The following is a 54,246-nucleotide window of genomic DNA, read 5'->3' on the forward strand; positions in this document are numbered from 1 at the left end:
GGAGTGTCGACCTGGTTGCGGTGCAAGCGAGCGGCATGTCCGTCGGCCAACGTGGGGGAGGGCGTTTCGGATACGAGCGTCGGTGCGTTGCTCATGCCGGTTGGTTTCAGCCGGGATCATCCGGATTGCGCGCTCGTGCGCTAAGTCCGATAGGCGCAGGGCGGTCCGAAACGCGAAGCCGGTTGCGCAGCGTTCGGTCGTGGGATCGATTGGAGGGTACGACTCGTGGCTGTTGCTCGCGCTCGCAATCCAAGCGCACGCAGACGCGCAAACAGCCGGCAACGACGCCTGCGACGATTGCGGATCGGACGATTAGTGGCGAATCTGCCGATCGATCCGGCTCATGCGTTCCCACGCCGACCAGATCACCGGGATCGCGCTTTTCCACGGCAGCGCGGACACGCCGCGCACGCTCGGGTATCTGAGGCTCAGCTTGGGCAGCAGGAATTCGAACGGACTGTCCGGCAATGCGACGAAGCCGGAGATACCCAGATACAACGCGGGCGCGTAATCGCTGAAGCGCAGGCCGGGGCGATGGAACGAGGCTTCCTGATAATGCAGGGCCCAATAGGCCAAGCCGCCACGGTTGCGGCTGTGGACGGGCGGATTCATGGGCGGGAGCCGGCGCGGGTGGAGTCCGAGCGTGCGCCTGCGCGCGCTACCGGACTGTGACGAGCGCGGATGATTCGCAAGACAGCCGACGAACGGGCGCGCTAAGCGCAGCGCACACAACGCGTCCGATAATGCGGCGCACGCAACAGGTGTGTGGATGCTCGCTATCCCACCCTACGCTCATGCCCGGGTTCGCGCCAGTTATTTATTTTCTCCGCATATCGACTGAATCCAGCATGGCGGCGCGCATACTGGTGTCTCTATTGCGGAGTGTCGACGCCTGTGGAGCATCACGTTGAGTGGTTCCAGTTCACCCTCCCGACGGACCAGACGATAGGTCCAGAAGCGTTGCGCTTGATCTGGATGAAGGCGTGCGGTTCCACCAACATCTCGGTCCAGCGCAACAGCCGCACCATCCTCGGCCGCAGGACGCCGGTCTATTCGCTTCGCGCGTCTTCGCGATTATCCGGGCTTTCGTTGATCGAAGCCCGATTGCGCGGCCTGATGCAGGAAGCCCGATTGAACAGCAAGCTCACGCTTGTTTCGCGCTGAGGCCGTCATGGCGGAAAGCTTCGACATTGCGATAGGACGCTGCGAATCGGTCAGCGACGATGAAGTGGTGGTCGAGCTGGACACGGCGATGGTCAGCCGATTGGTGCCCGGGCATCCCTGGCATCGCAGCGGAACCAGCAAGCTCAAGCTCGCCATCAATCTGTGCAGCGCGCTGCGTCCGCCGCAGGCGGGACGCGAGACCTTCCTCAACCGCGACGCGATCATGAAAAATCCGTCCGGGCGTTTCGATCTGCTAGGCGACGGGCAGTACTCGGCGGTGAGGCTGAAGGCCTTGGCGGCGAATACCGATCCGCAACCGCCCATGCCGACGACGAAGTCGAGCTGGACCGAGCGCGCGCCGCGCAGGCGTTCGTCGCGCGGTTGACGCGCAGTTGATTGGCGCGCGCATCGCGCGCGTATGGCGGTCCGGTATCGGTCGCTCGGCTCAGCCTATGCAGAAGATCGCATCGGCGCGACGTCCGAGGATCTCGGCCATGCTTTTTTGATGTTGCCGAAGCGCCGTTCGACGAGCCGTCGTTCCGCCTCGTTTTGCGGGGCGTCGACTATGACGGTGACGGACATCGCGGCTGCATCCTGATCGAAACGGGGTAGGCGGCAGCGTAGTGAGCGCCGCAGTCCTGGCCCGGACCGGGAGGTGCCGGCGTCGCAGCCGGAGCCCCAAACGCAAGCCGGCGCTGCGCCCGGCCACGCGCCGCAGGTCCGGCGGCGCCCGCTCCGCTTGCGCCGCGCGCCGGCCGCAAGCGGCACGCGACGATCCGACCGACGCCTAGTTTTTCGGCCCGCGGCCTGGGTTAGGCTGGCGCGACCGACTACCTGCCACATGGGGAACGACGTGACCGAACACGCCGCGCTGCAGGAGCTCAAAGAGGGGATGCAGTACATGCAGCAACAGCTGCAGTTCATGGCCGAGGACCTGGCCCGGATGAAGGGCGAGTGCGCGGCCTATCGCGAGTTTTCGATGGAGCTGATCGTGCGCGCGGCGCCGGGCGATTCGTCCGCGGCGCTGGGCACGGTGCGCGACCCGCGCCAGCTGGCGAACGCGCCGGACCTGTTGTTCCGCGAAGGCCTGAGCCAGGCGATCGCGCATCTGGCGCATGCGGTGGGGCAGCAGACGCCGATCTGAGCGTGCGATCCGGACGCGGCGGGTCCACCGTCGGATCCGGCCCGCAGGGTGCGCAATACGAGGATGCAGCGCGTCGCGCTCGCCGGTTCGGGCGGATCGCGTTTTTCGCATGGCCGGCATGCATTCTCCGCGCTGTCCCCCGGTACGCCTCGATAGGTAGGCTGTAGCGCACACGGGGTCGCTCGCGCGATGCGGTCGACGGCACGCGCGCAGGCGACCCGTTCGCCTGTGGGCCCGGTCCGCGCGCGGCGCTTGCTGGATTCGGGCGAATGATCGCCGCCTGGTCAAAATGTGATTGATGTAAGCAGGCGCGATGATCGGGAATTAGTACGATCCGCCCGACATCGTTCCCCCACGCGCCGTCCAAAGGAGTTGCCGTGCGCCAGATCCTCGCTTCCGTGCTGCTTGCCGCGCTGTCGTTCGCGGCGTTCGCCCAGACCGTCGCTTTCGGCAACAAGGTCATCCGCGTCGGCGATCCGGTCGGGCGGGTGTTCGAGGTCGCCGGCCAGCCCAGCCGCACCGTGCCGGTGGAGAACAAGTACGGCGCGCACGAGGGCGAGCGGCTGGAGTACTTCCTCGGCAACAAGACCGTGCTGATCACCGTGCGCGACGGCAAGGTGACCCAGGTGCAGGAAGTGTTCTGAGCAAGGGCGCCGGCGCGTCGCCGGCGCGGTCAAACGTGGTTGACCGTAGCGGCGCCTGTTGCGCCGAAGAGTGCCGTGCATCGGCTTCTATCGCGGGCGCACCGCGACACACCTGAATCGCCGCCCACGCGCAGCGTGATGCAGCGCGCGAATGCGTCACCCGCGCGCGGCGCTGCGCCGCCTTCTGTGACCTGCGCAAGTGCATGAGCCGCCGCGACGCGATTAGCTGGGCGCGCATCCGCACGCGGTTCACCGGAACGACTGCCGCGATGGATGCGGCCGCGCCCCAGGCGCGGCCCGGCGTTCCCCCGCACCGCATCCAACAGAGGAGGTTCGTATGCCCGCCGTCCAATCGTGGCCGCGTCTTGCCCGCGCTCGCATCGTGGTTTCGTCCTTGTTGTTTCTCACTGCGTTCGGGACTGCGGCCTCGCCCTCGGTCAGCCCGTCCTTGCACAGCGCCGCGCAACGCGATCTGGGCCTGTCGCCGACGCAACTGGATCGATGGCTGCAGATAGAGCGCGAAGCGCCGCAGCGCGCGGCGCTGGCGCAGCGGCGCCTGGGCGCGTACTACGCCGGCAGTTGGATCGAACGCGGCGACGACGGCGCGGTGCGGTTGATCGTCGCCTCGTCCGACCCGCGCGCTGCGAAGCTCGGGCCCGGCGTGGAGCTGCGCCAGGTGCGCTACAGCCTGGCCGAGCTGGAAGCGGCCAAGGCGCGCCTGGATGCCGGCGCGCGCTTGCGCCTGCCCGGGATCACCCGGCCGATCGACGGCGTCTACGCCTGGCATGTCGATCCGGCGAGCAATTCGGTGCTGGTGCGAATGGCGCCGCAGGCGCTGGAACGTGCGGTCGATCTGGCCGCGTACAGCGGCGCCGACAGCGGCGTGTTGCGCTTCGAGCGCATGGACGTGGCGCCGCAGGCGACCGCGCAGGTGTATTCCGGAATCGCCTACCAGGACCGCAACGGCGGTTCGTGCTCGATCGGTTTCGCGGTCCGCCAGGGCGCGACCAAGGGCTTCGTCACCGCCGGCCATTGCGGCGTGGCCGGCGAGTCGATCTGGATGAACGGCGCGCCGGTCGGCTATATCGCCGGGTCGGAGTTTCCGGTCGCCGACCGCGCCTGGGTCGCGATCGGCGACCAGCACGAACTGCTGCCGCTGGTCACCAATCACGCCGGCGCTTTCTTTTTCGTGCGCGGCAGCTACGAGTCGTTCCACAGCTCGGTGGTGTGCCGCTCAGGCTACCGGACCGGCTATCAGTGCGGCTTCGTCAACGCCAAGGACGTCACCGTCAATATCGCCCCCAACAGCAGCGGCATCGGCGGGCTGGTGTACGGGCTCACCCAGACCAACGCCTGCGCCGGCTTCGGCGATTCGGGCGGCGGCTGGATCGACACCTACGAACATGCGCAGGGCGTGACCTCGGCGTCGAACATCCCGGCCGGTTCGCCGCACAACTGCGGCATGTTCGGTGCGTTCACCTGGTTCCAGCCGGTCAATCCGATCCTGGAGCGCTACGGCCTGACCTTGGTCACGCTGTAAGCGCGCGATCTGCGGCGGTCGCCGCGGCGAGGTTGCGCACGCATCGGTTGCGGCCGCTGCGCGCGTGGCTTCGCTGCGCGCGGCCGCTCAGCGCGGCAGCGCGAAGGCGCCGCTGGCGAGGGCGTCCACGACTCGCTCCAAGGCCTGCTCCGGTGTCGCCTCGCCGGTGGCCAGCGCGTGCGCGCGCAGCTCGCCCAGGTCCGCAAGCTGCGCGTGCAGCGCGGCGACGGCGGACGCATCCGCGAGGCCGTAGCCGCGTTCGCGGCAGCGCGCGATCGCGGCCTCCAGCGGCGGTTGCAGCACCAAGTAATGCACCGGCGCGGCGAGGCGGCGGAACGCCGCGAGGAACCACGGCCCGATCACGCCGTCGACGATGGTCAGCAATCCGCCCGCGGCATAGGCCTGCGCGGCGGCGGCCAGGGCCTCGATCACGACCGCGTTGCGCGCGTGCGCTTCGGGCCGGTACGGCGATATCGCGCCGTGCTTGATCGCATGGAAGAAATCGTCGGCGTGCAGATGCGCCTTGCTCGAACCGGGCAATGCGGCGAGGCGGCGCGCGAGCGTGGTCTTGCCGGCGCCGGGCGAGCCCGACAGGATCAGGATGTGGCCGGCGAAGTCGACTGCGGCGGTGGCCATGCGCGGGCGGTGGACCGGCTCAGAAGCCGCCGTAGCGCGCCATCGCCGCGGCGCAGACGAAGATGCCGGCCACGGCCACCAGCTCCAGCCGGATCAGCAGGCGCAGCGCGCCGAGCTGGTGCGCGTCGGGCAGGAAGCCCGGGTCGCGCTTGAGCGCGCGGCGCCAGCGCAGGAAGCGCACGGTCGGCAGGATCGACAGCAGCGCGACCAGCACGAACAGGCCGAACTTGGCGTGGAACCAGGGATTGTGCTGGTAGAAGTCCATGCCCTTGACGCCGTACAGCAGCCGCGACACGCCCACCGCCAGCAACAGCACCGCGCTCATGCCGTAACCGGCGTCGAGCCCGGCCAGGCGGCGCACGACGGCGGCGTCGACGGGGCCGCGCAGCAGCACCGATTCGGCCACCAGCATCGAGATCAGCGCGAAGACCAGCAGGTGATGGGCGATGGCGAGGAGCAGGTCGGTGAGCATGGGCTGGCCTGTGCGGGCGGGCGGTGGTTGGCGGCTATCGTAAACGTTGCGGCCGACGCAGCGGCGCGGGCGCCACGGCGGGATTCGGGCGCAAGCGCAAAAAGAAAACGGGCAAGCGCGCGAGGCGCTTTGCCCGTTTTGTACTCGTCTCTTGCTCGTTCCGGTTCGATCCGGCCGCCGGATCAGGCCGCCTCGTCGGTCTCCAGCGCCTTGTCCACGCGCTGGAACCACTCGCCCTCGCGCGGGACGAACATCGAGCAGCACTCCATCGGCGCCTTGTAGATGTGCAGCGACACGGCCACGGCGTCGTTGCTGGCGTTGCGGATGGTGTGGTACTCGTGCGGCGGGATCAGGCTGCCGGCACTGCCGGGGCCGGCGTGCATGCCGCCGGCGGCGCGGAAGCGGAAGTTCTCGCCGCTGCGCTCGAGCAATTCGTACTGGGTGATCTCCAGCTCGCCGTCCCACACGCCTTCCACGCACCACAGGCCGCTGTGGTCGTGCATCGGCGTGCCCTGGCCGGGGCCCCAGGTCATCGCCACCACGCTGTAGCCCAGCTCCGGGCTGCGGTAGAGCTCGCGGCGGGCGTAGTGGTCGTGGATCGGGTCGAACACGCAGTCGGGCAGGTTCACGTCGCGGTCGCGGATCATCTTGCACAGGGTGTTGCGCAAGGCCGCGGTGACCGCGTGTTCGTCGCCCGCGGCGACCGCGGCGTCGATGGCGGCGACCAGCTTGTCGTGGCCGGGGAAATCCAGGTCGGGCAGGGAATCGGTGGCGTTCATGCCACCGATTCTACGCCCGTCCGCAGTTCGCTGAGAAATCCGCCCACGGCCGGGCCGAAACGGCCGATGTCGACCAGGAAGGCATCGTGGCCCTGCGGCGATTCCAGCGGCAGGAACCGCGCGTCGGCGCCGCCGGCGCGCAGGCCTTCGGCGATCTCGCGCTGCTGCTGCAGCGGGAACAGGATGTCGGTGTGCACGCCGATGGCCAGGGCCTTTTCGACCCGGATCGAGGCCAGCCCGCGCCGCACCTGTTCATCATTGTCGAGGCCGTCGCTGGCGCCGCAGTAATCACCGATGTCGAACCAGTCCATCGAGCGGCTCAGGTACAGGTAGCAGTTGGGATCGAAGCGGCGCACGAAGCGGCGCGCGTGGCCTTCCAGGTAGCTTTCGACCTCGAACTCCAGGCCGAAGGGCTCCTCGTCGAGGCGGTCGGAATCCAGCCGTACGCGGCCGAAGCGCCCGTCCCACTCCAGCGCCGAGCGGTAGGTTATGACGCCGAGCTTGCGCGCCATGCGCATGCCCGATTCGGGGTAGTCGGTTTCGTCGTAGCGGCCCTGGTTCCACTTCGGGTCCAGGCGGATCGCCTCGCGTTGCAGCGAGCGGATCGCGATCGAGAACGGCAGCGCGCGCGCCGCGCCGGAGATGTTGATGTGGGTGCGGGCCAGGCCCGGATGGCGCACCAGCAGCGCCAGCGCGGTCATGCCGCCCATCGAGTTGCCGATCACGCAGGCCAGCCGCTCGATGCCGAGCGCGCGCACCACGTGCGCGGCGGCGTCGGCGCCGTCTTCGATCGACAGTTCGGGGAACTCCAGCCGGTAGAGATCGCCGCTGGCGGCGTCGACCGAGGCCGGGCCGGTCGAGCCTTTGCAGCTGCCCAGCGAGTTCACGCAGATCACGAACCAGTGGTCGCTGTCGATCGGCTTGCCCGGGCCGAGCATCGCTTCCCACCAGCCCGGCTCGGGATTGGCGGCGTTGGCGGCGGCGTGCGCGTCGGGCGACAGGCCGGTGACGATCAGCACTGCGTTGTCGCGCGCGGGGTTGAGTTCGCCCCAGGTCTCGTAAGCGATGCGCGCGCCGGTCAGGGCGCCGCCGCGTTTCATCGCGAACGGCGAGGGCAGGTCGATATGGCGGGTGCCGGGCGGGATGAATTCGGTCATGCCTTGCTCGTGTGGCCGGCGCGGGGCCGGCGGGCGGGCTGATGGGGCGCGGCGCTGCGGATGCGCGCGACGGTCGCGGTGCAGCCTAAACCATCGCCGCGGCAGGCGAGTGCGACGGGAACGGCGAATGCGTTATCGCGATATGGCCGGCAGGCGGGGCGATGGGTTTTTCTGCGGGATTTTCCGCCCCCGCAGGCCGCTCTCGTGGGAGGGACTTCAGTCCCGATGCTTTTCGGTCGGGTCGCGGCGATCTGGCACAAAGGCGTCGGGACCGAAGTCCCTCCCACAGGAAGGTCCCTCCCACAAGCAGGCGCCTCTCATAAGGGGGCTCTCCCACACGGGCGAGCTTCAGGGCCGAAGCCTTTCCCGCAGCGCGGACCGGCAGCGGATCACTCGACCACGCGGTCGATCACCACCACCACCGTGTCCTTGCTGTCGCTGGCCACCGTCTTCGGCGCCGAGGCCAGGTCGCCCGGCTGCGGCATCGCGTTGCCGGATGCCGAGACCCGCGCCAGCACCTGCACTTTCGGCGACTGCGAGAGCTTCATCGTCGGCATCGGGCCGTCGCCGTCGTCGAGCACGACCTCGAGCGGGAACGCCGACAGCGGGTGCTTTTCCACCGCCAGCGGCATCGGCGGGCCGCCGTCCTGGCGCGCGAGCACGAACACGCTGGCCTGGGCCGGCAGTTTGGCCTTGAGCGCCGGCGCCAGTTCGACCCGGACCTTGAGCCCGGGGCCCGCGGCGGTCGCGGCTGCGCCCGGCGCGGTCGCGGCGGCGCCGGCCGCCGGCAACGACAGCGGCTCCAGGCCGGCGTCCTTGCGCGCGCCGTTGATCTGGTCGAGCAGGCTCGTCGCGGTGCCGGCCTGGACCACGCTCAGCAGCGGCTCCCAGGTCTTGGCCGCGTCGCCGGGGCGGTCGGCCTGGCGCTGGGCGATGCCGAGGAACCAGCGCGCGCGCTGGTGCATCGGCTGCTGCTCCAGCGCGTGTTCGAGCATGCGCACGGCGTCTTCGTCGAAGCGGCGCTCGCGCGTGGCCAGGGCGCGCGCTTCGGCGGCCTCGGCGAGCAGGTCGGGATTGTCCGGGGCGAGCTTGAGCGCGCGCGCGTAGGCGTCGCGGGCCTTCACCGCCAGGCCCTGCGCGGTGTAGGCGCTGGCCAGCAGGCGCCAGCCTTCGATCTGGTTGGGATCGCGGTCGAGCTCGGTTTCCAACTGGGTCACCGCGTCGGCCAGGGTCTGCGGCGCGCGGCGTTGCTCGGGCTGCAGCGCGCGCGGCGCGCCCAGGCCCAGGTACAGCGCCAGCGTCGCCAGCGCCAGCGCGACGCCCAGGCCCGCGCCCAGCACCGGGCGCGCGCGCCACAGCGGATGCAGGGCGTAACCGAGCGCGAACAGCGCCAATGCCGTGCCCGCCGCGGCGAACGCGGCGGTGGAACCCAAAGCCATCGTCGCCGCCATCACCACTCCTGTTCCTCGTCGTTGCGCTGTCCCGCTGCGCTCGCATCGGCCGCGGCCGCGCGCGAACGCACCACCCGCGCCAGCGCGAACCCGCCGGCCAGCAGCACCAGGGCCGGACCGAACCACAGCAGCCAGGTGGTGGATTCAACACGAGGACGGTAGAGCACGAACTCGCCATAGCGCTCGACCAGGAAATCCTTGATCTGCGCGTCGCTCTTGCCCTGGTGCATCAGCTCCAGCACTTCGCGGCGCAGGTCGTGGGCGATCTGCGCGTTGGAGTCGGCCAGCGACTGGTTCTGGCACATCACGCAGCGCAGCTCGGCGACCAGGGCGTGGAAGCGGCGCTCCTCGGCCGGATCGTTGTAGCGCAGCGGTTGCGGATCGCTGGCCGGCTGGGCGGACAGCGGCGCGTACAGGCTCAGCACCAGCGCCGCCGCGGCCAGCGCGTGGCGCGACGCGGCGACGAAACGGCGGCCGCCCGCTGCGGCGGTGAGGTGGCCGGCCTGGCTCATCGCGCCTGTCCGCGCGGGGCGGGTCCGAGTCGGTCGAGTTGCGGAATCAGCTCGTCGCGGATGACTTTGTCGGTCAGCGGGCCGACGAACTTCCAGCGCACCACGCCCTGGGCGTCGACCAGGAAAGTCTCCGGCGCGCCGTAGATGCCCCAGTCGATCGCCGCCTTGCCTTCGTAATCGGCGACCACGACGAAGTAGGGATTGCCGAATTCCTCCAGCCAGCGCAGCGCGTCGGCGTGCTCGTCCTTCCAGTTGAAGCCGACCACGCGCACGCGCTTGGTCTCGGCGAAGCGGGTCAGCACCGGGTGCTCGTCGCGGCAGGCCGGGCACCAGCTGCCCCAGACGTTGAGCAGGTAGGGCGCGCCGCGCAGGTCCTGCGTCGACATCAGCCGGCCGGCCTCGTGCAGCACCGGCAGCGAGAAATGCGGCGCGGGCTTGCCGATCAGCGGCGAGGGCAGTTTCTCGCGGTCGGGGTTGCGGCTGAGCCACACGCCCGCGGCGAGCAGGACCGCCAGCGCGGCGAACACCGCCAGCGGCAGCCAGCGGGCTTTGTCGCGGCGCGCGCCGCCGTTGGGGACGGGAGTGTTCATGCCTGTTGCTCTCCTGCGAGGGGGCGCAGCGGCGCGTCGTCCGCCTGCGGCCGCGGCGCCGCGCCGGCGCGCGCGTCGGCCTTGACCCGGAACCGCCGATCCGCCGCGGCGACGAAGCCGCCGAGCATCATCAGCAGCGCGCCGAGCCAGACCCAGCGCACGAACGGCTTGATGTGCACGCGCACCGCCCAGGCGCCGTCGCCGAGCGGTTCGCCCAGGGCGACGTACAGGTCGCGGGTGAAGCCGCGCGCGATCGCCGCTTCGGTCATGACCTGGCCGCCGCTGGCGTAGGCGCGCTTCTCCGGATGCAGCACGGTCAGCTCGCGGTCGCCGTCGAACACGGTCACGGTGCCGTAGTCGGCTTCGTAGTTCGGGCCGATGCTGTGCTTGACGCTGTCGAAGCGGAACGAATAGCGGCCCAGGTCCAGACTGCTGCCCGGCGCCAGCGCGACCTCGCGCTGCACGCTCAGGCCCTCGACCAGCAACGCGCCGACCAGGAACACGGCGACGCCGAAGTGGGCCAGGGTCATGCCGAGCATTTCCGCGGTGAAGCGGGTGCCGGCGCTGGTGCTGCGCAGCCGCGTCCACACGAAGCGCGCGGTGCCGGCGCCGACCCACAGCGCGCCGCCGACGCCGGCGGCGACCTTGAGCGGGCCTTGCGGGGCGAGGAAGAACGCGGCGATCGCGCCGCCCAGCGCCAGCCCGGCCCACGGTACCAGCATCGCCGCCGGCCGCGAGACCTGCTCGCGCTGCCAGCGGAACAGCGGGCCGAACGGCAGCAGCAGCACCAGCGGCGCCATCAGCAGCACGAACATCAGCGCGAAGTAGGGCGGGCCGACCGAAATCTTGCCGAGGTTCAACGAATCGGCCAGCAGCGGGTACAAGGTGCCCAGCAGCACCATCGCGCAGGCCGTGGTCAGCAGCAGGTTGTTGGCCAGCAGCAGGGTTTCGCGCGAGGCCAGTTCGAACGGCTTGCCCGGATCGTCCTGTGCCGACGGCGCGCGCAGCGCGTACAGCAGCAGCGAGCCGCCGATGACGATGCCGAGGAAGATCAGCACGAACAGCCCGCGCGAAGGATCGGCGGCGAAGGCGTGCACGCTGGTCAGCACGCCGGAGCGGACCAGGAAGGTGCCCAGCAGCGACAGCGAGAACGCGGCGATGGCCAGCAGCAAGGTCCAGCCGCGGAAGCTGCCGCGCTTTTCGGTCGCCGCCTGCGAATGCAGCAGCGCCGCGCCGGCCAGCCACGGCATGAAGCTGGCGTTCTCGACCGGATCCCAGAACCACCAGCCGCCCCAGCCCAGTTCGTAATACGCCCACCACGAGCCCAGGGCGATGCCCAGGGTCAGGAAGGCCCAGGCGATGTTGGTCCACGGCCGGGTCCAGCGCAGCCAGCGCGCGTCGACGCGGCCGTCCAGCAGCGCGGCGATGGCGAAGGCGAACGGCACGCTGAATCCGACGTAGCCGATGTAGAGCATCGGCGGGTGGATGATCAGGCCCGGATCCTGCAGCAGCGGATTGAGGTCGCGGCCTTGCGCCGCCGCCGGCAGCAGCCGCGCGAACGGATTGCTGGTGAAGATCAGGAACGCCAGGAAACCGACGCTGACGATGCCCATCACCCCGAGCACGCGCGCGATCACCGGCGCCGGCAAGGCCTTGGAGAAGCGCGCCACCGCGCCGGTCCACAGCGCCAGCACCAGCGCCCACAGCAGCAGCGAGCCCTCGTGCGCGCCCCACACCGCCGAATAGCGATAGATCACCGGCAGCAGCGAGTTGCTGTTCTCGGCGACGTAGCGCAGCGAGAAATCCTGGGTGACGAAGGCCTCGGTGAGGATCGCGAACGCGAACGCGACCATCGCCAACTGCGAGTAAGCCGCCGGCCGCGCCAGCGCCATCCACGCATCGATGCCGCGCTGCGCGCCGATCAGCGGCAGGCTCGCCTGCAGCGCCGAAATCAGCAGGGCGAGGATGAGGGCGATCTGGCCGAGTTCAGGCAGCATGCGGCGGCGCCTTGCGGGAAAGGGGAAGCGTGCGGGCGATGGGCCGCGCGCGCGGGCGCGGCGACGCGAGTGCGAACGAAGCCGACGCAGCGGTAGCGATCAACGCGCGGCTTCCTTGCCGCCGGGCGCCGCGACATCGTGCTTCTTGTGCGCCTGGCCCATCTTGTCGGCCACTTCCTTGGGCATGTAGCTCTCGTCGTGCTTGGCCAGGATCTCTTCGGCGACGAAGGTGTCGCCCTGCATGCGGCCGGTGGCGACCACGGCCTGCTTCTCGCGGAACAGGTCGGGCAGGATGCCGGTGTACTTGACCGGCATCTGCGCATCGCCGTCGTCGACCCGGAAGTGGGCGTCGAGCGAGCCGGGCGCGCGCTGGAACGAGCCGGCGGCGACCATGCCGCCGAGGCGGAAGCGCGCGTGGCCGCCGGCTTCGCCGCGCAGCACTTCGCTGGGCGTGTAGAGATAGGCGATGTTGCGCTGCAAGGCGGTGGCGACCAGGGCGGTGGCTACGCCGGCGGCGGCGACCAGGCCCAGCACCCACAGCAGACGGCGGCGGCGGGTCGGATTCATCGGCTCAACTCGTTGGAGGCGTCGTCGCGCGACGCGGGGCGGGCAGGCGGGCGCTGCGCGCGCTGGCGGGCCAGGCGCAGCTCGCGGCGGATCTGCAGCCGGGTCGAGAGGTAGTCCCAGCCCAGCACGACCACGAACACGGCATAGGCGCCGATCAGATAGGGCACGTGGGTCATGCGCGTTCGCCTCCGGCCGGCGTGCCCTGGGCGAGCTGGGCGACCCAGGCCTTGCCCGATTCGCGGCGCAGGTTGTCGGCGCGCGCGCGGGCGAGCAGGGCGCCGACGAACCACAGCTTGGTCCCGATCAGCATCCAGATCAGCGGCGGCAGCATGCTCGGGTCCATGTGCGACGGGCCGAACATGTTGATGGTCGAGCCCTGGTGCAGCGAGTTCCACCACACCACCGAATAGCGGATCACCGGCAGCAGGGCGACGCCGACGATGGCCAGCAGGCCGGCCGCGCGCGCCGCGTTGCGGCGGTCGTCGATGGCGTGGTACAGGCCCATCACGCCCAGGTACAGGAACAGCAGGATCAGTTCGGTGGTCAGGCGCGGATCCCACTCCCACCAGGTCCCCCACATCGGCTTGCCCCAGATCGAACCGGTGGCCAGGGTGATCAGGGTGAAGCCGGCGCCGATCGGCGCGCAGGCCATGGCCAGGATCTCGCACAGCTTGATCCGCCAGACCAGGGCGATGGCGGAATAGATCGCCATCAGCGCGAACACCGCCAGGCTCATCCAGGCGCTGGGCACGTGGATGTAGAAGATGCGGAAGCCGTCGAGCTGCTCGCTGTGCGGCGGCGCCACGAACAAGGCGCCGTAGATGCCCCAGGCCATGACCAGCAAGCCCAGACCGTAACCCCAAGGCGCCCAGCGCGCGGCGAAGCGGTCGAAGACGGGCGGCGAGCCGAGTTTGTGGAACCACAGGACGAGCGGATTCATTCAGCGGTTCGTTCGCGGTCTGGCGTCTGGGTCGCGGGCGGCGGCCTGGACTGTTGGCGCGCGCCGGACGGCGCGCGGGCTAAGGACGGGGCGTTCTACCTTGCGGGGTCGGGCGTACTGCCTTGGGACTATGCCGCAACGCCGTCAGTTCAGCGCGATGCGGATCGCCGCAGCCGCCGCCAGCGGCGCCAGCAGCAGCGCGACGACCAGGATCGCGGCCAGCAACAGCAAGCCGCCGACCGGGTCCAGTCCCTGCGCCGCCCGGGCCACGCTGCCGGCGCCGAACACCAGCACCGGCACGTACAACGGCAAGGCCAGCAAGGCCACGAGGATACCAGAGCGCCGCATCCCGACCGTCAGCGCCGCGACCACCGCGCCGAGCAGGCTCAGCACCGGCGTGCCCAGCGCCAGCGACAGCAGCAGCACCGGCAATTGCTCGCGCGGCAGGTACAGCAGTTCGCCCAATACCGGCGCGGCGATCAGCAGCGGCAGCGAGGTCGTGGCCCAGTGGGTGAAGGTGCGCACCGCGACCAGCCAGCCCAGCGGCACCGGCGCCAGCATCCATTGCTCCAGCGAGCCGTCGTCGGCATCGCCGCGGAACAGGCTGTCCAGCGCCAGCAGCCCGGCCAGCAGGCAGGCCAGCCACAGCACCCCGGCGGCGACCTTGGCCAGCGCGGCGTGGTCGCCGCCCAGGGCCAAAGCGAACAGCACCACCATCAGCAGGGCGAACAGCGCCGGTTGCAGGGCGTCGCCGCGGCGGCGCCAGAGCAGGCGCAGGTCGCGCGCGATCAGGGCGCGGGCCGCGCCGATCAGGCCCGGGGCGGTGGCGGCGACGGCGGCGTGTTCGGCCGGCGCGCTCATGCGGCTTTCTCCAACTGCAGCAGGCGGGTGCGCACCGGCGGCGCGGCGTAGGCGCCGTGGGTGGTCACCAGCGCGGCGCCGCCCTCGCGCAGATGCGCCTGGACCATGCGGTTGACCAGCTCGATGCCTTCCAGGTCGAGGTTGGCGTAGGGCTCGTCGAGCAGCCACAGCGGCGCCGGCGACATCCACAGCCGCGCCAGCGACAGGCGCTTCTTCTGCCCGGCCGACAGCTGCCGGGCCAGCGCGTCCTCGTAACCGGCCAGGCCGACCGTGGCCAGCGCGCGCGCGGCGTTCTGGCTGTGGCGGCGGCCGTGCAGGCCGCACAGGAAGTCGAGGTTCTCAACCGAGGTCAGGTCGGCCTTGAGCCCGGGCAGATGGCTCAGGTAGGCCAGCGCGCGGGCGCGCCGGGCCGGGTCGGCCGCCTCGCCCTGCAGCGCGATCTCGCCGCCATCGGCGCGCAGCAGCCCGGCCAACACTCTTAATAAGGTGGTCTTGCCGGCGCCGTTGTCGCCTTGCACCAGCAGCGCCTCGCCGGCCTCGACCGCGAAGTCCAGCGGCCCGAACACGGGCTCCTCGTTGCGCGCGAAGCGCAGGCCGCGGGCTTGCAGCAGCGGTGGGGCGGCGGAGTGCAGGGCGGTCACCGGTCGGGGCGTGCGGCCGGCCGGCCGCGGATCGCGCAGTTTATGCGAGTCGCCCGGTTCGGTGAGCAGGTGGGCGGCGCATCGCGGCGGCGCCGGCTTCCCGCCTTGGCTCCGGCGAAAGCCGGTGCGCAGGTTGCGGTTGCGCTCAGTGCCGGGGAACGGGCGAGAACACATCAATAAGGTGTTCGGCTATCGCCGCAATCGCGCCGTGGGCCCGGGGCGTTCGAGCGGCGCAGGGAAGAAGGCGCGACGCCTCAGTCGCCCACCCAGTCGGTGTGATCGCTTACCGCTGCCTCGTCCGGCCGCGCGATCAGCATCCGCAGCCGCACCGGTTCGCCGCGCTGCCAGGCCAGCACCCCGGCCTGGCCGAACTCGCGCGCCAGCGCGTCGGCGGCGGCATCGTCGAGGTCGGCCAGCAACCAGCCCGGCTCGCGCCACTGGCCGGCCTGGTCCTGGGCCCAGGCGGCGTGGCGCTGCACCCCGGCCGCGTCCAGGCGCGCGACCAGACGTTCGTCGGCGGCCTGGTTGGCGCTGTCCGAATGCGGTTGCGAGGCCGGGTTCCAGGCGCTGACCAACACATAGCGCCGGGCCGGCCAGTACGCCTCCAGGTCGCGCGCGGGGCGGCCCACGCGCAAGGGCAGGGCGTCGCCGTCCAGCGCCACCGCGTACTCGGCGGCGGCGTAGGCGAGGGCGAGTCCGGCGGCGTCGACCACTTGCAGTTCGCGCATGCCGCCAGTGTCGCGGCCGGCCGGGCCGCGCGCAAATCCGCCGGTCCGGATTCGCGCGCAGACGCTTGTCCAGCCCCGCGCGGCGATAGCCACATGCCCACGGGTCATCGCCGCCGCCTCACCCTGTCTCACCGACGGCAACCGGGTTTTCGTACACTCGATGCTTTCCACGCCTTCAACGCCGCGCCCATGACGCTCGCCACCAAGCTGCCGAAAGTCGGCACCACCATCTTCACCGTGATGTCGCAGCTCGCGCTCGAGCACCAGGCGGTCAATCTCGGCCAGGGCTTTCCCGATTTCGACGTGCCCCAGCGCCTGGTCGACGCGCTGGCGCGGGCCATGGCCGAGGGCAAGAACCAATACGCGCCGATGACCGGCGTGCCGGCGCTGCGCCAGGCCATCGCCGACAAGACCGAGGCGTGCTACGGCTATCGGCCCGACCCGGACGCCGAGATCACCGTGGTCTCCGGCGCCAGCGAGGCGATCTTCGACGCGGTCCAGGCGGTGGTGCGGCCGGGCGAGGAAGTGGTGGTGCTCGACCCGTGCTACGACAGCTACGAGCCGGCGATCGACCTGGCCGGCGGCCGCGCCGTGCACGTGCCGCTGGACCCGGCCACCTTCGCCGTGGACTGGGACCGCGTGCGCGCCGCGATCGGTCCCAACACCCGCCTGCTGATGGTCAATTCGCCGCACAACCCGTCCGGCGCCATGTTCGACGCCGACGACATCGCCCGCCTGAGCGAAATCGTCGAATCCACCGGGGTGTGGCTGCTGTCGGACGAGGTCTACGAGCACATCGTCTTCGACGGCCGCCGGCACGAGTCGGTGCTGCGCTACCCGCAACTGCGCGAGCGCGCGTTCGTGGTGTCGAGCTTCGGCAAGACCTATCACTGCACCGGCTGGAAGATCGGCTACTGCATCGCGCCGCCGGCGCTGTCGGCCGAGCTGCGCAAGGTCCACCAGTACAACAGCTTCTGCAGCTTCGCCCCGGCGCAGTGGGCGTTCGCCGAGATGATCCGCGACGAGCCGGAGCACTACCGCCAGCTCGGCGCGTTCTACCAGGACAAGCGCGATGGTTTCCGCGCGCAACTATCGACCACCCGGCTCAAGCCGCTGCCGGTGCCGGGCGGCTACTTCCAACTGGTCGACTACTCGCAGGTCAGCGACCTGAACGATGCCGAGTTCTGCCGCTGGCTGACCATCGAAAAGGGCGTCGCGGCGATCCCGCTGTCGCCGTTCTACGAGTCGCCGCCGGCCGGCCAGCGCCTGGCGCGGCTGTGTTTCGCCAAGAACCAGGCCACTCTGGATGCGGCAATCAAGCGGTTGGTCTCACTTTAATTGCATTCTTGCGATGGATATCTCACCCGCTCTTGTCGTAAGCTTCAGCTTCGGTCTACTCTTTGACGACGAGCGCCGCTAAGGCGGTCGGGAGAGAGCCGTAGTTTTCTATGGGGAGTTCATGGACAGAACGATCTACGTGAGCCGCGCGTCCGGCGCGGTCATGCAGTCGCTGCCTTGCGAGAAGGGGGCAGGACTTGCACGCCTTCGTTCGCAGGGCGTGTCCTATGTCTCAGTTTGGTCGGCCCGGGTTTGGCCGCCGCAATTCCGATAACCGCAACGCGGGCGCCACGCGCGCATGGCCCAATGGCCGGCGCCGCGGCATCCACCGGACGACTGCGCGTACAAGATCAACCTATGGCAGGGGATAGCGTGAGAAATTCAATTGCAACCAGCCCGCGTCTGTGGATCGCGATCGCTTTGGCGGTCGGCCTCGCGGGTTGCGCCACTCGTCCGGCGCCGGACTTCGGCGGCCGCTGGAAGCCGGTGAACCGCTACGCGGAGGTTCCCGACGAGATTCCGCTGCACAAGTCCTACGTGTACTACCCGTCGCCGATGGACGGCACGCTCAAGAACATGCTCACCCGCTGGGCGAAGGACGCGAGTCTGAAGCTGGATTACCAGCACTATTCGGACTTCACCCTGTTCCAGGGCGTGTCCCAGATCAACACCACCAGCCTGCCCGACGCGGTGTCGCAGCTCAACAGCGCCTACGCGGGCCACGGCGTGTCGATCAGCCGCGAAGGCGAGCAGATCGTGGTGCGGTCGGTCGGCTCGGCGGCAACGGCCGCGCCGGCGCCGTAACCGCCGTCCGCGGCAACGACGGCGGGACGGGCGCGCGCCCGCCCCGCCGTACAGCGCAAACCCAGGGGATGCAGCACAGATGTTCGGAAAGAACAAGAACGTTACTCCGCAAGTGGAGAACGCGGTCGCCAAGGCGGTCAATTACGAAGTCACCGTCGCCGACATAGCGCGGCGCAGCGAGAAGCGCGCCTGGATCGTCGCGTTCACCGCGATCGTGATGGCGCTGATCCTCGCCGGCGGCTACTTCTACTTCCTGCCGCTCAAGGAAAAGGTGCCCTATCTGGTCATGGCCGACGCCTACACCGGACAGGCCACGGTCGCGCGCCTGCGCGACGACTTCAGCAAGAACAGCATCACCGCCAACGAAGCGATCAACAAGAGCAACATCTCGCACTTCGTGATGGCGCGAGAGTCCTACGATTTCTCGCAGATCGGCGACCGCGACTGGTCGACGGTGTTCGCCATGGCCAGCCCGCAGGTGACCAAGGCCTATTCGAACATCTACTCCAGCACCAACCCGCAGAATCCGATCAACTTGTTCGGCAAGGGCAAGACGATCCGCGTGCGCATCCTCAGCATCCAGCTGCACAGCGGCGACTCCGAGATCAAGAGCGCCACCGTCCGCTTCCAGCGCAGCCTCTTCAATAAAGAGAGCGGCGGCCAGGAGCCGATGGACAGCAAGATCGCGGCGATCGAATACACCTACAAGTCCAACCTGAAGATGGACGACGACAAGCGCGTCCTCAATCCGCTGGGCTTCCAGGTCAGCAACTACCGGGTCGACAACGACTACGCGCCGGCACCGCCGCCGCCGGCCGACTATCCGGTCGGCAGCGCGCCGGCCGCCGCGCCCGCCGCGGCGCCGCCCGCGCAGGCGATCGATCCGGCGACCGGCCAGCCGATCCCGGCCGCTGCGCCGGCGGCTTATCCGCCCGGCACGGTTCCGCCGCAACCCGGCGTCGCGCCGGCGCAACCCGGCGCCGCGCCGCAGCCCGGCGTCGCGCCGGCCCCGAATCCCGCTTATCCGGCCGGCGCGCCGGCGGCGGCACCTGCACCTGCACCGACCGGTACTGCGAATGGAGTCAGCACCCGATGAATTGCTTGCGTAAACAAAGCCTGACCGCCCTGTTGCTGCTGGCGGTCTCCGGTCTGGCCCTGCCTGCTTCGGCGCAGGTGGTGCAGGAATACGAATACGAAGCCAACCGCATCTATCAGGTGCGTACCGGCCTGGGCATCACCACCCAGATCGAGCTGAGCCCGAGCGAGAACATCCTCGACTACAGCACCGGCTTCAGCAGCGGCTGGGACCTCAGCCGGCGCGACAACATCTTCTATCTCAAGCCGAAGAACGTCGACGTCGACACCAACATGATGATCCGGACGACGACGCACTCGTACATCCTGGAACTGAAGGTGGTGGCGACCGACTGGCGCGTGCTGGAGCAGGCCAAGCAGGCCGGCGTGCAGTACAAGATCAAGTTCGTGTACCCCAACGGCACCGAGTTCTCCGCGGCCAAGGAAAGCAGCGAGCAGGCCTCCGCCGAGCTCAACACCACGCTCGACAAGAACCGGCTGTACAACTTCGACTACCAGTTCTCCAGTCGCAAGAAGCAGTCCTGGCTGGTGCCGACCAACGTCTACGACGACGGTCAGTTCACCTATATCAAGATCAACGCGCTGAAGGATCTGCCCACCGGCAACTTCCCCGCGGTGTTCGGCCGCGAGCGTGAAGGCAGCGAAGACTTCGTGGTCAACACCACGGTCGAGGGCAACACCATCATCGTGCACGGCACGTATCCCTACTTGATCATCCGTCACGGCAACAACGTCGTCGGTCTGCGCAGGAAGAAGCAGAAATGAGCCAGAACATGCCTCCCAATCAGCCGGGCCAGCCCGACAACGGCACTCCGCAGGATGGCGGCAGCTACGGCTACGCCGGCGCCAACCCCTATTACGGCCAGCAGCAGGGCGGCGCCGCGGCGCCGGACCTGGACGCCAACGCGCCCACGCTCAAGACCGCCGACGTCCAGCGCATGAACCGCAAGGCGCTGCTGTTCCTCGGCGGCATCGTGCTGTTGCTGCTGATCGCCGCGTTCTTCCTGCTCAAGAGCGCCACCACCAGCGAGCAGAAGCCGCCGAAGGTCGACGAAGAAGTCATCAGCGTGCCCGACGCGCCGGTCACCACCCAGCCGCCGCCGCTGCCGCCGTTGCCGCCGCAGCCGGTGCCGGTGGAGCCGATCGCCATGGCGCCGCCGCCGGCGCAGGACGATCGTCCGCGCGGCGATGAAGCGATGGGCGAACCGCGCGAGCGCGGTCCGAGCCTGCTGGAACGCCGCATGTCCGGCGAAGGCGGCAGCGCCGCCAGCGGCGGGGAAGGCGGCAGCGAGATTCCTGCCGGCGACCAGGCCTATCTGCAGTCGCTGATCGCTCAGCAGCAGGGCGGCGGCCAGGCTCCGACCAAGGTCGAGCGCGAGCAGGTCACCTCGGCCCAGCCGCTGTACAACCCCGACACGCTGCTGTTGCGCGGCACCTACATCCGCTGCGTGATGGAAACCCGCATCGTCACCGACGTGCCGGGCTTCAGCTCCTGCGTGGTGACCGAGCCGATCTATTCGGTCAACGGCCGCCGCCTGCTGCTGCCGAAGGGTTCCAAGGTGTCCGGTCGTTACCAGAACAACAACACCGACATCAAGCGCGTGGCCGTTGTGTGGGACCGCATCACCACCCCGACCGGTCTGGACGTGAACATGGCCAGCCCGGGCGTGGACAACCTCGGCGGCGCCGGCATTCCCGGCCAGTACGACGCGCACTGGGGCAGCCGCATCGCCTCGGCGCTGCTGATCAGCCTGATCAGCGACGCGTTCAAGTACGCGGCGGCGAAGAACGGCCCGGAAAGCACCACCGTCACCCAGGGCGGCACCACCATCACAGAGCCGTACGAGAGCAACACGGCCAAGGCGATGGAGCGGCTGGCCAACCAGGCGTTGGAGAAGAGCGTGAGCCGCCCGGCGACCATCACCGTCAACCAGGGCACGATCGTGAACATCTACGTCGCCAAGGACGTGGACTTCTCCTCGGTCCTGCGTTGATCCGCAGCGTCGCAACCGGCAGAACAGTCACAGGCAATGGATTCGGATAATTCACCCATCGCGCAGGTTTCCAACGACTTCCTGGACTATCAGTACCAGGTGCTCGGCATCCTGGAGTACATGAGCTCCCCGGACGTTACGGAAATCTGCATCAACCGCCCGGGCGAGCTGTACCTGGAAACCCGCAGCGGTTGGCAGCGCATCGATGTCCCGAGCCTGACGTTCGAGCGCGCGCGGCAGTTCTGCACCGCGGTGGTCAACGAGAGCAACACCGGTCAGCGCATCACCGATGCCGACCCGGTGGTCTCGTTGACCTTCCCGACCGGGCAGCGCGCGCAGTTCGTGATTCCGCCGGCCATTGACGCGGGCAAGGTGTCCATCACCATCCGCCTGCCGTCCAAGCACAGCAAGACCTTGCAGCAGTATCAGGATGACGGCTTCTTCGAGCAGATCCTGGAGTCGGGGGCGAGCATCACCGACCACGACAAGGAACTGCTGGAGATCCGCGCCCAGCGCAACTACGCCGAGTTCTTCAAGAAAGCGGTGCAGTACAAGAAGAACATCGTCGTCGCCGGCGCCACCGGCAGCGGCAAGACCACCTTCATGAAATCGCTGGTCGGTCACATTCCCGACTACGAACGCCTGGTCACCATCGAAGACGCGCGCGAGCTGTTCATCACTCAGCCCAATGTCGTGCACTTGCTCTACTCGAAAGGTGGACAAAGCACGAGCAACGTGACGGCGAAGAGTTGTATGGAAGCCTGCCTGCGCATGAAGCCCGACCGCATTATCCTGGCCGAGTTGCGCGGCGACGAATCGTTCTACTTCATCCGTAACTGCGCGTCCGGTCATCCAGGTTCCATCACCAGCTGTCATGCTGGCAGCACGGCGCAAACCTGGGATCAGCTCTCGCTGATGGTGAAGGCGTCGGCCGAGGGGTCGGGTCTGGAGTTCGCGGTGATCAAGCGCCTGTTGATGCTGACGATCGACATCGTCGTCCACATCAAGGCCCACGCAGGGCAGCGCTTCATCACCGGCATCGACTTCAGCCCGGAACGGCAGCTGGCGGCGAACTGAGACGGCCGTCGAACCGGGTGTCGTTGACAAAGCTGGCTGGAATGTGAATGATAACGTTGGCGGCCTGGGTTCGCAGCCTGGGCGCTATCCATCCTTATAATGGACGGGGAGTGACGCCAAGGTTGGCGGACGGGGGGAGCTAGGGAATGTTGCCCGGGATCGAACTTACAAATTGCACGGGCTTGGCGGTTCCGCACGAAGTGATGCATCACGTCGTGCGCGTGGAATCGTCGTTCAACCCTTACGCCATCGGCGTGGTCGGCGGACGCCTCGTGCGCCAGCCCAAGACCTTGCCCGAGGCGGTCGCGACCGTGCGCATGCTCGAGCGGCGCGGCTACAACTTCTCCATTGGCGTCGCCCAGGTCAATCGCTACAACCTCGGCAAGTACGGCCTGGATTCCTACGAAAAAGCCTTCGACGTCTGCCCGAACCTGCAGGCCGGCTCGCGCATCCTGGCCGAGTGCTACCAGCGCTCTCAGGACTGGGGCAAGTCCTTCAGCTGTTACTACTCCGGCAACTTCGTCACCGGTTTCCGCCACGGCTACGTGCAGAAGATCTACGCCTCGATGCGCAAGGGCCAGGCCGGCGCGACCGAGATGGGCGCGATCGCCGTGATCGACAATCCCAAGGCCGGCGGCGCAGCCGCCGCGGCCCCGGCCGCCTACGCGCCGGGCCGTCGCAGCACGGTCGCCCGCGCCGAACCGCTCACTGCGCGCGAACCCGATACCGCCGCCACCCAGGCAGCGCTGTCGGCCGCCGCGATCGCCGCGCCGATGCCGGCCCGCGTCCTGTCCGCCGCCCAGCCGATGCCGGCCGCGGCGAATCTGGCCGCGGCGCTGCCGCAGGCGCCGGTCAATGTTTCCATGGTGCACGCCCCGGCCGCGGCCGCCGGGCGGGCGCCGCCGGCCAAGCCGCCTTCGCAGGGCGACCAGGCCTTCGTTTTTTAGCGTCGTCGCCGGCCCTAGCCCGACCTCGCGCTTTCGCAGCACCTTTTCGCCAGAGTCTCAGCCACTTTTTCGCATCAAGCCAGTACGTTTCGCCTCAACCAGCAGTCAGCTCCACACGAACTAGAACCGCATTTCTCCACCGACCGCGTTACCTACGTTCCAAGCTCGATTTCGCCCACAACGAACAGAAGGGATATCTCATGAACTCCAACATCTACGTCAAGAACTTCGTGTCCGCGTTCCTGATGGCCGCGGTCTTCGCCGTCCTGCTGATGCTGCCGGAAGTCGGCTTCGCTCAGACCGCCGCCGAAGCCAAGAAGAGCGTCTCCGGCTTCATGAACAACCTCAACTCGCTGCTGAACATCGCGTCGATCGCCATCGTGACGATCGCGGTGATCTTCGCGGGCTACGGCATCGCGTTCGCCCACAAGCGCCTGTCCGAGGTCGCCCCGGTCCTGATCGGCGGCTTCCTGATCGGCGCCGCCGGCCAGCTGGCCAAGATGCTGATCGGCGACAAGGTCGGCGTCGACACCACCGGCATGGTGATGGCCGTTCTGCAGAACTATGCATAAGAACGTGCTGTTCCGGGGCTGTACTCGCCCGGCGATGTTCCTCGGGGTGCCGTACGTGCCCTTCACGTTCGGAGCAGGCGCTTGCCTGCTCCTTACGTTCTACGTCGACATGTTCTGCATCGTGACGCTGCCCATCGTCATCGTGATCATGCGCCAGATGGCGCGTCGCGACGAGATGATCTTCCGCCTGCTCGGACTGCGCACGCAGTTCCGGCTCAGGATGAGGAACCTGCAGCAGCACCAGGGCATGTGGGTGTTTACGCCCAATTCGTATCGCAGTCCGGGCGACAAGAAGCCTTGATGTTGAACGCAGCCGTCGTGCGCCTGGCGCACGGCGGCTGCACCCGGTCCGGGAACCCTAAGTCCCAGGCCGGTCGCGATGCCCCGATCGTTCCCACTTCACGGAAGCGCCAGCCTCTTCATGTTCACGCCCGATACTCCCATCAGCGAATTCATTCCGCTGTCCACGCACGTGGCGCCCACCGTGATCAAGACCACCGGCGGCGATTTCCTGCTGGTTTGGCGCCTGGGCGGCCTGCCGTTCGTGGGCCGCGAAGAATGGGAGCTCGAGCACCGCCACAACACCTTCAACCGGCTGCTGCAGACCCTGCGCGCGCCGGACTTCACCAACGTCGCGTTCTGGGTGCACGACGTGCGCCGCCGCGGCCGCATCAGCACCGACAGCAAGTTCCAGCAGGTCTTCAACCAGGATCTGTCGGACGGCTACTACGCCTCGCTGTCGGCGCAGAAGCTGATGCAGAACGAACTGTACGTGACCATGCTGTACCGGCCGGTGGCCGGCAGCAAACGTTTCGTGGAAAAGTCGGCCAACGCGCAGGTGCTGCAGGAACAGCAGGACCAGGCCGTGGCCAAGGTCATCGAACTGGCCGGCAACGTCGAGGCGGTGATCAAGGACTACGCGCCTTATCGCCTGGGCATGTACGAGGCCAAGAACGGCATCGTCTTTTCCGAAACCCTGGAATTCTTCGGTTACCTGCTCAACCGCCTGGAAGAGCCGGTGCCGGTGCTCAACGCGCCGGTCTACAACTACCTGCCGGTGAGCCGTCTTACCTTCTCGGCCAAGAGCGGCGACTACGTGGTGACCACGCCGACCGGGGTGAACCATTTCGGCGCGATCTTGAACGTCAAGGAATATGCCGAGGGCACTTATCCCGGCATCCTCAACGGTTTGAAGTACCTCAACTTCGAATACGTCATCACCCATTCCTTCAGCCCGATGGGACGCCAGGACGCGCTCAAGGTGCTCGACCGCACCAAGGGCATGATGGTGTCCTCCGGCGACAAGGCGGTCAGCCAGATCGTCGAGCTCGACTACGCGATGGACCAGCTCGCCTCGGGCAACTTCGTGCTCGGCGAGTACCACTTCACCTTCGCCATCTACGCCGACAGCCAGGAAAAGCTGGCCGCCCAGGTCGCCGCCGCGCGCGCCGAGCTGTCCAACGCCGGCTTCGTCTCGGCCAAGGAGGACATGGCGATCGCCGCGTCCTTCTATGCGCAGTTCCCGGGCAACTGGAAGTACCGCACGCGCATGGCCAACGTCAGCTCGCTGAACTTCCTCGGCCTGTCGCCGCTGCACAACTTCGCCACCGGCAAGCAGCACAACAACCCGTGGGGCGACAGCGTGACCACGCTGCAGACCACCAACGGCCAGCCGTACTACTTCAATTTCCACGCCACCCATCCGGCCGAAAATTCGCTGGGCGAGAAGGCGATCGCCAACACCATGGTGATCGGCAAGTCCGGTACCGGTAAGACCGCGTTGATCAACTTCCTGCTCAGCCAGGTGCAGAAGCTCAAGCCGACCCCGACGATCTTCTTCTTCGACAAGGATCGCGGCGCCGAGATCTTCGTGCGCGCCTGCGGCGGCAACTACCTGGCGCTGGACAACGGCCAGCCGACCGGCTTCAACCCGTTCCAGTGCGAGAACAACGAGACCAACGTCCAGTTCCTCGCCGACCTGATCAAGGTGCTGGCCAACAAGCCGCAGTATTCGGCGCGCGAAGACGAAGACATCTTCCGCGCGGTCGAGAACATCCTCGACACGCCGATGCACCTGCGCAGCATGACCAACTTCCAAAAGAGCCTGCCCAACATGGGCGACGACGGCCTCTATGCGCGCCTGCGCAAGTGGACCGCCGGCAACTCGCTGGGCTGGGTGTTCGACAATCCGGTGGACACGATCAACCTGGAGAAGGCGAACATCATCGGGTTCGACTACACCGATGTCATCGACAACATCGAGGTGCGCGTCCCGGTCATCAACTATTTGCTGCACCGTCTGGAGCAATTGATCGACGGCCGCCCGCTAATCTACGTCATGGACGAGTTCTGGAAGATCCTGGACGGCGGCGGGGCGCTCAAGGAATTCGCCAAGAACAAGCAAAAGACCATCCGTAAGCAGAACGGCCTGGGCATTTTCGCCACGCAGAGCCCGGAAGATGCGCTGGCCAGCGACATCTCCGCTTCGCTGATCGAACAGACCGCGACGCTGATCCTGCTGCCGAACCCGAACGCCAGCCGCGAGGACTACATCGAAGGCCTCAAGCTGACGGACGCGGAGTACGAAGTGGTCAAGAGCCTGGACGAGCGTTCGCGCTGCTTCCTGGTCAAGCAGGGCCACGCGGCGACGGTGTGCCAGCTCAACCTGCGCGGCATGGACGACGCCCTGGCGGTCATCTCGGCGTCGACCGACAACATCGAAATCATGCACCGCGTCCTGCGCGAGGCGGCCGAAAAGATCGGCAAGAGCCCGGACGACCTGACCCCGGACCAGTGGCTGGCCGATTTCTACGCCAACCGCAAGGGCTCGGGCAAGGGCAAGGCGGTCGCGGAAGGGCGCGCCTCGCGGGGGTGATCCCGGTTTGAATTGGTAACTGTTTCAAGGCAGCACGGACCAGCGAGCGTTGTAACGTCATCCGCCCCGGGGAGAAGGGGCGGAAGCCAAAGGAGAATCGACCGATGCACCTCAAATCTTCCGTCGCACCCATGCTGTTCGCGCTGCTGCTCGGCGCGGGCGCATTGTTGTTGCCGCGGCCGGCGCAGGCGCAGTTTTGTTATCTGGTCTATGGCTATCCGGTCGGCATCTGCGCCACCGAAGGCACCCAGTGGGCCAACCAGGCGACGCTGCTCAAGAACGTCACCAGCGAGATCAACAAGATCCGCCAGATGGAGCAGCAGCTGACCCAGGAGAAGAATCGCCTGGAGTCGTTGAACATCGGCAACTTCGGCCTGAATCTGACCAGCACCGAGCGGGTCAAGATCGCCGAACTCAAGGAGCGCGACCTGTCCTACGGCATGGACGGCATGTGCGTGAAGGGCAAGAGCAGCGTCGCCGAAGACCAGCTCAAGTACTGCCGCAAGGGAGTGGAGATCCGCAATCGCCGCTACAACGCGATGGTCAAGATGTTCAAGGACATGGACAAGCGCGACGGCGAGATCCGCGCCATCGAGAAGGACTCCAAGAGCATCCCGGCGGAAAACATCGGCCGGCTGGAAAAGAACACGGCCAAGATCGCGCAGATCCGCGCGCAGATGCAGACCGACATGCAGAACAACGTTGCGCTGATGAAGGCCTACGAGTCGATGCTCGAAGCGATCGACGGCGAGATGGCTTTGTTGGCGAGCAAGGCATTGGTTAACAAGAAGACCGGCAAGGACGCCATTGGTCAGATCGCACAGGGTGCGATGTTGTCCGCGGGGCTAAAGGTAGCCAGGTCGCGCGACATGTAAGTGCTTTCGGACTTTCCTGATCGTCTTCATCCAAATCTTTAAAGGACTAACGACCATGAACCACGAATCTTCTTCCCGTTTTTCCGCTTCGGTCCTGAGCCTGGCGCTGTCGGTGGCCGTCGGCATCGCCGCGATGACGCCGGTTCCGGCGCATGCCTTCCTCGCCTCGGAAATCACCCAGGTGTTGAACAAGGTCCAGCTGGAGCTGCAGAAGGCCAAGCTGATCCAGCAGCTGACCGAGCTCAAGAAGCAGGTCAGCACGCTGACCGATACCTACAACTCGATGAACGTCGGCAACTTCAATCTCAAGACGGCCGCCGGCTTTCGCGAGAGCAACATGCAAGAGCTGAAGAAGCGCGACCCGAACCAGGACATGGACACGCTGTGCCAGATGGGCAAGAGCGGCGTCGCCACCGAGCAGTACAAGATCTGCCAGCGCATCGTCCAGATCCGCAATCTGCGCTTCAACGTGATGGTCGATATGCTCAAGAAGGTCGAAGAGCGCGACAAGGAAGTGCAGAAGCTGGTCAACGACAGCTCGGGCATCAGCGCGGACAAGGGCAACGGCAAGGTGGTCAAGAACACCAACCAGGCCAACCAGCTCTCGGCGCAGATGGATGCCGACTTCCAGAACGGCAAGTACCTGCTCGACGCCTACACCGCCGTGCTCGAGACCCTGAACGACGACATGATCGCGCAGGCCGAGAAGGCGCTGAAGAACAAGAAGGACAAGGACGACATCCTGGGCAACATCGGCTCGTCGGTCGTCCAGGGCGCGCTGTTGAAGGGCGGCCTGCAAGTCGCCCGCTCGCGCGACCTGTAATAAGTCGGCCGCGCTCGCAGCGCGGCGGGCGACAGAAATAATGGACCAATAGCGGCCGGGCGGAGATGCCCGGGCCGGCGGAGACGGAAGGCGTATGGATATTCACATGGTGTCGTTTGGGGCCGGTTCCTTGCTGGACTGGATGCATATGCAGGCGGCCGATCTGCCGGCGATGGCGTTCTTCGCCCTGATCAAGGATCACCTGGACTTCATGATCCTCAAGTTCCAGAACAACCTGCTCGACCGCGTCGGCAAGATCATCGGCGCCATCGCCATGACCGTGGTCACCTTGTGGATCATCGTCCAGGGCTTCCGCATCGCCACCGGCCAGTCGCGCGAACCGATGATGGCGCTGGTGGTGAACTCGCTGAAGACGGTGCTGATCGTCGGTATCGCAGTGTCGGTGGCCGGTACAGGCGCGAAGAGCTACAAGGCGCTGACCGACGGACTGACCACCGTGGTCCGCGGGGCCGTCTCCAATCAGGAGGGCGACGGTCCGTACGAAGACATGGACAAGATCCTCGGCGTCATGTCCGTCGGCCTGGAGATGATGGACTCGATCAACGTCGGCGACAGCCTGATGACGAACGAGACCAAGGAGAAGACGATGTCGATGCTTGGCGTCGGTCTCGGTGCTCCTGTGATCATGTCCATGATCGCGATGATGTTGAACAAGATCGCTATGGCTCTGTTCATCGGCACCGGTCCATTCTTCATCCTGTGCCTGCTGTTCGACCAGACCAAGGCCTTGTTCCAAAAATGGTTGTTCTACGGCATAGCCACATTGATGACGATGTCGGTGCTGATCACGATGACGACGATCGCCATCGACATGACCTTGGCGGTCGGCACGGCGTTCTGGGTCAGCAATAAGTTCGGTTTGGGTTCGGAAAGCTTGATGAACATGGCTCTGCAGCAGGGCGGTCTGGGCATGATCCTGTCGGCCTTGATCATCACCGCGCCGCCGATGGCGGGCATGTTCTTCAACGGCGTGATGGGTTCGTACTACGGTAATAACAACTTCCAGCCTTCGAGTGGCGCTGGTGGTGGTGGTGGTGGTGGCGGTGCGGCCAATAGTTATCGCCCTGGCTCGCCTGGTTATGTGCCGCCGCCGCAGGCACCCGTGAGGGAAGCGGCGACGAGAGATGCGACGACCCGTGGTGGCCAAGCAGCTCCGCATTAGCGAGTGAGTCTTGACTGGGTTTGGTATCAAAAGCCTATGAGGGCGCAAGTATGAAAAGCTTACTTCTCCTGACGGCCAGTACTTTGTCGTTGCTGGTTCTCACGGCACTGCCTGTAGGCGCCCAAGCCGGCGAGTCCTGCCCGCAGGGCATGATTACCAACCCGATTGGTGCGGGAGGCCAGCCGCAGTGCGTGCCTGGTTCGAATTACCAGACCTGGGGTAATGGATCCTCTCCGTCTGCCCCGAGTGTTAAGTGGGCCAAGCGGTTTGGCGCCGTTGTTTATGACCCGGCGACGGGTGCCGTCGGCGTCTCAAGCGAAGAAAAGAGCAAGCGGAAAGCGTTTAATACCGCGTTGGCGCAGTGCAAATCCAAAGGTGGGACTGCATGCGTTAGCAACATCGAGTACTTCAACCAGTGTGTAGCTTCGGCAACTGGCCCGACGTCGGCCGGTGAGTACGTATTTACATCTGCCAGCGCCGCGAAAGAGGCCGAGGCTTCGACGTACGCTATGGAAGATTGCAAGAAGAATGGTGTTGCGTCCTGCAAGATTTTTTACTCTGGCTGCAGTTATCCAGAGCAGGTCAATTAGTTTGCTGATACTTCGCAATGTTCATGGTTTGGCTTTGAAGTTTGGCGCCCTAGGGGCGCCAAATTTCTTTTGGGCAAAGTAGGGCTCATTTCTTGTGCGTAAGCGCTGGGTTGTAGTCTTGGGGGGCGAATTTGCCCTGCAGTGTTATCGCGCCGCCGATGGCGGGCATGTTGATGGGTTCGTACTACGGCACCAACAACTTCCCGGGTGCTGCGGGTGCGGGTGGTGGTGGTGGCGCGAATGCCGCGGCTAATACGTATCGTCCGGGTTCGCCGGGGTATCAGCCGCCGCCGCAGGCGAATGTGGAGAATCGCGTCGCCCGAGAAAACGCCAGTACCGGTAGGCATTCTCCGTCGTAATTGATGTGGACTGAAAAGACCTGCGAGGGCGCGTTCAATGAAATCCTTGAATTTTCTATTAGCTACCCTGGCGCTCTTTGTAAGTGGCAGTGGCGTTGCAGCCGCTGATGCTTGTCCCGAAGGAACGATTACCAATCCCACAGGTGCAGGCGGCCAGCCCCAGTGCGTGCCTGGGGTAAATCACCAGAATTGGGGTGGAAGCGGGTCCTCCTCCGAGCCTCATTGGGCCCGGCGTTGGGGGGCGTTCGCTACCGACGCGGCCACGTCGAAGGTTGGCGTTGCTACTGGCTTGTCGAGTAAGCGAAAGGCTGAGAAGGAGGCGCTTGCCCACTGCCGGAGTAAAGGCGGCGCCCAATGCAAGCCGTTGATCGCGTACTACGATCAATGTGCGGCATTGGCTTGGGGGCCGAACAGCGCTGGCGTTGGAAATATGGTTTCGGCGACCGCTGCTCATGTACAGGAAGCGCAGACGCTGGCGCTCAAGGAGTGCTCGAAAGACTCCCAGGAGTGCAAGATCTATTTCGCTGAGTGCAGCTACGCTGAGCGCACTAACTAGTGTTGTTTTGCAACAGGCTGGTATCGATTCGGCGCCCATTGGGCGCCGAATTCGTTTGTAGCTCATGTGTTCTTTGCGTGGGAACGGGGCTGTTTTCTTGAAGCTTTTCGGTGCCAGCGTGTGTCGAGTTGAATGCTCGATTGGGCGGCTCTCTGAGGGGGCTGTCTTGGTTCTACACTCGGAAAGTACGCCGATGCAGGTGGCAGTGTGCTTGACATCCATTGGCTAGGGAGCTGTTGCATGAAGATCACGCTTTCGGTCAGCCTTCCATTTTTCGCCCTGCTGTTCGCCTTGTTTTCCGGCAACGTATTGGCCGACGCCTGCCCCCAGGGGATGGTCATCAATCCCATTGGCGCGGGTGGGCAGCCGCAGTGCGTTCCTGGCGAGAACCATCAAAGCTGGGGTGGCACGGGTTCCTCCGGCCCTCATTACGCCCGGCGTTGGGGTGCTTTCGCCTCCGATTCAATTGCGGGAAAGCTGGGTGTGGCGTTGGGTGAGTCGAGTAAGCGTAAGGCCGAGAAAGCAGCGTCGATGCATTGCGAGAGTAAGGGGGGCGTGGACTGCAAAGCGTTCTTTGCCTTTTATGATCAGTGCGCTGCAGTTGCTTGGGGGCCCGATCGTGGGGCGGACTCGGGCGAGGCGATAGCTGCCAGCGCGGCTGGAAAAGATGACGCCGTCAGGGATGCATTGGCGCTTTGCGGAAAGAAGTCCGATAAGTGCAAGCTGGTCTCGGCTGAATGCAGCTACGGCGAGCTGACCCATTGAGGCGCAGGCAGGTTGTTGCGCCGATCTAGTACGCTTTCGCTGCGCCGTTGCCGGGTACGTGCTTTGGCCCTGGCGTATCAGATACACCGTGTTTACGCATTGATTTGGATCGATTCGCCGATCTACGTTTCTGTGGTCGATATGGATTCATTAATATCGCCCGACCTGCAGCACCCAAGCCGGCGTCGGAGCGCGCCAATGCCCTTGACCGGATTCGCTTCACCTGCACGGAGTGCCCCATGCGCAACTCGCCCCGATTCCACGCCGCCCTGTCCGTGCTTGCCCTCGCAGGCGGTTTCTTCGCCAACTCCGCCTACGCTTGCCCGGCCGGCATGATCACCAACCCCATCGGCGCGGGCGGCCAGGCCGAGTGCATCCCCGGGTCGAACTATCAGAACTGGGGCAGCGCTGGAGGCGGCGGCTCTTCGGCGACGGTCTACGACGGCTACGGCGCGTTCGCGCTCGATGAGCAGTCGTTGAAGCTCGGGGTCAGCGATCCGAAGGATCTGTTCCGTAACGAACGCCAGGCCAAGCGCTCGGCGTTGAAGAGCTGCAAGGAAAACGGCGGCGTCGACTGCAAGGTCGTGTTGACCTTCGTCAACGAGTGCGCGGTGACCATGTTCGGTGCGACCGACAGCAGCGGCAGCAAGCTGGCGATCTACACCGGCAAGGGCGTGGACATCGAGCGCGCGGGGAACGAGGCGATGGCGAAGTGCAAGGCCACCGGCTCGCCGATGTGCGAGCCCGGTCAGTCGGATTGCGTGGAGCGCTGGCGCAACGATTGAATCGGCGGTTCCCTCGAAGACCGCTGCGTTGCGCGCATGCGCGGTTTGCGCGCGCGACGGCCGCGCCGTCGCATCGTCGGTCGCCTCGGTGTGATAAAACGGCTGCACCTCTCGCGCCGGATGCCGGCGAGGCCCGCATGAAGTTTTCGCCCCAATGCGCATTGATGCTCGCCGTGGCCCTGATGGTAGGCTGTAAGCCTGCTTCGGCCCCGTCGTCCGCCCAGACGTCGTCGGCCGCCGCGCCGGCGGCTCCGGCGGCCGCTGCGGCGGCGCATGCTGAGCAAGGAAAGCAGGAGATGAGTCCGCTGCAAGGTCTGCTGGATGTATTGGCCGCCGATGGCGGCGCGGCGTGGTCGGCGTTCGAACGCGTCGCCGGCGTGCAATGGCGCGATCCGGCGCCGCAGGACAATCCCGATTCGACATCGCCCGAAGACGCGCGCTATCGCTCCGGTACGCTGCTGTTGAGCGGCTTCGGCATGGTCGAGGTTCCCGACGGCAAGCTCGGCGCGCAGGCGGGCACCCGCCAGGCCAACGAAGGCGAGGTCGGGGCGACGCTGAACGGGGATGGCGAGCGCGTGCATTCGCTGGTGCTGCTCAAGTTCTACGCCAGCGAGAACTACCAGGACGTGCTGCAGCGCCAGTTCGGCGCGGGCGTCTCGGTCCGGCCCATCGCCGGGCAGTGCGAGCTGGACTTCGGCACCACGGCCGAGAACACCCAGGCCAATCAATTTTTCGAACTGCGTTTGACAGACACGAAAATCGTGTATGCTGAGGGCTATGTAGATGACGGCGGCAATCAAGGCCCCGGCACCACTACCTATCAGTTCACCCTCACCAAGCCGGCGCAGAAGATCGCGTCGATGCGTTGCAAGGAGCTCTGAAGCCTCCGACGGAGGCTCGCGGTACCGGTCCCGATAAGGACCACACACAACTTAATCATCCAGTCTATCCATATAGGAACAGCGTAATGGCTGATAGACGTGAGAAGGCAGCGGCCACTGCCCACGAGTACCACCAGGGTACGATCGCGAACTTGGACGACGCGATGACCCGGCGATTGGTTGCTTCAACGGTTCTGACCGAGAGCAACGGCGGTGATCTGGCCATCACCAACAAGCAAGGTTACGTCGGTCGCTACCAGGCGGGAGCCGGTTGGCTCGCCGACGCCGGCTATGTCGACAAGAACAAGCTCGACGCCGCGATGAAACGCGACGGCTTCGACCCTGCCACCGTGCGCGGCGCGGAATGGAAGTGGGCGAGCGCCGGCGGCATGACCCGCTTCCTCGAAGACAAGTCCAACTGGAACCAAGGCCTGAGCCTGGACCAGTACAAGGGCTCGGCCGAGCTGCAGGACAAAGCCTTCAAGACCAACAGCGACCAGGCGTATCGCCAGGCGCTCAAGAGCGGCGCGCTCGACGAAGACTCCAAGCCCGAATTGGTCGCCGGTTTTCTCAAGGCGCGCCATATCGCAGGCTACGGCGGCGCCGTGGCTGCGGTGACCGGCGGTCGCGCCATCCGCGACGCCAACGGCACCAGCAATTACGACTACCTGCACGACATCACCCGCAATCGCGACGGCCTGAATCAATACATGGCGCGCGATCCGAAGACCTTGTCGCGCGGCGACGAGCCGCAGCCGGCGCGTCCGGCGGCGAACGCGAACGCGATGGCCGACGGCCTGCTCAAGCACGGCGAGCGCGGCGCGGACGTGCGCACCATGCAGGAAACGCTCAACAAGCTCGGTTACCGCGACGCGCAGGGCCAGCCGCTGCGCGCCGATGGCGACTACGGCGATCGCACCGGCGAATCGCTGCGCAACTTCCAGCGCGCGCATGGGCTCAAGGAGGACGGCGTCGCCGGCCCCAAGACGCTCGACGCGCTCAAGCAGGCGGCGCAATCGCCGCTGCTGTCCAATCCCGCCCATCCCGACCACGGCCTGTACAAGGGCGCGGTGGAGGGCCTGGAAAAGCTCGGCCCGAACGCGTTCAAGAATCGCGACGAGCTCGAGCGCACGGCCGGCACGCTGGCCTATGAAGCCAAGATCAGCGGCTTCAAGCAGATCGACCATGTCGTCCCCACCGCCAACGGCGCAGGCCTGTTCGCGGTGCAGGGCGGGCTGAGCGATCTGGGCCATCAGCGCATCCACGTCGACAAGCAACACGCGGCCAACCAGTCGCTGGAGCAGTCGACCTACCAGGCCAAGCTCGACGCGCCGCAGATCGACGCGCCGAGCCAGGATCCCAAGACCCGAACCCAGAGCGTCTGAGCCGCCGCTGCGGCACGCGTGCGCGCGAACGGCCACGTTCGCCCGCCGCGTACCGCGCAGCGACGGCATCGGGCGGCTGCGCGCCGATCGTGCGCGAAACCGGATCGGCGTCGCCTTGGACCGCCCAAGCTCCCCACGATGAACCTGTCAGGAAATCCCATGAAAACTGCGAATGTGTTGGGCCTTGCGTTGACGTTGGCCCTGGCCGCCTGCACGAACCAGGCCGCGCCGGACGCCGCGAACGCCCAGCCCGCCGCCGAGCCGGCGCCGGCCAGCGCGCAGCCCGATGCGGCCGCGGCCACCGCCGCCACGCCGGCGGCCGAACCGGCGCCCGCCGCGGCGTCCGACGGCCGTTCGCTGTGCGCCGCCGGCGAAGACATCGTGATTTCGTGCAAGGTCGCCGGCAGCCAGCAACTGCTGTCGCTGTGCGCGTCCAAGGGCGTGAGCGACCAGTCCGGCTACGTCTACTTCGCCCAGGGCGAAGCCGGCAAGCCCGACTACACGTTCCCGGCCGACAAGTCCGCGCCGGCGGGCCGCTTCAAGCGCACCCAGCTCGGCTTCGCCGGCAACACCGGCGGCTATGCGTACTCGTTCGAGGACGGCGGCCGCAAGCACATCTTCTATTCGGTGTCCGGCGAGCGCGGCCTGGAAGAGCAGGGCGTGCTGACCGCCGCCGGCGCCGCCGACAAGGCCGATTCCGCGCGCAGCTGCGATCCCGCCAGCGTCGTGCGCAATGAAGACAACACGCTGTTCAAGTTCACCCGCAGCTGGGATCGCGACGAGCAGATCGACCAGCACGGCTTGCCGGCCAAGCAGTAACCGGCACGCAACCCATCATTCGAATCAAGGAGGAAACCACCATGTCTGAGTTGAACAATCGCGATTACCTGTTGCTGCGCGCCTACGAGTCCGGCATCCGCGAACCGCGCGAGCTGGCCGCGTTCATGGGCCAGATGCAGGTCGAATCCGGCAATTTCCGCAGCATGCACGAGAACCTGAACTACAGCGGCGGACGCCTGCTGGAAGTGTTCCCGGGCCGCAACGGCATGGACACCCGCGCCGAAGCCGACGCGATCGCGCGCGGCGGCCAGCAGGGCATCGCCAATGCCATCTACGGCGGCAACTGGGGCCGCGAAAACCTCGGCAACACCGAGCAGGGCGACGGCTGGCGCTTCCACGGCCGCGGCTATGTGCAACTGACCGGCCGCGACAACTACGAGCGCGCGGCGCGCGAGACCGGCATGGACGTGGTCAACAACCCCGACCTGGCCTCCAACCGCGAGAACGCGGCGAGCATCGCCGTGCAGTACTGGCAGGGGCGCGTGGTCGCGCGCGGTCATCAGGACGACGTGCGCGCGGCGACCCACGACATCAACGGCGGCTACAACCACCTGCCCGAGCGCCGCGCCGCGGTGACCCAGTGGCAGGGCATGCTGACGCCGGAAGTGATGCAGGGCCTGGCCCGCGGCGAAGTGAACCTGCCGGCGCAGGGCCGCGCCAACCGCGATCCGATGGCCGACGGCGTGCTCAAGTTGAACGAGCGCGGCGATGCGGTGCAGCGCATGCAGGAACAGCTCAAGCAACTGGGCTATCGCGACGGCCAGGGCAACGAGCTCAATCCCGACGGCCACTTCGGCCGCCGCAGCGAGGAAGCGCTGCGCCAGTTCCAGCGCGACCAGGGCATCAAGGACGACGGCGTCGCCGGCCCGACCACGCTGGGCAAGCTGCGCGAAGCGGTCGAGCAGCGTCAGACCCAGGGCCAGCAGCCCGCGCAGAGCCGCGACGAGCAGACCCGCGAGCCGTCGCGCGCGCCGTCGATGGCCGATCCGTCCGACCGCAACCACGCCATGTACAACCAGGCGATGGAAGGCCTGGGCAAGCTCGGCCCGAACGGCGGCTTCCGCAACCAGGAAGAAATGCAGCGCGCCGCCGCGGCGCTGACCTACGACGCGTCGGTGTCGGGCATGAACAAGATCGATCACGTCGTGCGCAATGCCGACGGCAGCGGTCTGTTCGCGGTGCAGGGCGGGCTCAACGATCCGGGCCACCTGCGCGTGCACGTCGGCGGGCAGGAAGCGGTGGCGCGTTCGGTCGAGCAGACCACCGCGCAGCTGGCGCAGGACGCGCCCAAGCCGCAGCCCGCGCAGGAACAGAACCAGCAGCAGGAACAAAACGCGCGCCGCGTCGCCTGACCGATCCGCGCGCGCCGGCGCGGCGCGCGCAGGCGTTGGGGAGGGCGCGTCCGTCGGCGGTATCCGGCGGGCGCACCCTCCCGATCCACCGCTGTGCGATCCGATCCATCCGCAACGCTGTCGTGGTTTTTCTACCGAAGTCTGGAACCGGCCGATGAGTCTTCACCGCAACGCTGTCCCGATTCTCGCCGCCGTGCTGGCCTCGGCGCTGGCCGCTTGCGGCGCGCAGCCGGCGAGCGCGCCATCGTCCCCCGTGGCGCGCGCCGAACGCGCGGCCGGTTCCGACCCCTCTACGCCGTCGCCGTCCTCCACTCCCGCACAGGCCGCACCGATGACCGCTGAAATCCCGCAGGGTTTTTCTTCCTATGCGTCCGAGTCGATCGGCGACAACAAGCAGTGCGTGGTCGGCGCGGCCAGCGACGAAGACGGCATGAACCAGCGTCCGGTCGCCTACCTCGCGCAGGCCTCGGGCAAGCCGATCTGGGTGCGCGCGCTGGATCTGCCCAGCGACACCTACCAAAGCCGCGTCACCCATTGCCTGCGCCAGGGCGATGCGCTGTACGTGCTGCTGCAGTCCGACACCCAGCCGGAACAGTCGCTGTCGCAGACGCTGCTGCGCGTGGTCAAGCTCGGCATCGCCGACGGCGCGGTGCAGGCCGGCGGCGACATCGCGGTGCCGGGCGCCAAGGGCGCGTATTCGGCGTGGGTGGAAGAGGGCGCGAGCCACCTGCGTTGGGACAACGGCGGCGTGGTCGTCGCCGGACAGTACGCCGCGCTCGACGCGCCCGAACAACGCAACGCGTTCACCGCCGCGCTCAAGCCCGATTTGAGCCGCTGAGTTTCATCCCACCCATCGCGCCGCGCCGAGCGCGCGCAGACAAGGAGTTAGATCATGGGCAAGAAGGAAGAATTCATCGCCGACCTGTATCCGGCGGCGGTGCGCGTGTCCAAGCAGACCGGCATGTCGGCCGAACTGATCCTGGCCCAGGCGGCGCTTGAGACCGGTTGGGGCGAGAAGGTGCTGGCCGGCACCAACAACATCTTCAACATCAAGGACAGCAAGGGCTGGGATGGCCCGAGCAAGACCTTCCACGTGTGGGAAATCGAGGGCGGCAAGAAGGTCTGGAAGGACCAGGATTTCCGCGTCTACGGCTCGATCGACGAAGCGCTGGCCGACCGGGTCAAGTTCCTCCAGCACAACGGCCGCTACGCCAAGGCGGGGCTGTTCGACGAAGGCACGCTGGGCGATCTGAAGAAGGAAGCCAACGCCTTGCAGAAGGCCGGCTACGCCACCGATCCGCATTACGCCGAGCAACTGGCCAAGGTGTTCAACGGCCCGACCATGCGTCGCGGCATCGCCCTGGCCGAAAGCCGCGGCGCGCCGGAGCTGGCCGAGCACAAGCCCGGCGAGCACAAGCCCGCCGCGCCGGCCAAGCCGGCCGATGCGATGGCCGACGGCCGGCTCAGGCAGGGCGAGGACGGCCCGGCGGTGAAGGCGCTGCAGGAGCGCTTGAACGCGCTCGGCTTCCACGACGCCAAGGGCCAGCCGCTCAAGCCCGACGGCGATTTCGGCCCGGCCACCAAGCACGCGCTGCAGCAGGCGCAGCGCGCCTACGGCCTCGACGCCGACGGCATCGCCGGCCCGAAGACGTTGGAAGCGATGAAGAAGGCGCCGCCGGAACACGCCGCCGCCGGCGCGCTGCTGTCGGATCCGGCCAACCGCGACAACGGCATGTACAAGCAGGCCGTGGCGGGGCTGGAGAAGCTCGGTCCGAACGCGTTCGGCAGCCGCCAGGAACTCGAGCGCGCCGCCGGCACGCTGACCTATGAGGCGCGCGCGAGCGGATTCACCCACATCGACAAGGTCGTGCTCAACGCCAGCGGCACCGGCTTGTTCGCGGTGCAGGGCGAGCCCGGCGATCCGGCCGCGCGCCACGTCCACGCCGACAAGGCGCAGGCCGCGAGCGTGCCGCTGGAACGCAGCAGCCAGCAGCTGCGCGAGGACGTGCCGGAGCAGGCGAACGCGCAGGCGCCCGAGCGCGCCGCCAAGACGATGACGGCCTGATGCGATGAATGGGTAAGACGCGCGCCGCGGGGAGGCGGCGCGCGCGACAGCAGGGACGACAGCGTCGCCCGGTCCGGCCCAAGGGTCCGGCCGCGACGCCGGCGCAGGATGCGCCGCCAAGGATGGCCGCAGGAAGCGGAGCCGACACAGCCAGCGCAGGGACAGGAGCGGCCGGGGAAGCGGCCGGGCAGGGCCAGCGCAGGGACAGCGCAGCGAAGGATCGCCGCCGGGCGGGGAGGCCGGGCGGCGCCAGCGGAGGCAAGGGCCAGGGACGGCCCGGCGTGGGATGGCCGATGCGGACGGTGCGGCCGTACGCAGAAGCGCAACAGGCTTGCTGCGAGAGTGGACGAACGTAGTCAGTACGAGGACGAGACAGGCATGAAATCGCAAAACACGGGTTGGGTACGCATCGGTTTGCTGGGCGCGTTGTTGGCGCTGGGCGGCTGCGACCTGGCTTCCAACAGCCAGCCGGCCGCGGCGGCGGCCGAGCAGCACGCGCCGACCAGCGCGGCGCCCGCCAGCGCTGCGGCGACGCCGGCGACGGCCACGGCGTGCCCGTCGCAGGACTTCGATGCGTTCCTGGCCGCGTTCGCCGACGACATCGAAGTGCAGCGCGCGTTCACCCAGCGCCCGCTGCGCAGCGAAACCGTCGACGCGAACGCCGACCCGGAACCCAAGCCGGTGACCGCGATGCTCGACGGCGACGCGCTCAAGTTCCCGCTGATGGCCAGCCGCGCCAAGCAGCAGGCCGAGGGACTGGTGCTGAGCCAGAGCGAACTCAACGGCGACAAGCAAGTGATGCTGGCCAAGCCGGACACCGACTACCAGCTGTCGTTCTTCTTCCGCAAAGGCGAATGCTGGACGTTGTACCGCATGCGCGACGATTCGCTGTAACCGCCCGCGCGGGCGCGAACGATTTTATTTCCAGGAGCCGACATGTCCTACCAAGACGTCATGAACACCATCCTGCCGCCGCAGCAGGGGCGTTCGCCGCACATCACCGGCCACTACGGCGAGCACCGCGGCAACGGCCCGCACGGCGGCTCGGATTTCAATTACGTCGGCGGCCAGGCCGGGGTCAACCTGACCCATCCGACCCTGCACTCGCCGGTCACCGGCACGGTGGAATTCGTCGGCGGCCGCTACGGCACCGTCACCATCGTCGATGGCGAAGGCAACCGTCACCAGCTGCTGCACACGCAGAGCCAATCGGTGGTGGTCGGCCAGCGGGTCGAGCCGGGCACGCCGATCGGCACCATGGGCGGGCGCGGCCCCAACGGCGAAGCGCAATACGCCCAGCACGTGCACTACCAAATGAAGGACGCGCAGGGCAACAACGTCAATCCGGAGACGTTCTGGAGCCAGCGCGAACACGGCGGCCGCAGCGCCGCCGCCGCGCCGGCCGCGGCCGGCGCCGACGGCGTGCTGCGTCAGGGCGAGCGCGGACAGGACGTGCGCGCGCTGCAGGAAACCCTCAACCGCCTGGGCTATCGCGACGACCAGGGCCGGGCGCTGGCCGCCGACGGCGACTTCGGCGAACGCAGCCGCCAGGCGGTGGCGCGCTTCCAGCGCGAGAACGGCCTGCACGAAGACGGCATCGCCGGACGCGACACGCTCAAGGCGCTCGGCGAAGCCGCGCCGCGCCGCGAAGGCGGCGACCGCGCGCTGATCTCCGATCCGAGCCACCCCAACAACGGCATGTACCGGCAGGCCTTGGCCGGCCTGGAACGGCTCGGCCCCGAAGCCGGTTTTCGCAATGCGCAGGACCGCGAGCGCGCCGCCGCGACCTTGACCTACGAAGCGGCGGTCGGCGGCATGAACCGCATCGACCACGTCGTGCAGAACGTCAACGGCTCCGGCGTGTTCGCGGTGCAGGGCGGCTTGAACGATCCGGCCCACCACCGCGTGTTCGCCAACACCCAGCAGGCGCTGAGCCAGAGCGTGGAGCAGTCGAGCCAGCGCCTGGCCCAGGACGCGCCGGCGCAGCAGGCCACGCAGCAGCAGAGCCAGCAGCAGAACCAGCAACAACAGCCCCCGCGCATGAGCTTGGGCTGAGGTCGGTGGCAACCGCGGCGCAGGACGCGCCGCGGGTACAGGAAGCAGGCGCCGGCCGGCAGGGAAGCCGCGGCGGCGCCGCAGTTCGATCGGCACCGGCCGCCGCGCCGTCGGTGGAGGCGGCGGACCGGCGCCGATCGAGGAACCCCGCAGGCCAGGGACGGCATCGAAGTCTCTGCGGGGTTCGCGACAGGGAAGTCCCGGCTTCGTCCGCGAGGGCGGGGCAGGCACGGCAGGCTCGATCGCTAGGGAGATCGAGCCTGCCGCTGCCGCTTGCCCGCACGGCGTTCCGGTTCGACCGGGCCGGCCGCACGGGGTAGGCTGCGGTGGTACGGCGGCCAAGGAACGCGACCGGACCCGCTCCGGCAAGGAGACGACGATGAATTCGCAATCGCAGGACCAGACTCTGCAGGTCGGCACCGAAGCCGGCTCGCAAACCCTCGACGAGGTGCGTCGGGCGCAGCAGCGCAACCTGCTCAGCAGCGCCAGCCATCCCCAGCACGAGCAATTCGCCCACGTGCGGGTGTGCCTGGACCGCAGCGAGGCCGCGCGCCAGTTCAGCCCGGGCGAGCGCGACAACCTCGCCGGGGCCTTGTTGCTGGAAGCCACCCGCGAGCGCCAGCGCGTGGACAGCGTGGCCTTCAGCCAGGACGGCAAGCGCGCGTTCGCGGTCGAAGAGGCCGATTCGCCGGCGCGGCGCATCTGCTACGTCGAGACCGAACAGGCGGCGCAGCAATCGCTGCAGCGCAGCAGCGAACAGATGGCGCAGCAGGTGCGCGAGCGCGACCTGCGCGAACAGCAACGCCAGACCGAGCGCGAGACCGAGCGTCAGCGCGAAAGCGAGCGCGACCGGAACAACCCCGAACGCAGCGACGAGCAGCGACAGCAGCCGTCGGCCGCGGCGCGCGCGCTGACCCGCGAGCGCGACTGAGCGCGCCGCCGGCGCGCAGCAGGCCCAGGAGGACCGAATGAGCGTGACCAACGAGTTCCAGCACCACATCCGCACCAAGGGCAAGTTCCAGATCGTCGCCCTGACCCACGACGCGGATTTCGACCAGCACCAGGTCTATGCCTACGCGGTGGTGTCGTCCGACGGGCTCAAGATGCGTCAGGAACTGACGCTGAGCGCCGCCCAGCGCTGGCTCGACGACGAGATCCTGCGGGAATTGTTGTCGAAAGGCAGCCTTTCGCCGGATATGATGGCGCAATCGCGCCCGGCGGAGCGTTCCGGGCTCCGGACAGGCCGGAAGCGACGCTGACCGACAGCGGGTTCGGGGATCAAGCAGGAAGTAAAACGTGAAAGGGAAGGCGATTGGCGCCATCGTGGCGCTGCTGGTGACCGCGTTCGCGGGTTTGTATCTGTCCGGCTACATGACGGTGCTGTTGCTCAAGCTCGACGTGCCGGTGGCCTGGAACACCTATCTTCAGTACATCAAGTCGATCGATCTGCCGCAGGTCAAGCCCTACGCGGGCCGGATCAAGGCCGGCGGCCTGCTCGGCTTCGGCTTCCCGACGCTGCTGTACCTGGGCCTGCTGTACCTGATCTTCAAGCCCAAGAAGCAGTCCATGCACGGCGACGCGCGTTTCGCCACCGCCGGCGACCTGGACAAGAAGGACATGTTCAAGTCGACCCCGACCTCGGTCGTGGTCGGCAAGTACAACGGCAAGCTGGTCCAGCTCAGCGGCCAGCAGTTCGTGATCCTGGCCGCGCCGACCCGCTCGGGCAAGGGCGTGGGCATCGTCATTCCGAACCTGCTCAACTATCAGGGTTCGATGGTGGTGCTGGACATCAAGCAGGAAAACTTTGACCTCACCAGCGGCTGGCGCTCGGGGCAGGGGCAGGAGATCTACCTGTTCAACCCGTTCGCCGAAGACCGCCGCACCCATCGCTGGAACCCGCTGACCTACGTGTCCAGCGACCCGGCGTTCCGCGTCTCGGACCTGATGAGCATCGCCGCGATGCTGTATCCGGACGGCTCGGACGACCAGAAGTTCTGGATCAGCCAGGCGCGCAACGCGTTCATGGCCTTCACCCTGTACCTGTTCGAGGCCTACGACGACGCGCAGAAGGTCGGCTTCCCGTTCGCCACCCAGCCGACCATCGGCGCGGTGTACCGGTTGTCCTCCGGCGACGGCAAGAGCGAGCTCAAGCCCTTCCTCAAGGGGCTGTCGGAGCGTCCGTTCCTCAGCGCCAACGCCAAGTCGGCGTTCGCCAACATGCTGTCGCAGGCCGATGAGACCTTCGCCTCGATCCTGGGCACGTTCAAGGAACCGCTGAACCCCTGGATCAATCCGGTGCTCGACGCGGCCACCGCGACCGACGACTTCATGCTGACCGACCTGCGCAAGAAGAAGATGACGATCTACGTCGGCATCCAGCCGAACAAGCTGGCCGAGAGCCGGCTGATCGTGAACCTGTTCTTCAGCCAGATCATCAACCTCAACACCCGCGAGCTGCCGCAGAACAACAAGGAGCTCAAGCATCAGTGCCTGTTGCTGATGGACGAGTTCACCTCCATCGGCAAGGTCGACATCATCGCCTCGGCGGTGTCGTACATGGCCGGCTACAACATCCGCCTGCTGCCGATCATCCAGAGCATGTCGCAGCTCGACGCCACTTACGGCAAGGACGTCTCGCGCACCATCATCACCAACCACGCGCTGCAGATCATCTACGCCCCGCGCGAGCAGCAGGACGCCAACGACTACTCCGAGATGCTCGGCTACACCACGGTGCGCAAGACCAACGTCACCCGCGGCAAGGATATCTCGCGCAGCGAATCCGAAGAGCGCCGCGCGCTGATGCTGCCGCAGGAGCTCAAGGCGATGGGCTTCGACAACGAGGTGTTCCTGTACGAGGGCATCCCGCACCCGGTGAAGTGCGACAAGATCAAGTACTACCAGGACAAGATGTTCACCCAGCGACTGCTGCCGAAGGTGACGGTGCCGATGCTCGACATCAAGGTCGGTTGATCGCGGCGCGGCATCCGCGTAGCCAGGAAAACGCCGCCGGTTCCGGCGGCGTTTTCGTTTCGCTCTTTCGTCCTGTGCGAGGAATCCGGCCATGACCCAGCAAATGAGCGACCGGCTCTTGTTCGAGGGCGTGTCCTGCGAGCTGATCTGCTGGGCCGGCGGCGAGCTGTTCGACCCATTCGCGCACGGCCTGCAGCCGGTCCGTAATTGCACCGCGCTCGACCGCGGCGTGCTCGCCCATTACCGCGTCGACGAACGCCTGTGGCTGGACGAGCTGATGCTGGATCACGCCTTGCCCGGCCCGCCTGAGAGAAAGCCAAGGCTGGGGCGCGGGCCCGCAATCAATGGCGTGTCGCCGCGGACGCATCCTGATATGGGCTTCACCAGCCACTACGCGCGCCTGGACTTGCCGCTGGCCTTCGGCGGCGGCCTGCTGATCGGCGAGGGCGACGCCTGCGAGCGACCCGGCCGCGGCTCGCCGCCGGCCTGGGCCTATGCGCGCCTGCGCGAGCTGGTGTTCACCCAGGGTGAGCTGATCGAGGCGGTCGATCATTCCGAGATCGCCGCGGCGCTGCGCGAGCGCGACCGCCGCTTCGGCGATGCGCACCGGGTCATGGCCTACCCGGCGGCCGAGGCCTGGCGCCAGGCATTCGCTTATGACTACGGGTTCTGCGAATAGCCCGGCGGCGAACGCATTTGCGCCGCCGGCCGCGTCCCGCGGCGGCGACGGCGGGTCATAATGCGCACTGCACGCATATCCGACCGACCCTCATGAACGATCTGCGCATCACCCTGATCCAAGGCGCCACCCGCTGGCACGACCCCGCCGGCAACCGCGACTACTACGGCGAACTGATCGGCCAGGCCCAGGGCATCACCGACCTGGTGCTGCTGCCGGAGACCTTCACCAGCGGCTTCAGCAACGAGGCCATCGGCAACGCCGAGACCATGGACGGGCCGACCGTGGCCTGGATCCGCGAGCAGGCCGCCCGGCTCGACGCCGCGGTCTGCGGCAGCGTGCAGCTGCGCACCGACGAGGGCGTGTTCAACCGCCTGCTATTCGCCACGCCCGACGGCGCGCTGCAGACCTACGACAAGCGCCACCTGTTCCGCTACGCCAAGGAACACGAGCGCTACGCCGCCGGGCGCGAGCGCCTGAGCGTGGAGTGGAAGGGCTGGCGGATCTGTCCGCTGGTCTGCTACGACCTGCGTTTTCCGGTGTTCTCGCGCAACCGTTTCGATGTCGAGCGCGCCGGCGCGCTGGACTACGACTTGCTGCTGTACGTGGCCAACTGGCCCTCGGCGCGGGCGTATCCGTGGAAGACCCTGCTGCGCGCGCGCGCGATCGAGAACCTGTGCTACGTCGCCGGGCTCAACCGCGTCGGCAACGACGGCAACGGCCTGCATTATTCCGGCGACAGCGCGGTGATCGATTTCCTCGGCCAGCCGGTCAGTGAATGCGCCGACGAGGAAGTGGTGGTCACTACGACTTTGCAGGCGGCCGAATTGGCTGCGCATCGTGAGCGGTTTCCGGCGATGCTGGATGGGGATCGGTTCGAGCTGGCATAGGCGCGTGCGGGCGATGCCGCGCTGGGTTTGCTTCGGCTTTCGAGGGCTTGGTCTAGCCGACGGGGCGCGGCTCGCGTCGCTCCTTCAGCCGGATACGAAACTTGCCGGAGCTTCCTGTAGGAGCGGCGCGAGCCGCGACCGCGCCAATGCACCTGCGACAAACTTCGCCTAAGCCCGTTGGTTACGCGTGACGACCAGCGAAGATCAACAGCTTCCGTCCGCAAGCGGCCGGGTCACTTTCTTTGTCTTGCCAAAGAAAGTAACCAAAGAAAGGCGCTTTCCTTGTTTTCGAATCAAGAGCCACTAAGGTTCGCAGCCTGCGCAGGGATGCGGGACAAGGGCCATCCTGGCCCGGTCCCGCACGGCGCACATCCTGTGCGCCGCCCTATCGGGTCTACGATTGTCTGTGGCGAGTTCGGGGCGGCGGGGGGAGCTAAGAGCGACGGCAACAGCAACAGCTAGGTGAAAATGGGTTCCGACTTTCGCCGACACGACGGCTTGCAAGGCAGGCGCGTATGCGCCGAACCTGCGCCGATTAGCCCGCTGGATCTCAGTAATGCTCCGACGCCCGCGAGCGTGCCGCAGCGTTCTCGATTTCGTCCTCGCCGATGCCGCGTTTGTGGAAGTACACCTGCTCGGCCGCCCAGCGCAGCGGTGTGGAGTTGAGCAGCAGGTCGAACGGCCAGTCGAACTGGAAGCGGTCGAACGCCCAGCGCAGTGCGCGTTTGCGGCGGAAACGCGGGGCTGCGTCTTCGGCGATGGATTCCGGCGCCGGGCCGATTCCGCGCGCGTGCAGGGCGATGGCCTGGCCCAGGGTTTCGCCGTGCGCCCAGGCCGAATGGATGCCGCCGGCGGTGACCGGCGAGACGATGCCGGCGGCGTCGCCGGTCAGCATCGCGCCGTTGCGCGCCAGCGGGAACACCGGGCCGCCGCAGGGAATCAGGCCGGCGCGGGTGTGCGCCGGCTGCAGCGCTTCGGGCAGGCCGACCGCGCCGCGTACGCGCGCCAGGAAGCCGTCGATGTCGGGCACGCGCGCGCGTTCGGCGTCGTGGCGCAGGGCCAGGCCGGCTTGCACGCCGGTCGGGTTCTGCGCGACCCAGCCGATGTAGCCCGGCGCGTAGCGCTTGCTGACGAAGCAGTGCAGGGCGCCGGATTCGGGCAGCGCCGCGCCGGGGAACTCGTACTCGATGCCGTACAGGAACTCCTGGGTGCGGCCCAGCCCGGTGCGTTCGGCCACGCGCGACTTGGCGCCGTCGGCGCCGACCAGGAAGCGCGCGCGGCCGACGCCTTCGACCCGCCAGCCGTCCTCCTCGCGCTCGGCTTGGGTAAACGAAGCGCCCAGGCGCAGGTCGACACCGTGGCGCTGCAGTTCCTGCGCCAGCCAGCGCATCAGCCGCGGCGTGTCGGTGGTGAGGAAGTAATAGCCCGGCGCGCTCAGCGCCATGCTGCGCAGGTTCGGCGAGTACAGCCGCACCCGTTCGACCCGGTGGGTGCAGCTCTCCGGCGCGCGGCTGAGCCAGGTGCGTTCGGCCGCTTCCTTGACCACGATGCCGGTGGTGCGCAGCTTGTCGCCCGGGTCGCGCTTGCGCTCCAGCACCACCACGCGCAGGCCGGCGCGCACCGCCGCGAGCGCGCAGGCGGCGCCGGCGAAACTGGCGCCGACCACGACCAGATCGCAATCGAAACGCTCGGAGTTCGGAAGCATGGCGCGGACCTCGGCTGGGAATGTGCGAGGCAGTGTGTCGGCGCCGGACGAAGCGCGTATGGGGCCTGTGTGAAGTGACGACCGCGGTCACGGCGCGAGCGCTTAGGCGGTCGGTTCCTGCGCTGGAAGCGCATCCGCTCCGATTCGCGTGCCGCGACCGCGCGCCCGTTCAGCGCGATTTCTTCGCCGTCAGCGCCGCCACCGTCGCGCGCAGCGCGTCGAGCGCATCGTCGGCCGCGCCGTCGCAGGCCGCGCGCACGATCGCGCCGTCCACCGCTACCGCCAGCGCGCGCGCGCTGGCCTCACGCGCGGCGCCCGCGGGCAGCAGCGCGGCGATGCGCGCCTGCATCGCGCGCTTGTGCGCGCGCGCGCGTTCGCCCGCCGCGGGCAGGGCAGGGCCGAGTTCGGCCACGGTGTTGATGAAGGCGCAGCCGCGGAACTGCGGGTGCGCGAACCATTCGTGCAAGGCCGGCGCCAGCGCTGCGGCATCGTCGCCGTGGCGGCGCAGGGCCGCGTCGAACCACGCCATCCAGCGTTCGTGGCGGTAGTCCAGGAACGCCAGGATCAGATCGTTCTTGCTCGGGTAGTGCCGGTACAGCGTCACCTTGGTCACGCCGGATTCGGCGATGACCCGATCGACGCCGGTGGCGCGCACGCCCTCCAGATAGAACAGGTCGTGCGCGGTCTGCAGGATGCGCTCGCGCGCGCTCGGGGGCGGGGCGGTCTTGCTGGTCATGGCGCGATGGTAGACCGGTTCGTCTACCCGTGCCAGCGGTGTAGACAGATCGGTCTACCCGGAGTAGCGTTGCACGTAGACAGATCTGTCTACATAGACCGGATTCCCCACCACCCAGGAGTGCCCATGGACGCCCGCCCGCCGCTGCCCCCGTTCGACCGCGACACCGCCGCACACAAGGTCCGCCTCGCCGAAGACGCCTGGAACAGCCGCGATCCCGAGCGCATCGCCCAGGCCTATACCGTCGACACGCGCTGGCGCAACCGCGCCGAGTTCGTCGACGGGCGCCAGGACGTGGTCGCGTTCCTGCAGCGCAAGTGGAGCCGCGAGCTCGAGTACCGCCTGATCAAGGAACTGTGGGCGCACGACGGCCACCGCATCGCGGTGCGCTTCGCCTACGAATGGCGCGACGACTCGGGCCAGTGGTACCGCAGCTACGGCAACGAGAACTGGGAATTCGCCGACGACGGGCGGATGGCGCGGCGCATCGCCAGCATCAACGACAAGCCGATCGCCGACGGCGAGCGCAAGTTCCATTGGCCGCAGGGGCGGCGGCCGGACGATCATCCGGGGCTGAGCGAGTTGGGCCTGTAGTTTCCCGTTCGCGCTGCGATGCCTTCGCGGTCGACTGACTGCCGCGGTCGCGACTCGCGTCGCTCCTAAAGTCGGCAAAACCGCAACCAACCCCTGTAGGAGCGGCGCAAGCCGCGACCGCGAAACCACGCATGCGTCGCAAGTCGCCTATCGCCGTCGCAGTTCGCGCAGTTCCCACAGTCGATAACGCCGCAACGCAGCCCCTGTAGGAGCGGCGCAAGCCGCGACCGCGAAACCACGCATACAGCCCAAGCCGCCTATCGCCAAGCCGCGCGCACGACTCCCGCTCGAAGGTCGAGCACGAAGGTCAAACCCCGCTCAACCGCTCAACCGCCATCCAACCCCGCATACACCGCATCGCGCAGATCGCGGACGAACTGCCCGTCCATGCCTTCCAGCGCCGTGTTGGTCAGCGCGACCACGCTCAGCCCGCGCTGCGGGTCGAGGAACCACGAATGCCCGTACACGCCGCCCCAGGCCAGGGTGCCGCGCGATTGCGGGGTGGCTGCGGCGACGGGATCGACCAGCACGGCGGCGCCGTAGCCGTAACCCCAGCCCGGATCCAGGCCTTCGACCGCCTGCAGCGGCGTATGCAACTGCAACAGCGTCGCGACAGTGGCCGGCGCGAGCGCGCCGTCGCCGCCGCGGCGCAGCGCTTCCAGCAGCCGCAACACGTCGCCGGCGCTGCCGGCCATGCCGGCGCCGCCGGAGGGGTAGGAGCCGGCTTTTTCGATCCGGCCCGGCGCGTAGCGCAGCACGCCGTCGTAGAACGGCAGCTCGCTTCCGTCGTGCATGCGCAGCGGCCGGCGTGAGCCGTCGGCGGCGACGCTGTTGCCGTAATGCGCGGCCAGACGCTTGTAGTCGGCGACCTGGAAGCCGGTGTCGGCCATCGCCAGCGGCGCCAGGATCAACTCGTCGATCAACTGCGGCAGCGGCGTATCGGTGGCGCGCGCCATCGCCTCGCCGAGCACGTCCAGGCCGAGCGAGTAGCGAAAGCCGGTACCGGGCGCGAAGCGCAGCCGGGTCTGGCCGAGGCGGCGCAGGTTTTCCTCGATCGACAGGCCCGGCTGGTCGAAGCCGTCGGAGACATCAAAGGTGTCGTAGTCGCTGCCGGCGGCCTCGCCGAAGCGGTAGCTCAGGCCGGAGGTGTGGGCGAGCAGGTGGCGCAGGCGGATCTGCGGCGCGCTGCCGTCGGCCAGGCGCGGGCGGAACTGCGGCAGCCAGCGCGTCACCGGCGCGTCGAGGTCGAGGCGGCCGCGTTCGGCCAGTTCGACCGCGGCTGCGGCGACGATGGGTTTGGTCACCGAGGCCAGCAGGAAGATCGCGTCCTCGCGCATCAGGCGGTCGGATTCGCGGTCGGCCTGGCCGGCGGCGCGGCGGTAGACCGCTTCGCCGTCGTGGGCGACCAGCACCACCGCGCCGACCAGGCGGCGTTCGGCCAGGGCGCGGTCGAGGGCGTCGTCGACGCGGTCGCGCAGGGACAGGGCCGCGGCGGGCGCGACGGAGACGGCGAGGTTCATGGCAGGCGCTCCTGCGGAAGTGACGGGTGGAACATGGCAGGAATTGTGCAATGCACAAGTGACCGTGGCGAAACACTGCGGTGTCGCTGGCCGGATTGCGCGCCGGGACGCATCGGCGCAGGCGTTGGGCGCCGTTTGCCGGATGTTGCGCGTGGTTTTGCCGATATTGCGCAACGGCTGCAGGCAAGCGCGCGAGCGCGGCATGCCGATCGCGGCGGCTGGGCGCCGCAAAGGCGCGGATCAGTCCGGTCTCACGGCCCCGGAAACGACGAAGGGCGCTTGCGCGCCCTTCGTCGGAACCTCATTGGCTAGCGCCGATCAGCCGCGCGGGCCGCGGCCGCCGCCGGGACGGCCACCGCCGCGCGGGCCGCCCGGACGCGGCGCGCCGCCGGGACGGCTGTTGCCGCCGGGACGCGGCGCACCGGCGCGGTTGCCGCCGCCGGGCTTGCCGCCGGCCGGACGGGCGTTGCCGCGCGCCGGACGATCGCCGCCGTACGGGTTGAAGCCGCCGGGCGTGGCGTGGTCGGAGGGGAAGCTCGGGGCGTTGCCCGGATGGCCGTAGGGACGCGCGGCGCGCTGACCCTGGCCCTGGCTGCGACCGCCGCCGTTACCGCCGTTACCACCGTTGCCGCCATTGCCGTACGGGCTGTTGCCGCCGCCCGCGCCGCCGCCGAAGCCGCCGGCACCGCCCTGCGCACGGCCGCGACCGGCGCCACGCGCGCCGCCGCCGCCGGGACCGCTGGCGCCCGGACGGCCGCCGGGGCCCTTCTTGCCGCGGCCATCGGGATTGCGGTGGCCGCTCGGCCCGGTTTCCACGCCCTCAGGCACGTACCAGGTGCGGAACGCGGCCGGATTGCCCTCGGGCAGCGGCTTGACGCCCTTTTCCTTGCGGGTCTTGAACGGCTTGTTGGACTGCTTGGCCGCGGCTTCGCCGCTGACCGTCAGGCCGCCGTGCTTGCGCGGACCGCCGCGGCCGCGGCCGCCGCGGTCTTCGCGCACGTGGTCGAAGCGGCGCAGTTCGCGGCCTTCGTCGGCGGTGTTGTGGCCGCCGACGTAGCCGTGCGCGCGTTCGCCGGACAGGTGCACGGTCGACTTGGCCGCCTTGCGCTGGCCGATCACCGGCTGCAGGGTCAGCGCCGAGGGCGTGCCGTCTTCCAGGCCCAGCTCCTTGCGCAGCGCCTCGACCTTGTCGCCGGCCAGTTCCTGCGAATGCCCGCGCAGCAGCTCGCGCGGCAGCGCCACGCCGCCGTAGCGGATGCGCTTGAGGCGGCTGACCTGGCAGCCCTGCGATTCCCACAGGCGGCGCACTTCGCGGTTGCGGCCTTCCTTCACCACGACCCGGAACCAGTCGTGCGAATCGGTGCCGCCGATGCGTTCGATCTCGTCGAACTTGGCCGGGCCGTCGTCCAGCGACACGCCGCGGGCGAGGCGGTCGACCAGGTTGTCCGGCACGGTGTCCTCGCCTTCGGGAGCGCGCACGCGGCAGACGTACTCGCGCTCGACTTCGAAGGAGGGATGCATCAGCGCATTGGCCAGCTCGCCGTCGGTGGTAAGCAGCAGCAGGCCGGTAGTGTTGATGTCGAGGCGGCCGATCGCGATCCAGCGCGCGCCCTTGAGCGCGGGCAGCGAATCGAAGATGGTCGGGCGGCCTTCGGGGTCTTCGCGGGTGGTGACTTCGCCTTCGGGCTTGTTGTACATCAGCACGCGCGAGGGCTCGGTCAGGGCGCTGGCGACGAAGCTGCGGCCGTCCAGTTCGATCTTGTCGCCGCCCTTGATGCTCACGCCGATCTGGGCGACTTCGCCGTTGACCTTGACCAGGCCGTCGGCGATGCGCTGCTCCAGGGCGCGGCGCGAGCCCAGGCCCGCTTGCGCGAGCACTTTGTGCAGGCGTTCTTCCAGACGCGGCGCTTCGGCCGCGGCGTCGCTGGCGCGCTTCAGGGAAAGCTTGCGACGGGTTTCTTCAGTCATTTGTCTTGCTCCGGCCGGTCGTCTTCGGACTCGGCCTCAAGTTGCGGAACGTGCTCGTTAAGAGCGTCGGTCGTCGTCTCGACGGCGGGTTCGCTTTGTTCGTGTTCGTTCGCGTCCGCCGCGCGCTCGCCCGGCGCGGCTTCGGGGTCGTCCGAGAGGACGGTGTGTTCGGTGTCTTCGTCCGTCGCCGCGGCGGGCGCGTCGGCGGACTGGGATGCTTGGGGTGGTTCGTCTTGGGTGTCGGCGCCGACGGCGGTTTCGTCCGTCGCGGCGTTGGTTTCGTCTGCCGCGGCCTCAGCGTCGGCATCGGCCGGCGCTTCGTCGTTGGCGGCGGGGGCGGCGTCGTTGGCCGCATCCGTCTCGCCTTCGCCGTCGTTGCCGGCGTCGACGCCGGCCGGGATCGGCGCGCCGTCCAGCGGCAGCTGCGGCTCCAGTTCGCCGATGTCCTTGAGCTCCGACAGCGGCGGCAGGTCGTCCAGGCGCTTGAGGCCGAAGTAGTCCAGGAAGGCCTTGGTGGTGCCGAACAGCGCCGGCTTGCCGGGCACGTCGCGGTGGCCGACCACGCGGATCCACTCGCGTTCTTCCAGCGCCTTGATGATGTTGCTGCTGACCGCCACGCCGCGCACCTGCTCGATCTCGCCGCGGGTGATCGGCTGGCGGTAGGCGATCAGCGCCAGGGTTTCCAGGGTGGCGCGGGTGTAGCGGGTCTGGCGCTCGGTCCACAGCCGCGCGACCCAGGCGTGCACGTCGGCCTGGACCTGGAAGCGGAAGCCGGAGGCGACCTCGACCAGCTCCACGCCGCGCTCGGCGCAGCCTTCGCGCAGGGTCTGCAGCGCGGTCTCCACGCTGTCCGCCGGCGGCGGCTGGTCTTCCGGGAACAGCGCGTGCAGCTGCGTCAGCGACAGCGGCTGGTTGGCCGCGAGCAGGGCGGCTTCGACGATGCGGGTGATCAGCAGTTGGTCCATTACAGCCGGGATTCGCAGTTCGGGAATGGGGATCGGCCGAGGCCGCGGGCGGGCAGGTGGTGCGGGTGGAGCGGGGGCGCCGGGACGGGCGGAGTCCGCGACGCGGACGGGCCGGCGCGCCGGCTCACGCCTGGCTTTCGTCGTTGGCGGCGTCGTCGAACTCGCTGCTGAGCTCGATGTCGTCCGGGTCCTTCATCAGCGCCAGCGACTTGACGTAGATCGGCGCCAGCGAACCGTCCTGGACGATCTCGACCAGCTGTTCCTTGGCCAGGGTCAGCACGCCGAGGAAGGTCACGACCGCGCCCAGGCGGCCTTCCTCGACCGCGAACAGCGATTCGAAGCGGTGGAACGCGCCGTCGGCCATGCGCGTGAGCAGCTCGCCCATGCGCTGGCGCACGCTCAGCGCGTCGCGCTTGATCGCGTGCTGGGTGTACAGCTCGGCGCGCTTGAACACGTCGTGCAGCGCCAGCAGCAGTTCCTTCAGCTCGACCGGCGGCGGCAGCCGGATCGAGGCGCGGTCCGGCACGTAGGCCTGCACCGGCGCGGTGTCGCGGTCCTGGCGGGGCAGGGCGTCGATGTCCTCGGCGGCCTTCTTGTAACGCTCGTACTCCTGCAGGCGGCGGACCAGCTCGGCGCGCGGATCCTCTTCCTCGCCCTCCTCGTTGGCCGCGCGCGGCAGCAGCATGCGCGACTTGATCTCGGCCAGCATCGCGGCCATGACCAGGTAGTCGGCGGCCAGCTCGAAGCGCATCTCGTGCATGGCCTGGATGTATTCGACGTACTGGCGGGTGATGTCCGCCACCGGGATGTCGAGGATGTCCAGGTTCTGCCGGCGGATCAGGTACAGGAGCAGGTCGAGCGGGCCTTCGAAAGCTTCCAGGATGACTTCCAGCGCGTCCGGCGGGATGTACAGATCCTGCGGGATCTGCAGCACCGGCTGGCCGTGCACCACCGCCAGCGGCATTTCCTGCTGCTGCGGCGCGGTCGGGCCCGGATTTTGCCCCGCGGCGGCACCGGCGGTGGAGTCCGCAGTGGATTCGTCGTCGGGCGCGGCTTGGTGGGTCATCAGGAACCGGCCCCTCCGGGCCGTCGGCAAAGCGATGTTGCGACGATGCGCGCGGCACGGGGCCGCGCCGGGCCTGCATTCGGGACGGGCGGGAAGGCTCCCGAAACGGGG

The 54,246-nt window shown here is 67.8% G+C and carries 58 protein-coding genes and 1 pseudogene; 36 read left to right on the top strand and 23 right to left on the bottom strand.

All coding sequences use genetic code 11. The features are described from left to right. Nucleotides 1–312: 312 nt before the first annotated feature. Nucleotides 313–612, bottom strand: a complete 300-nt coding sequence (locus BLU84_RS16270) for a hypothetical protein (protein ID WP_139175047.1) — start codon at nucleotides 610–612, stop codon at nucleotides 313–315. Nucleotides 613–966: 354 nt separating this feature from the next. Here BLU84_RS16270 and BLU84_RS16275 point away from each other — a divergent pair, with 354 nt between their 5' ends. Continuing rightward, complete coding sequence (locus tag BLU84_RS16275) at nucleotides 967–1,164, top strand: hypothetical protein (protein WP_139175048.1); 198 nt, start codon at nucleotides 967–969, stop codon at nucleotides 1,162–1,164. A 7-nt stretch (nucleotides 1,165–1,171) separates the two neighbouring features. Continuing rightward, on the top strand, nucleotides 1,172–1,549 hold the full coding sequence (locus tag BLU84_RS16280; protein ID WP_074869598.1) for a hypothetical protein: 378 nt from the start codon (nucleotides 1,172–1,174) through the stop codon (nucleotides 1,547–1,549). 65 nt (nucleotides 1,550–1,614) lie between these two features. Here BLU84_RS16280 and BLU84_RS27940 read toward each other — a convergent pair whose 3' ends face one another. Next, nucleotides 1,615–1,746 (bottom strand): hypothetical protein, encoded by a 132-nt coding sequence (locus tag BLU84_RS27940; RefSeq protein WP_267889187.1) that lies wholly within the window; start codon nucleotides 1,744–1,746, stop codon nucleotides 1,615–1,617. A gap of 259 nt (nucleotides 1,747–2,005) precedes the next feature. Between BLU84_RS27940 and BLU84_RS16285 the strand changes: the two genes are divergently transcribed. The 3 genes from BLU84_RS16285 to BLU84_RS16295 all read left to right on the top strand — a co-directional run bounded on the left by BLU84_RS16285 (nucleotide 2,006) and on the right by BLU84_RS16295 (nucleotide 4,492). Continuing rightward, complete coding sequence (locus BLU84_RS16285; protein ID WP_074869601.1) at nucleotides 2,006–2,308, top strand: hypothetical protein; 303 nt, start codon at nucleotides 2,006–2,008, stop codon at nucleotides 2,306–2,308. A 377-nt stretch (nucleotides 2,309–2,685) separates the two neighbouring features. Continuing rightward, a complete protein-coding gene (locus BLU84_RS16290; RefSeq protein ID WP_083382706.1) occupies nucleotides 2,686–2,952 on the top strand; it encodes a hypothetical protein in 267 nt (88 codons plus the stop codon). 337 nt (nucleotides 2,953–3,289) lie between these two features. Further along, complete coding sequence (locus BLU84_RS16295; protein WP_083382708.1) at nucleotides 3,290–4,492, top strand: S1 family peptidase; 1,203 nt, start codon at nucleotides 3,290–3,292, stop codon at nucleotides 4,490–4,492. 87 nt (nucleotides 4,493–4,579) lie between these two features. Here BLU84_RS16295 and BLU84_RS16300 read toward each other — a convergent pair whose 3' ends face one another. The 15 genes from BLU84_RS16300 to BLU84_RS16365 form a co-directional block, all read right to left on the bottom strand. Next, nucleotides 4,580–5,128 (bottom strand): AAA family ATPase, encoded by a 549-nt coding sequence (locus BLU84_RS16300; protein ID WP_074869607.1) that lies wholly within the window; start codon nucleotides 5,126–5,128, stop codon nucleotides 4,580–4,582. Between the two features lie 19 nt (nucleotides 5,129–5,147). Beyond that, entirely contained in the window at nucleotides 5,148–5,600 is a 453-nt protein-coding gene (locus BLU84_RS16305; protein ID WP_074869610.1) for a DUF2214 family protein, read from the bottom strand. A gap of 182 nt (nucleotides 5,601–5,782) precedes the next feature. Then, nucleotides 5,783–6,379: a cysteine dioxygenase family protein gene (locus tag BLU84_RS16310; protein ID WP_074869613.1), complete on the bottom strand. Its 597-nt coding sequence runs from the start codon at nucleotides 6,377–6,379 to the stop codon at nucleotides 5,783–5,785. Beyond that, a complete protein-coding gene (gene metX, locus BLU84_RS16315; RefSeq protein WP_074869616.1) occupies nucleotides 6,376–7,536 on the bottom strand; it encodes a homoserine O-acetyltransferase MetX in 1,161 nt (386 codons plus the stop codon). Before metX ends, BLU84_RS16310 begins: the two co-directional genes overlap by 4 nt. Then, nucleotides 7,533–7,823: a DUF6053 domain-containing protein gene (locus tag BLU84_RS28710; protein WP_425479399.1), complete on the bottom strand. Its 291-nt coding sequence runs from the start codon at nucleotides 7,821–7,823 to the stop codon at nucleotides 7,533–7,535. The genes metX and BLU84_RS28710 overlap by 4 nt, the downstream gene beginning before the upstream one ends. A gap of 102 nt (nucleotides 7,824–7,925) precedes the next feature. After that, nucleotides 7,926–8,975, bottom strand: a complete 1,050-nt coding sequence (locus BLU84_RS16320) for a tetratricopeptide repeat protein (RefSeq protein ID WP_074870284.1) — start codon at nucleotides 8,973–8,975, stop codon at nucleotides 7,926–7,928. A gap of 11 nt (nucleotides 8,976–8,986) precedes the next feature. Beyond that, complete coding sequence (locus BLU84_RS16325) at nucleotides 8,987–9,499, bottom strand: cytochrome c-type biogenesis protein (protein ID WP_083382710.1); 513 nt, start codon at nucleotides 9,497–9,499, stop codon at nucleotides 8,987–8,989. After that, entirely contained in the window at nucleotides 9,496–10,089 is a 594-nt protein-coding gene (locus BLU84_RS16330) for a DsbE family thiol:disulfide interchange protein (RefSeq protein WP_074869619.1), read from the bottom strand. The genes BLU84_RS16325 and BLU84_RS16330 overlap by 4 nt, the downstream gene beginning before the upstream one ends. Further along, entirely contained in the window at nucleotides 10,086–12,086 is a 2,001-nt protein-coding gene (locus tag BLU84_RS16335; protein WP_083382712.1) for a heme lyase CcmF/NrfE family subunit, read from the bottom strand. Before BLU84_RS16335 ends, BLU84_RS16330 begins: the two co-directional genes overlap by 4 nt. Before the next feature lie 99 nt (nucleotides 12,087–12,185). Next, nucleotides 12,186–12,653, bottom strand: a complete 468-nt coding sequence (gene ccmE, locus BLU84_RS16340) for a cytochrome c maturation protein CcmE (protein WP_074869622.1) — start codon at nucleotides 12,651–12,653, stop codon at nucleotides 12,186–12,188. Next, nucleotides 12,650–12,829: a heme exporter protein CcmD gene (gene ccmD, locus BLU84_RS16345; protein ID WP_074869625.1), complete on the bottom strand. Its 180-nt coding sequence runs from the start codon at nucleotides 12,827–12,829 to the stop codon at nucleotides 12,650–12,652. Before ccmD ends, ccmE begins: the two co-directional genes overlap by 4 nt. Further along, nucleotides 12,826–13,593 carry a heme ABC transporter permease gene (locus BLU84_RS16350; RefSeq protein ID WP_074869629.1) on the bottom strand — a complete coding sequence of 256 codons (768 nt, stop codon included), beginning with the start codon at nucleotides 13,591–13,593 and terminating at the stop codon, nucleotides 12,826–12,828. Before BLU84_RS16350 ends, ccmD begins: the two co-directional genes overlap by 4 nt. A 144-nt stretch (nucleotides 13,594–13,737) precedes the next feature. Next, a complete protein-coding gene (gene ccmB / locus BLU84_RS16355) occupies nucleotides 13,738–14,454 on the bottom strand; it encodes a heme exporter protein CcmB (protein WP_074869632.1) in 717 nt (238 codons plus the stop codon). Next, nucleotides 14,451–15,269 (bottom strand): heme ABC exporter ATP-binding protein CcmA, encoded by an 819-nt coding sequence (ccmA, locus tag BLU84_RS16360; protein ID WP_083382714.1) that lies wholly within the window; start codon nucleotides 15,267–15,269, stop codon nucleotides 14,451–14,453. Before ccmA ends, ccmB begins: the two co-directional genes overlap by 4 nt. Nucleotides 15,270–15,349: 80 nt before the next feature. Beyond that, complete coding sequence (locus tag BLU84_RS16365) at nucleotides 15,350–15,823, bottom strand: DUF3293 domain-containing protein (protein ID WP_074869636.1); 474 nt, start codon at nucleotides 15,821–15,823, stop codon at nucleotides 15,350–15,352. 189 nt (nucleotides 15,824–16,012) lie between these two features. Between BLU84_RS16365 and BLU84_RS16370 the strand changes: the two genes are divergently transcribed. The 30 genes from BLU84_RS16370 to BLU84_RS16525 all read left to right on the top strand — a co-directional run bounded on the left by BLU84_RS16370 (nucleotide 16,013) and on the right by BLU84_RS16525 (nucleotide 45,581). Beyond that, complete coding sequence (locus BLU84_RS16370; protein WP_074869639.1) at nucleotides 16,013–17,161, top strand: pyridoxal phosphate-dependent aminotransferase; 1,149 nt, start codon at nucleotides 16,013–16,015, stop codon at nucleotides 17,159–17,161. A 357-nt stretch (nucleotides 17,162–17,518) separates the two neighbouring features. Continuing rightward, nucleotides 17,519–17,965 carry a hypothetical protein gene (locus tag BLU84_RS16375; RefSeq protein WP_425479400.1) on the top strand — a complete coding sequence of 149 codons (447 nt, stop codon included), beginning with the start codon at nucleotides 17,519–17,521 and terminating at the stop codon, nucleotides 17,963–17,965. 79 nt (nucleotides 17,966–18,044) lie between these two features. Beyond that, on the top strand, nucleotides 18,045–19,061 hold the full coding sequence (locus BLU84_RS27945) for a VirB8 family type IV secretion system protein (RefSeq protein ID WP_074869643.1): 1,017 nt from the start codon (nucleotides 18,045–18,047) through the stop codon (nucleotides 19,059–19,061). Then, nucleotides 19,058–19,825, top strand: a complete 768-nt coding sequence (locus BLU84_RS16385; RefSeq protein ID WP_074869646.1) for a TrbG/VirB9 family P-type conjugative transfer protein — start codon at nucleotides 19,058–19,060, stop codon at nucleotides 19,823–19,825. Before BLU84_RS27945 ends, BLU84_RS16385 begins: the two co-directional genes overlap by 4 nt. Then, nucleotides 19,822–21,054 (top strand): TrbI/VirB10 family protein, encoded by a 1,233-nt coding sequence (locus tag BLU84_RS16390; RefSeq protein ID WP_074869648.1) that lies wholly within the window; start codon nucleotides 19,822–19,824, stop codon nucleotides 21,052–21,054. Before BLU84_RS16385 ends, BLU84_RS16390 begins: the two co-directional genes overlap by 4 nt. Nucleotides 21,055–21,090: 36 nt before the next feature. Beyond that, the gene (virB11, locus tag BLU84_RS16395; RefSeq protein WP_074869651.1) at nucleotides 21,091–22,131 is read left to right on the top strand and encodes a P-type DNA transfer ATPase VirB11; all 1,041 of its coding nucleotides are present in this window, start codon (nucleotides 21,091–21,093) and stop codon (nucleotides 22,129–22,131) included. 146 nt (nucleotides 22,132–22,277) lie between these two features. Then, nucleotides 22,278–23,078 (top strand): lytic transglycosylase domain-containing protein, encoded by an 801-nt coding sequence (locus BLU84_RS16400; protein WP_074869653.1) that lies wholly within the window; start codon nucleotides 22,278–22,280, stop codon nucleotides 23,076–23,078. 200 nt (nucleotides 23,079–23,278) lie between these two features. Next, a complete protein-coding gene (locus tag BLU84_RS16405; protein ID WP_074869658.1) occupies nucleotides 23,279–23,650 on the top strand; it encodes a TrbC/VirB2 family protein in 372 nt (123 codons plus the stop codon). Further along, on the top strand, nucleotides 23,643–23,951 hold the full coding sequence (locus BLU84_RS16410; protein ID WP_074869661.1) for a VirB3 family type IV secretion system protein: 309 nt from the start codon (nucleotides 23,643–23,645) through the stop codon (nucleotides 23,949–23,951). Before BLU84_RS16405 ends, BLU84_RS16410 begins: the two co-directional genes overlap by 8 nt. A gap of 120 nt (nucleotides 23,952–24,071) precedes the next feature. Beyond that, entirely contained in the window at nucleotides 24,072–26,525 is a 2,454-nt protein-coding gene (locus tag BLU84_RS16415; protein WP_074869665.1) for a VirB4 family type IV secretion/conjugal transfer ATPase, read from the top strand. A 104-nt stretch (nucleotides 26,526–26,629) separates the two neighbouring features. After that, on the top strand, nucleotides 26,630–27,400 hold the full coding sequence (locus tag BLU84_RS16420) for a hypothetical protein (RefSeq protein ID WP_139175049.1): 771 nt from the start codon (nucleotides 26,630–26,632) through the stop codon (nucleotides 27,398–27,400). A gap of 55 nt (nucleotides 27,401–27,455) precedes the next feature. Then, a complete protein-coding gene (locus tag BLU84_RS16425) occupies nucleotides 27,456–28,223 on the top strand; it encodes a hypothetical protein (RefSeq protein ID WP_074869671.1) in 768 nt (255 codons plus the stop codon). Nucleotides 28,224–28,317: 94 nt separating this feature from the next. Continuing rightward, nucleotides 28,318–29,406 (top strand): TrbL/VirB6 family protein, encoded by a 1,089-nt coding sequence (locus tag BLU84_RS16430; RefSeq protein ID WP_074869675.1) that lies wholly within the window; start codon nucleotides 28,318–28,320, stop codon nucleotides 29,404–29,406. Between the two features lie 50 nt (nucleotides 29,407–29,456). Continuing rightward, nucleotides 29,457–29,996 (top strand): DUF4189 domain-containing protein, encoded by a 540-nt coding sequence (locus tag BLU84_RS16435; RefSeq protein WP_074869678.1) that lies wholly within the window; start codon nucleotides 29,457–29,459, stop codon nucleotides 29,994–29,996. 396 nt (nucleotides 29,997–30,392) lie between these two features. After that, nucleotides 30,393–30,911 (top strand): DUF4189 domain-containing protein, encoded by a 519-nt coding sequence (locus BLU84_RS28715; protein ID WP_083382716.1) that lies wholly within the window; start codon nucleotides 30,393–30,395, stop codon nucleotides 30,909–30,911. A 240-nt stretch (nucleotides 30,912–31,151) separates the two neighbouring features. After that, entirely contained in the window at nucleotides 31,152–31,676 is a 525-nt protein-coding gene (locus BLU84_RS16445; protein ID WP_074869685.1) for a DUF4189 domain-containing protein, read from the top strand. 239 nt (nucleotides 31,677–31,915) lie between these two features. Next, on the top strand, nucleotides 31,916–32,461 hold the full coding sequence (locus BLU84_RS16450; protein WP_074869689.1) for a DUF4189 domain-containing protein: 546 nt from the start codon (nucleotides 31,916–31,918) through the stop codon (nucleotides 32,459–32,461). Nucleotides 32,462–32,598: 137 nt separating this feature from the next. Next, nucleotides 32,599–33,342, top strand: a complete 744-nt coding sequence (locus BLU84_RS16455) for a hypothetical protein (RefSeq protein ID WP_139175050.1) — start codon at nucleotides 32,599–32,601, stop codon at nucleotides 33,340–33,342. 86 nt (nucleotides 33,343–33,428) lie between these two features. Next, nucleotides 33,429–34,727: a peptidoglycan-binding domain-containing protein gene (locus BLU84_RS16460; protein WP_083382718.1), complete on the top strand. Its 1,299-nt coding sequence runs from the start codon at nucleotides 33,429–33,431 to the stop codon at nucleotides 34,725–34,727. Between the two features lie 159 nt (nucleotides 34,728–34,886). Next, on the top strand, nucleotides 34,887–35,546 hold the full coding sequence (locus BLU84_RS16465; protein ID WP_139175051.1) for a hypothetical protein: 660 nt from the start codon (nucleotides 34,887–34,889) through the stop codon (nucleotides 35,544–35,546). A gap of 41 nt (nucleotides 35,547–35,587) precedes the next feature. After that, nucleotides 35,588–36,919 (top strand): XVIPCD domain-containing protein, encoded by a 1,332-nt coding sequence (locus tag BLU84_RS25810; protein ID WP_083382720.1) that lies wholly within the window; start codon nucleotides 35,588–35,590, stop codon nucleotides 36,917–36,919. A gap of 154 nt (nucleotides 36,920–37,073) precedes the next feature. Next, a complete protein-coding gene (locus BLU84_RS16480; protein ID WP_211664559.1) occupies nucleotides 37,074–37,757 on the top strand; it encodes a hypothetical protein in 684 nt (227 codons plus the stop codon). Nucleotides 37,758–37,811: 54 nt separating this feature from the next. Further along, nucleotides 37,812–38,984, top strand: a complete 1,173-nt coding sequence (locus BLU84_RS27245) for a glucosaminidase domain-containing protein (protein ID WP_170849185.1) — start codon at nucleotides 37,812–37,814, stop codon at nucleotides 38,982–38,984. Between the two features lie 378 nt (nucleotides 38,985–39,362). Further along, on the top strand, nucleotides 39,363–39,878 hold the full coding sequence (locus tag BLU84_RS16495; protein WP_139175052.1) for a hypothetical protein: 516 nt from the start codon (nucleotides 39,363–39,365) through the stop codon (nucleotides 39,876–39,878). 42 nt (nucleotides 39,879–39,920) lie between these two features. Further along, the gene (locus BLU84_RS16500; RefSeq protein WP_083382722.1) at nucleotides 39,921–41,039 is read left to right on the top strand and encodes an XVIPCD domain-containing protein; all 1,119 of its coding nucleotides are present in this window, start codon (nucleotides 39,921–39,923) and stop codon (nucleotides 41,037–41,039) included. A 379-nt stretch (nucleotides 41,040–41,418) separates the two neighbouring features. Continuing rightward, a complete protein-coding gene (locus BLU84_RS16505) occupies nucleotides 41,419–41,970 on the top strand; it encodes an XVIPCD domain-containing protein (protein ID WP_074869703.1) in 552 nt (183 codons plus the stop codon). Between the two features lie 37 nt (nucleotides 41,971–42,007). Further along, a complete protein-coding gene (locus BLU84_RS16510; protein WP_074869708.1) occupies nucleotides 42,008–42,298 on the top strand; it encodes a hypothetical protein in 291 nt (96 codons plus the stop codon). Between the two features lie 37 nt (nucleotides 42,299–42,335). Beyond that, nucleotides 42,336–44,012, top strand: a complete 1,677-nt coding sequence (locus BLU84_RS16515) for a type IV secretory system conjugative DNA transfer family protein (protein WP_425479402.1) — start codon at nucleotides 42,336–42,338, stop codon at nucleotides 44,010–44,012. A gap of 91 nt (nucleotides 44,013–44,103) precedes the next feature. Beyond that, on the top strand, nucleotides 44,104–44,691 hold the full coding sequence (locus tag BLU84_RS16520) for a hypothetical protein (RefSeq protein ID WP_074869711.1): 588 nt from the start codon (nucleotides 44,104–44,106) through the stop codon (nucleotides 44,689–44,691). Nucleotides 44,692–44,783: 92 nt separating this feature from the next. Beyond that, entirely contained in the window at nucleotides 44,784–45,581 is a 798-nt protein-coding gene (locus tag BLU84_RS16525; RefSeq protein WP_074869715.1) for an amidohydrolase, read from the top strand. A gap of 550 nt (nucleotides 45,582–46,131) precedes the next feature. Here BLU84_RS16525 and BLU84_RS16530 read toward each other — a convergent pair. Together BLU84_RS16530 and BLU84_RS16535 are read right to left on the bottom strand one after the other, a co-directional pair. Beyond that, nucleotides 46,132–47,286 (bottom strand): NAD(P)/FAD-dependent oxidoreductase, encoded by a 1,155-nt coding sequence (locus BLU84_RS16530; protein ID WP_074869718.1) that lies wholly within the window; start codon nucleotides 47,284–47,286, stop codon nucleotides 46,132–46,134. Between the two features lie 169 nt (nucleotides 47,287–47,455). Then, entirely contained in the window at nucleotides 47,456–48,022 is a 567-nt protein-coding gene (locus tag BLU84_RS16535) for a TetR/AcrR family transcriptional regulator (RefSeq protein ID WP_074869720.1), read from the bottom strand. A 126-nt stretch (nucleotides 48,023–48,148) separates the two neighbouring features. Between BLU84_RS16535 and BLU84_RS16540 the strand changes: the two genes are divergently transcribed. Further along, nucleotides 48,149–48,616, top strand: a complete 468-nt coding sequence (locus BLU84_RS16540; RefSeq protein WP_074869724.1) for a nuclear transport factor 2 family protein — start codon at nucleotides 48,149–48,151, stop codon at nucleotides 48,614–48,616. A 326-nt stretch (nucleotides 48,617–48,942) separates the two neighbouring features. Here the strand turns inward: BLU84_RS16540 and BLU84_RS16545 are convergent, their stop codons facing one another. From BLU84_RS16545 to BLU84_RS16560, 4 genes and pseudogenes are all read right to left on the bottom strand, one after another. Continuing rightward, nucleotides 48,943–50,136, bottom strand: coding sequence for a serine hydrolase domain-containing protein (locus BLU84_RS16545; protein ID WP_074869727.1), 1,194 nt, complete (start codon nucleotides 50,134–50,136; stop codon nucleotides 48,943–48,945). Nucleotides 50,137–50,454: 318 nt separating this feature from the next. Continuing rightward, entirely contained in the window at nucleotides 50,455–52,104 is a 1,650-nt protein-coding gene (locus BLU84_RS16550; protein ID WP_074869732.1) for a pseudouridine synthase, read from the bottom strand. Continuing rightward, a pseudogene (gene scpB, locus BLU84_RS16555) lies at nucleotides 52,097–53,069 on the bottom strand (SMC-Scp complex subunit ScpB). The gene BLU84_RS16550 and the pseudogene scpB overlap by 8 nt, the downstream one beginning before the upstream one ends. Before the next feature lie 124 nt (nucleotides 53,070–53,193). Beyond that, a complete protein-coding gene (locus BLU84_RS16560; RefSeq protein WP_074870305.1) occupies nucleotides 53,194–54,033 on the bottom strand; it encodes a segregation and condensation protein A in 840 nt (279 codons plus the stop codon). Nucleotides 54,034–54,246: the final 213 nt, after the last annotated feature.

Origin of the sequence: Lysobacter enzymogenes, assembly GCF_900106525.1 — a bacterium.
In the GTDB taxonomy this organism is placed as follows: domain Bacteria; phylum Pseudomonadota; class Gammaproteobacteria; order Xanthomonadales; family Xanthomonadaceae; genus Lysobacter; species Lysobacter enzymogenes.

Bases quoted from the DNA above. Each gene is read 5' to 3' on its own strand.
- BLU84_RS16270 (WP_139175047.1), bottom strand. From the start codon at position 612: ATGAATCCGCCCGTCCACAGCCGCAACCGTGGCGGCTTGGCCTATTGG.
- BLU84_RS16280 (WP_074869598.1), top strand. From the start codon at position 1,172: ATGGCGGAAAGCTTCGACATTGCGATAGGACGCTGCGAATCGGTCAGC.
- BLU84_RS27940 (WP_267889187.1), bottom strand. From the start codon at position 1,746: ATGTCCGTCACCGTCATAGTCGACGCCCCGCAAAACGAGGCGGAACGA.
- BLU84_RS16285 (WP_074869601.1), top strand. From the start codon at position 2,006: ATGGGGAACGACGTGACCGAACACGCCGCGCTGCAGGAGCTCAAAGAG.
- BLU84_RS16295 (WP_083382708.1), top strand. From the start codon at position 3,290: ATGCCCGCCGTCCAATCGTGGCCGCGTCTTGCCCGCGCTCGCATCGTG.
- BLU84_RS16300 (WP_074869607.1), bottom strand. From the start codon at position 5,128: ATGGCCACCGCCGCAGTCGACTTCGCCGGCCACATCCTGATCCTGTCG.
- BLU84_RS16305 (WP_074869610.1), bottom strand. From the start codon at position 5,600: ATGCTCACCGACCTGCTCCTCGCCATCGCCCATCACCTGCTGGTCTTC.
- BLU84_RS16310 (WP_074869613.1), bottom strand. From the start codon at position 6,379: ATGAACGCCACCGATTCCCTGCCCGACCTGGATTTCCCCGGCCACGAC.
- metX (WP_074869616.1), bottom strand. From the start codon at position 7,536: ATGACCGAATTCATCCCGCCCGGCACCCGCCATATCGACCTGCCCTCG.
- BLU84_RS16320 (WP_074870284.1), bottom strand. From the start codon at position 8,975: ATGGCTTTGGGTTCCACCGCCGCGTTCGCCGCGGCGGGCACGGCATTG.
- BLU84_RS16325 (WP_083382710.1), bottom strand. From the start codon at position 9,499: ATGAGCCAGGCCGGCCACCTCACCGCCGCAGCGGGCGGCCGCCGTTTC.
- BLU84_RS16330 (WP_074869619.1), bottom strand. From the start codon at position 10,089: ATGAACACTCCCGTCCCCAACGGCGGCGCGCGCCGCGACAAAGCCCGC.
- BLU84_RS16335 (WP_083382712.1), bottom strand. From the start codon at position 12,086: ATGCTGCCTGAACTCGGCCAGATCGCCCTCATCCTCGCCCTGCTGATT.
- ccmE (WP_074869622.1), bottom strand. From the start codon at position 12,653: ATGAATCCGACCCGCCGCCGCCGTCTGCTGTGGGTGCTGGGCCTGGTC.
- ccmD (WP_074869625.1), bottom strand. From the start codon at position 12,829: ATGACCCACGTGCCCTATCTGATCGGCGCCTATGCCGTGTTCGTGGTC.
- BLU84_RS16350 (WP_074869629.1), bottom strand. From the start codon at position 13,593: ATGAATCCGCTCGTCCTGTGGTTCCACAAACTCGGCTCGCCGCCCGTC.
- ccmB (WP_074869632.1), bottom strand. From the start codon at position 14,454: ATGAGCGCGCCGGCCGAACACGCCGCCGTCGCCGCCACCGCCCCGGGC.
- ccmA (WP_083382714.1), bottom strand. From the start codon at position 15,269: ATGTGTTCTCGCCCGTTCCCCGGCACTGAGCGCAACCGCAACCTGCGC.
- BLU84_RS16365 (WP_074869636.1), bottom strand. From the start codon at position 15,823: ATGCGCGAACTGCAAGTGGTCGACGCCGCCGGACTCGCCCTCGCCTAC.
- BLU84_RS16370 (WP_074869639.1), top strand. From the start codon at position 16,013: ATGACGCTCGCCACCAAGCTGCCGAAAGTCGGCACCACCATCTTCACC.
- BLU84_RS16375 (WP_425479400.1), top strand. From the start codon at position 17,519: ATGGCAGGGGATAGCGTGAGAAATTCAATTGCAACCAGCCCGCGTCTG.
- BLU84_RS27945 (WP_074869643.1), top strand. From the start codon at position 18,045: ATGTTCGGAAAGAACAAGAACGTTACTCCGCAAGTGGAGAACGCGGTC.
- BLU84_RS16385 (WP_074869646.1), top strand. From the start codon at position 19,058: ATGAATTGCTTGCGTAAACAAAGCCTGACCGCCCTGTTGCTGCTGGCG.
- BLU84_RS16390 (WP_074869648.1), top strand. From the start codon at position 19,822: ATGAGCCAGAACATGCCTCCCAATCAGCCGGGCCAGCCCGACAACGGC.
- virB11 (WP_074869651.1), top strand. From the start codon at position 21,091: ATGGATTCGGATAATTCACCCATCGCGCAGGTTTCCAACGACTTCCTG.
- BLU84_RS16400 (WP_074869653.1), top strand. From the start codon at position 22,278: ATGTTGCCCGGGATCGAACTTACAAATTGCACGGGCTTGGCGGTTCCG.
- BLU84_RS16405 (WP_074869658.1), top strand. From the start codon at position 23,279: ATGAACTCCAACATCTACGTCAAGAACTTCGTGTCCGCGTTCCTGATG.
- BLU84_RS16410 (WP_074869661.1), top strand. From the start codon at position 23,643: ATGCATAAGAACGTGCTGTTCCGGGGCTGTACTCGCCCGGCGATGTTC.
- BLU84_RS16415 (WP_074869665.1), top strand. From the start codon at position 24,072: ATGTTCACGCCCGATACTCCCATCAGCGAATTCATTCCGCTGTCCACG.
- BLU84_RS16420 (WP_139175049.1), top strand. From the start codon at position 26,630: ATGCACCTCAAATCTTCCGTCGCACCCATGCTGTTCGCGCTGCTGCTC.
- BLU84_RS16425 (WP_074869671.1), top strand. From the start codon at position 27,456: ATGAACCACGAATCTTCTTCCCGTTTTTCCGCTTCGGTCCTGAGCCTG.
- BLU84_RS16430 (WP_074869675.1), top strand. From the start codon at position 28,318: ATGGATATTCACATGGTGTCGTTTGGGGCCGGTTCCTTGCTGGACTGG.
- BLU84_RS16435 (WP_074869678.1), top strand. From the start codon at position 29,457: ATGAAAAGCTTACTTCTCCTGACGGCCAGTACTTTGTCGTTGCTGGTT.
- BLU84_RS28715 (WP_083382716.1), top strand. From the start codon at position 30,393: ATGAAATCCTTGAATTTTCTATTAGCTACCCTGGCGCTCTTTGTAAGT.
- BLU84_RS16445 (WP_074869685.1), top strand. From the start codon at position 31,152: ATGAAGATCACGCTTTCGGTCAGCCTTCCATTTTTCGCCCTGCTGTTC.
- BLU84_RS16450 (WP_074869689.1), top strand. From the start codon at position 31,916: ATGCGCAACTCGCCCCGATTCCACGCCGCCCTGTCCGTGCTTGCCCTC.
- BLU84_RS16455 (WP_139175050.1), top strand. From the start codon at position 32,599: ATGAAGTTTTCGCCCCAATGCGCATTGATGCTCGCCGTGGCCCTGATG.
- BLU84_RS16460 (WP_083382718.1), top strand. From the start codon at position 33,429: ATGGCTGATAGACGTGAGAAGGCAGCGGCCACTGCCCACGAGTACCAC.
- BLU84_RS16465 (WP_139175051.1), top strand. From the start codon at position 34,887: ATGAAAACTGCGAATGTGTTGGGCCTTGCGTTGACGTTGGCCCTGGCC.
- BLU84_RS25810 (WP_083382720.1), top strand. From the start codon at position 35,588: ATGTCTGAGTTGAACAATCGCGATTACCTGTTGCTGCGCGCCTACGAG.
- BLU84_RS16480 (WP_211664559.1), top strand. From the start codon at position 37,074: ATGAGTCTTCACCGCAACGCTGTCCCGATTCTCGCCGCCGTGCTGGCC.
- BLU84_RS27245 (WP_170849185.1), top strand. From the start codon at position 37,812: ATGGGCAAGAAGGAAGAATTCATCGCCGACCTGTATCCGGCGGCGGTG.
- BLU84_RS16495 (WP_139175052.1), top strand. From the start codon at position 39,363: ATGAAATCGCAAAACACGGGTTGGGTACGCATCGGTTTGCTGGGCGCG.
- BLU84_RS16500 (WP_083382722.1), top strand. From the start codon at position 39,921: ATGTCCTACCAAGACGTCATGAACACCATCCTGCCGCCGCAGCAGGGG.
- BLU84_RS16505 (WP_074869703.1), top strand. From the start codon at position 41,419: ATGAATTCGCAATCGCAGGACCAGACTCTGCAGGTCGGCACCGAAGCC.
- BLU84_RS16510 (WP_074869708.1), top strand. From the start codon at position 42,008: ATGAGCGTGACCAACGAGTTCCAGCACCACATCCGCACCAAGGGCAAG.
- BLU84_RS16520 (WP_074869711.1), top strand. From the start codon at position 44,104: ATGACCCAGCAAATGAGCGACCGGCTCTTGTTCGAGGGCGTGTCCTGC.
- BLU84_RS16525 (WP_074869715.1), top strand. From the start codon at position 44,784: ATGAACGATCTGCGCATCACCCTGATCCAAGGCGCCACCCGCTGGCAC.
- BLU84_RS16530 (WP_074869718.1), bottom strand. From the start codon at position 47,286: ATGCTTCCGAACTCCGAGCGTTTCGATTGCGATCTGGTCGTGGTCGGC.
- BLU84_RS16535 (WP_074869720.1), bottom strand. From the start codon at position 48,022: ATGACCAGCAAGACCGCCCCGCCCCCGAGCGCGCGCGAGCGCATCCTG.
- BLU84_RS16540 (WP_074869724.1), top strand. From the start codon at position 48,149: ATGGACGCCCGCCCGCCGCTGCCCCCGTTCGACCGCGACACCGCCGCA.
- BLU84_RS16545 (WP_074869727.1), bottom strand. From the start codon at position 50,136: ATGAACCTCGCCGTCTCCGTCGCGCCCGCCGCGGCCCTGTCCCTGCGC.
- BLU84_RS16550 (WP_074869732.1), bottom strand. From the start codon at position 52,104: ATGACTGAAGAAACCCGTCGCAAGCTTTCCCTGAAGCGCGCCAGCGAC.
- BLU84_RS16560 (WP_074870305.1), bottom strand. From the start codon at position 54,033: ATGCCGCTGGCGGTGGTGCACGGCCAGCCGGTGCTGCAGATCCCGCAG.